Genomic DNA, 57,671 nt, shown 5'->3' on the forward strand with positions numbered 1-57,671 from the left:
AAATAATGTGCAACCCGTTTGGCAGCATTTAAATATCGCGAATCTCCTGTATGTCGATAGGTATTAGCGAACCCATAAATCGCCCATGCATTTCCTCTACTCCATGCAGAATCTGGTGCGTTTCCTTGACCACCAATTGATTCAATAAAATCACCTGTGTCAGGATCAAATGACAAAATATGACAAACAGATCCATCTTCTCGAATCCCATGCTGCAATGTAGTATCCGCGTGAAGAGTAGCAATTTGTTTATATCTAGGATCTCCAGTTACACGACTTGCCCAAAATAATATAGATAGATTCATCATACAATCAATAATGGCCCATCCTATTTTATCTCCGTTCCAGGCTCGGATAAATTTCCCAACTGGGTTAAAACGTCCCGCTAAATAATTGGAAGCTTCCAACCCTATTCCAAGACTACTCTCACTATTGGTGATTTCATGTTTGATCACAGCTGTTAGTAAAAATTGAAACCCTACATCATGATACAATTCATTCGGATGCTCTGAAAAACACTTTTGTAATTTCTCATCCCAATGCAATGCAGCACTCTTAAGCTTCTCGTTGCCTGTCATATCATGAAGCACCCACAATAGACCTGGCCAAAAGCCCGATGTCCACCATGAATGTGGCATATCATCATAAACTCCATCAGCTTTTGCTACATGAGGCGATTTATCACCTATCTGATCTATCATGCGTTCTACTTTTTCTTCAAGTTTTTTTATTATCTCTTCTTGATTTAACTGATACATCGTTTTCCCTCCTGTGAGTTTATAAATCAAGTATAACTTCGCTTAATACATAAAAGTTGTAGTATAATAACTAAAAATATGATTCTGTTGTTCTATTAGGAGAGATATGATGAATCATCGTTTATTTGAATCAATATTGTTTGATGTAAAGCCATTTCAATGGATTTATCGCCGTATATCTGATCATGACTTTAGAGGATTCTACCATTGGCACCAAGGCTGTGAATTCTTATTCGTACATCGTGGTCAAGGACGTGTTATTGTTAACCAACAAACTTATGAGTTGAAACCGGGGATGCTCTTCTTTTTCCAACCCTTTCAGTTACATAAGGTACATGTGGAAGTATCTCATCAGACCCCCTATGAACGAAGTATCTTACATTTTGACCATATATCCCAAGGAAAAAATCTACAGGTATTCCCCGGACTTAATACCTTGTTTTATAGACTCCAGAATGGAATATATGAAAACCAAGCTTTCGATTTTTCAGATCGTTCCCATTATATTGCTGACATGTTTGATGCTTTTAATCAATCGATTGAAACAAATAATTGGGAGGAAGATTGTCAGCTTTTTCTTATGCAACTCCTCTCTTGCATCCGTGTGAACACTCTAGAAATAGACACGTCTTTTCAGCATGAAACAATACGTTCACTTCGTTATTCGGAAACAATCATGCAATGGATCGAAGAGCATTACATGGAAGTCTTTGACCTAGAAAAGTTAGCAAATGAACTTCATTTATCAAAACCCTATGTCTCTCGAATTTTTAAACGAGAAACTGGTAGTAACCTAACTGAATACTTAACTGTACGTAGAGTAAAGCAGGCATGTCACTTATTACAAATGACGAATGACTCTGTCGAACTAATTGGGGAACAAGTTGGGATAGGAAATGTGTCTTATTTTATTCATTTGTTTAAAAAAACAATAGGAACAACACCACACCAGTATAGACTTTCACATCAAGCGATTTAACGTAAAAAATGGAGGATAATTAAGCAGTTATTATAATTGCCCATGAAAAAAAAGTTGCAATAGTCTTCTCCCCACAATGAGGATTTCATAAAGAAACTTTGGAAGACACAACGAGCAGATATGCTCAGCTAATTGCGCCTTATTTCGATCATAATTAAAGCATAATTACTAACATATAGCGTAGCATTTCTATCAATTAAAGCATGATTACTAACATATAGCGTAGGATTTCTATCAATTAAAGCATGATTACTAACAATTTGTCGAAAAAGAAGCAAGGAGAACCGTCCCCACTGCTTCCAAATTAGTGAAACATTTCTGAGTTTCGATTCGTATACAGATTGGTGAATTTGTTTAGAAGGTGAGGAGAGATAATGAGTGTGTTAGATGTACGAGATTTGAAAAAGTCATTCGGTAAGAATCATGCGGTACAGGGGATTAGCTTTTCCGTTAGTGCGGGAGAAGTGTTTACCATCATCGGTCCGAACGGTGCTGGGAAAACCACAACACTCGAAATGATTGAAGGGCTTGTTACACCCGATCACGGGGAAATTTTATTTGGAAACCTTACTTGGGAGAAAAACTCGAAAACGATTAAACAAATGATTGGTGTGCAGCCACAATCAAGTGCGATGTTTGATCTCCTAAATCCAGAAGAAAATTTGGATTTATTTGCGACGTTTTACGATAAGGCTCGACCTACAGAAGAGGTTCTTAAACTAGTAAACTTAACGGATCATCGGAAAAATCATGTGAAAAAACTATCCGGTGGTCAGCGTCAGCGGCTAGCAATTGGGTTAGCGATGATTAGTGACCCAGACATTATTTTTCTTGATGAACCGACGACAGGTCTAGACCCTCAAGCACGACGTAATATTTGGGATATTATTCTAGAATTAAAGAAACTAGGAAAAACGATTATTTTAACGACTCACTATATGGAGGAAGCGGAAAAACTGAGTGATCGCGTTTGTATCGTGGACCAAGGAAAAATAGTAACGCTTGATACTCCAGCAGCACTTATTGCAAAGCTAACCGAGGAACGAGAAGTACGACTTGCTTTTATCGATGGAGCCGCGGCAGCAGAGGAAGCAGAAGTGTTTTCGCAAAACATAGATTCCGTTGTTCGTACCGAAAGAGAAGGTTCCTCTTTAAAACTATGGTCAACAAATCCAGAGGATACGTTGTATGACTTATTTGGTTTTACGAAAGAAAAGAATTACAAAGTTGAACAAGTTTCGATTCGTGAGATGAGCTTGGAGGATGTCTTCATTGCGTTCACCGGTAAGGAATGGAGGGATTAACGTGCGAAATGTGAGCCAATTTAAGCAAATGTTTCTAACACAACTAAAGTTAACTTTACGGGAAAAGCAAGCTTGGTTCTGGGGGATTTTCTTCCCTGTCATCTTGATGGTCATCTTTATGGTTATTTTCACTTCGGGTAGTGATGATGAGTTTTCTGCTACCGTTGCGATTGTCAACGAGAATCCTAACCCAACATCAGAAATGTTACTACAACAAATCAACCAAATTCCCGTTTTAGTAATAGAAGGTGATGGAACGGTTAATCGAGAAGAAGCCGATGAACTTGTAAAAGAGCAAGATGTTCACGCAGCCATAGTTTTACCAGAAACAGAAGATGTGACCACTCTTTTACTTCTTGTAAATAAAGAGAATGAAAACGGGGTAACGACACAAGCTTTATCAGGAATGCTCGATAAGTTTGTTCAACAAGCGAATCTTTATGCTGTTGGGGCCTCGCCTACTTATGAGTTAGAAATTGAATCCATCACTTCTGGAAATATGGAGTTAAGCGCTACGGATTTCCTCTTAACGGGGATGATTGCATTAGCGATCGCTCAAGGTGGGTTATTTGGAATGGTAGATTTAGTGGAAATGCGTCGCAAAGGGCTCATCAAGCGATTACGAATGACACCAGCGAATATGAACATTTTTGGGTTAAGTGATATGATCATGCGTTTCGTGTTTAGTATCATTCAAATTGTTTTACTATCACTCATAGGTGTGTTCATTTTTGGGGCAAAACTATACATTGACTTCCCAACACTACTCGTTGTGTTCATCGTTGGCGCACTTTCGTTTAATGCGTTAGGCTACTTTTTCTCATCGTTCAGTAAAACAACAGAGGCATATATGGGAGTCGCCAATATTACAAGCTTCCTTATGATGTTCTTGAGCGGTGTTTTCATCCCAATTGAAACAATGCCACAGTGGATCCAACCAGTCTCCAACATCCTCCCACTAACATATTTCGTGGAAGGATTGAGGGAAGCAATGGTCTATTCCAGTAGTATCTTCAACGCCTCCGTTTGGATTGGTATTGGAATCATGATGCTTTGGGGCGTCATTGCATATGTCCTTGGATCTTGGTTTTATAAAACGAAGTCTATTGTAGAAACAAGGTAGAAAGCAGTGGGGACTAAATCCCCACTGTTTTCTATTCTCTTTCCCAAATCAACTTTCTATCGTCAGAACTTTTCCCTTGTAGAAATATCTGGTTCATGTTTGATATGTCAAAGGTATCCATACGTTGGTTGTCACCAAAATCATGACTTATTTCAAATCTACCAGAAGAATAGTGTTTGTTTACAAGCTGATATCTTGGAATAAAATAAAGGGTCTCTTCATCTTCACTATACATAAATTCATAACCATGGAAGCCTAGTGCACTACTTGTTGTATCACCGACAATAGTTAATGTTTCGCCAACAACTTCAACTTCTTGAATGAAGAGTTCATTAGTAGCAACAGGATTAGCCTTGTTTAAAAAATCATAAACAAAGATTCCACACAGAATTGCCAAAAGGATGAAAGCACTACTAATGGAAAAAATGAGACGATTTCTTAGTTTTTTGAATGGCTTTTTCGCTTTTAGACTAGTAAGTTTTTCATTTTCGTCTGTTAAAGACACTTCAGCTCTCATATCATGGAGTATTTCCTTACACGACTGACAATCATTTATATGGTTTTCAATAAATTCCTTGCTTTCATCACTACAAAGACCGTCTATATAGGTAGGCAATAAATCACGAACAATCTCACATTTATGATCCATGGTTATAACCTCGCTCTCTAAGTTTTACTTTTGCTCTATAGAAATTCACTCTTGCCCAGTTTTCATTCTTCCCTTGAATTTCTCCTATTTCTTTAAAACTAAGCCCACCTAATATACGAAGTAGGACAATTTCTTTCAATGGTTCTTCCATCAAGTGAATTATCTTATATAAGGAAATCTTATCTATCGAATTGATATATTCATCTTCAGGAGAAATATAAGTGATTTCTGAATTACTTATTGACGTATGATTCCTATTTTTCTTTTCCTTCTCTAAATATTTATAAAAGGAATGCTTCGCTATTTGACATAACCACACAGACATTTTGCACTCGCCATTATATCTATCGATCGATTTTACAGCCTGATAAAATGTTTCTTGTGTTAGTTCCTCTGACAAATCCGAATTATGAGAAAGACACATTAGATATTTGAAAACTTCATTCGCATATTCATTATATATTTCAGAAATTTCCTCCATGGCTTTTCCCCCTTTCACTTTATATATCCGGAAAAACAAGAATTCGTTACAATAAAAAATAATTTTTTTGTCTAGGATCAAATAGAAACTGTTCTCCTATAGTTATCTATCACTTCATTCTAGTATTATTATAGTCTTTTATTAAACAAAACTACGTTCATAGTTGAACAATACGTTACAACATGAAGGGGGGATTTCATTATGAGAGAGAAAATACGAAGAATTAGGGGCTTTATCGAAACGAAAGCAGGGAACATAACTGCTCCCTGCTTCACTATGTTAATTCTACTGCTGCTCTGTTTAGAATCTCTGCCAACCAATCTCCAGGAATTGCTATGTTATCCATTGACGTAAGAAAAACTACTTCTAATTTCCCACTCCGTTTTCTAATGACTCCAACACAATCATCATCTAACTCTAGCTCTATTACTAAGTTATAATCATCATCTGGGTCATTTACGATAATCGCCTCCCATTCGCTCACATGTACCACCTCTTTCTATATTTATAATTTCTTACAGCCTTCAAGGCACCATCATAATTGACTCTATTTTATCAAGTGGAAACACCGAGAGCCGTTCCCGATGCTTCCTTCAATTTGTTTTTATAGGTTTTTACACTTAGTCGAACGGTCTGAACTAGTTTTTGTACTATTCCAGGGTTCCTATATACTAGATAAATGGCAAAACTAACAATTGTGCAATAAATACTAACAATTAACGTGGGTTTTCTAACAATTATAGCATGAATACTAACAATTACCGCCTGAATACTAACAATTTGTCGAATCGGAAGCACGGAGAACCGTCCCCACTGCTTCCTTATATACTTTCGTTCCCTTTTTTCATTATTTAACAACCACACAATTTCGCCCTGCCTCTTTTGCACTGTATAAAGCTTCATCAGTCCTGTGCAGAATATCTTCTACTTTATCTCCTTCTTGTGATTCTGTTACTCCGATACTTAATGAAATTTGAAGTTTTCCCTTCTCCGTTTCGAATAGATGATTAGCTATAGTTAATCTCAAATTCTCTGCGAAATGTATTGCTTCCTCCACGGTAGTTTTGGCCATCAGTAATACAAATTCCTCTCCACCAAAACGAGCGAGGACATGCCCTGAAAGAATAGTGTCTTTGACAATATTCGCAAACTTACGTAGTATTTCATCCCCAACAAAATGTCCATATTGATCATTTATCTTCTTAAAATAATCTACATCAAATAAAATAAGACAAAAAGGATCTCCAAATTCCCGTGCATTTTCAAACTCTTCCTTTGCTTTTCGGTAAAAATATCTACGATTATAAAGCCCCGTTAATTCATCTGTAACAGCCATTTTCTCCATTTTTCGATACATTATGGCATTATCTATTGCGATATTTGCTTGGCTGATGTATGTGAGCGCTATCTCTGATTCACTCTTAGAGTAATCTATTTCTTTCCTTTCCAATAAAACCATTCCAACGAAAGAATCGTGGAGGTAAATAGGAACAACCATCGTATAATTATTTTTTTGATCGCCTTGCTTGACGATGATAGGGTGAGAATCTTGTTTTAGTTGCTTGATATAAGTCTGTATTTTACTTTCACTTACTTCTTCTTCCATGCATTTTGCTTCACTTGAGATTATCCATTCTATATCACCATTTTTATACATCCATAAGCTTGCCCGGCAATAAGGAACAATTTGCTTCAAGTGCTCTAATATAAGACGTTGTACCTTAGATTCATCCAAGGTAGAACTGATCATGTACATTGCATGTCTTAATAATTCTGATATACGGCTTCTTTCTTTTTCAGAAGCATATTCAATCTGTAACTTATTTGCCCTTTCCTGTTCTTGCATTAAATCTCTAATTTTCGTAAGCATTTGGTTTAACGAATCCCCGAGCATACCGAATTCATCCTTCGATTGAATCGTTACTCTCGCATCCAAGTTCCCTTTGCGAACATCGGACATCGTTAATAATATCTTTTTCAATGGATTGGTAACCCAATAGGCAAGAATAGTAGCCAATAATAAAAGAGATACAGCAAAAAAGAAAACCCCCTGAAGTACCGAATACCAAAAAAGTTCATCCGTTTTTTCTGAAATATAGTCTTCAGGAACGGCAATAATTACTGCCCCACGTTCTACATTTACATCATTCAATACAGGCACTATTGCAGCGGAGTAACTTTTATTCCCCACCACTATATCAATTGGAGATTCGAGATTGTTCTCTAATGCTGTATCAAATATATCCCTATTAAATTCTACCTGAGGAATTTCTTTCGAGTTACTATGAAACAACAATTTCCCATTTCGATCAAAAACAAATGCATAGGAAACTTCAGGATATTTTTCAACCACTTCTTTACATATCTCCTCAAACTGAAATACATCATTAATATTTATCCCTAATGATAATATTCTTTCCAGTTGTTTTTTCACATCATGTCCGATAAGATACATTTCTCTTTCCATTGACTTACTGTACTCTTTACTGAAGAAAAAACCACTAACCAAATTATTTGATCCTATTGTAACTAACAGAATCGCAACGAGTACTAATAGTATCTTGTTTTTTAATTTATTCATCGATTGTTACCCATCCATAACTAGTAACAACCCTTGAACTTAATAATGTCTTACTTTTAATTTGAATACCTAAATCCTCTGCACGAGCTAAGCTAATTAATGGTTCTCCTTTCATAGAAGTACGAATAGGTAGACTATCGGGTCTTTTTCCATCCTCCAGTATTTGCCTAGCTAATAAACCAGCTTCTTTTCCTTGCTCATAACCTGAAACACTAACAACAGATAACGTACCATACGTTACCCTATCCTTCCAAAAACTAAAGTCTGGTAACTTGCTATTTTCTGCTGTCCATTCTAACACGTCTCGATAATGAACATTTTGACCATTACTATCCTCAAATGTAAATATTCCTAACAATGCAATCGCATCCACCTCTGATTGCAGTTCTATGATTCTCTCTTTATACGTTTCAAAAGAATTTATATAATCCCAAGATACAAATGATATATCTTCTATATTTTCAATAGCACTATCCATTCTCTTTCTAACAGGGCCCCACATTGGATCCTCGTCAAAAATAACAGCGATTTTCTCAACATCTGGTACGATTTCCTTCATCAGTCGCAGATTCTCAAGAAAATGTTCTCGCTCTAATACACCAGTTACGTTTGAAGCATTATCATATCCATAAACTGCCGGATCTTCGTTTACAGCTGTAAAAACAATCGGTAGATTAGTATTGGTATAATGCCTAGCCACATATTCTTGTGCGTCATCATCACCAGTAAATAATAAATCTGGTTGCCAAGATTCTATTAGTGCTATTGCTTCCTCTCCCTTTTGCTTCTTTTGTTCTTCTGTACTAAAGTTTTTCGTATCCATTTCAAAAACTTTGTACTCGATATCTATTCCTTCCAGAGCATCCTGAAATCCTTGGTATTGTGTTTCCGTCCATTCCCAAGGAGTATGATAACTCATCACATGAAGTATTTTGAAGCTTTTATTCTCCCCCTCCTCTGACCCACTCTCCATTTCCACAGTTACAGGAGTATATTCCTCGAAATCGTCCCTACACCCAGATACGATGATTATAAAAAAGATGAATAATACAAGGATAAAAATTCTATTTTCTATTACACGCATCATTTAAATTTCTCCTCCCATCGTGCCCTCTATTTTTGTAATGGCAACGGTTAATCTTAGTTGAATGTTGCTACAGATGGTCTTTATTAGAATATGTGAGTTTTATCAAAACCCTCGTAGCAATAAGTGTAGTCAAGATATCTTTTAAGCCAGTTATTGCCCTATTGAATGTGCAGCGAGTGAAGCCAAACCCAAACAAAAAAAGAAGCCGCTTTCAATAAATAGCCGCTTCTCACCCATAGCATGATGCGTTCGGCGATCCAGCCACCATAGTTTTACCCTTAGGCCTGTGATTTTGCGCCCCTGATTTTCATCAGGTTTGCCAGTTTCGTGCATATTTATCTAATTCCTAGTTATATTAATATTTTACTATAACTACAAGAATTTAAATAGAACTTTTTACCTATGTAACTGTAAAAAAATGATTATTTCCGGAAGCAGTGGGGACGGTTCCTACTGCTTCCTTCGGTTAGCGAAGTAATACAAAAAAGGAAGCTATTTAATATTAGCTCCCTTTTCAAAATATTTAGGTTACAAATTAACACTTTAATTCACTGTAATTTTTACTGAGTCTTTTTCTTTTCTGAAATAAATGTATTACGAAGCGTTCCAACCTCTTTTATTTCACATTCTATCGTATTACCAGCAGAGACAAATTCAGCCCCTAGAGGACTCCCCGTTAAAATGACATCTCCCTTTTTTAACGTCATTACACTAGAAAGATACGATATCATCTTTCGAATGGGAACAATCATTAACTCCGTTGCACTGTTTTGCTTTTCCACATTATTTAATCTTGCTTCCACTCTTACGTTAAATGGATCTAACTCTGTTTCTATAACAGGGCCTAATGGAGTAAACGTATCAAATGACTTCCCTATTATCCAGTGTCCGTCTTCACGGAAAAATTGAGGTGCTGTAACATCATTCCCCACGGTATATCCAAATACATAGTCTAAAACATCTTCTTCGGCAACATTCTTTGTATCTTTTCCAATGACAACAGCCAGCTCAGATTCGAATTTAACCTCGTCAATAGAATGAGGGATCACAATTTCATCTTCAGGACCGATTACGGAAGATGTAGGTTTAAAGAAAAAAACTGGGATTTCAGGTAGTGTCGCTGGTATTTCTTCTACTTTAGATACATAATTTGCTCCGATACCAATAATTTTATTTGGCACTAGTGGTGATAGTTGCTTAACCTCTTGTAACGAGTATGTTTCACCTGTAAATTCCCACGCTTCAAACATATCACCTGATATCTCTTTGATAACATTATTTTCAATTTCAATAACACCTTGAAGAACACTTGAACCATTGCTAAATCTAGTAAACTTCATCTCAGTTTCATCTCCTAAAATTAGAATCTTACATTATAATACTACTATATCATCAATCCCCCCTTCTTTAGTTACACTTTCTTCATGATTATTCAAAAAAGGAGTGGGTTCTCAAGTTTCCTTAAAGGAACGAAATAAGGGAACATACCTATTGGTACTCCTCAAAGGAGCGGTTAAAGGCAACACTTGTCTACAGCACCATACTTTTTTATCCACTGGGGCCATTCACTTCATTCCTGTTGTATGGAACACCAATACTAATTAATCAAAAAGCATGCTATAGCAAAAATACTAAGAATAGTTACTATTGTTTTACTTACTCTGAACGTTTTATCCTTTCCACTTTTTCGATCGAGTTGATATATGTAATTAATGATTAAATTTAACCCAATGAAAGGTAGAATATTTCCTCGGAAATTATCTACAATTGTCAAAAGTTTAATAAGATTAGTTGAATTTATGATGATCCCTCCCCAGCCAAATACCATATTAATAGATGCGACCTTATCACTATGTAATCTCAGCATGTTCCTGATTTATCTATTAGTTTCTCCCAGACCTCGATGGTGAGGGAAAGGTAGACTAACAATGATGACAAAAAAAAGGAAGCAGTGGGGACGGTTCTCTTGCTTCCGGCGGTCATTAAAGTGTTTCCTCTAGAATCGTTAATATAGTATGAACTATATTAACAGAATAACGTCCTTCTGATTCACCAAGTAATTCTGGACAAAGAACTCTCCCTTCGGTGGAGCAAGAAAACAATGGGTACTAGGCAACATAGTAAAAGCATATGTCTCTTTTTATTTTCAATTACTACCACCCTACCAAATATTGTATAGTTCACTATATAATATCACATTATTATCTAGAGGTTGTATTTTTATGGAATTGATTCCTAAAAAAGGTGACTGGCGCCTAATGCATAAATGCTTTAGGTGACAGCCACCTTTTTCTACGATGCTTTCTCACAACACTCTACTTTTTTCATGAAGGACTTTTAATTCATCTTCTATTCATTTAGTCGTTTTTCTAATGGAGCGAGGTCCTTTGATAGATTCACGGTTCCCCCCTGTGTTCCAATCATTCAATCTTTATGGGGACTCGTTTCGTTAATCTACGAATGACCCACAGACCTACCACCAGCAGCACAACTGTTGTAACCATCGCAAAAGGAAGCGATAGATCAGGTAGAGGAATCTGAATAAATCCAAAGAATTGCAATGAACTGCCCCTTTCCCAACCCATATCCGTCAGACCAACATATATTATCGCAGAAATAATCGAAATTGCTCCGCCAATACCACCATACCGATAAAATCCGATACTAATAAGCCAGCCGGCCACAAAGTACGCAAGCCCTGATAAACTATATCCTACAAACGGCACCAACCAAACTGATTCCGTACCTAAAACATCACCATGACTCGTATTCGGCACGTAGGTCGTAACCATTCCAACAAGAAGGAGGACACCTTGTAAGACACTAGCTATCGCCATTATACCAATCACTACCCCACCAGCTCCAACAACCGTTCCTATAAAATAATCCTTTCTCGTAATCCCATTCCCAACGTAATAACCTAGAAATGCAAAGCACGACAAGATTCCAATTACCAACATGAATATTTTCGTTGGCTGAAAAATAAACGCAAGGAAATGAATATGATCCACATCCGTCACAAACCTAGGAATAACGAGAGAGACCACAAAGACAATCCCGACGAACCATATAGCCCACTTCATTTGCGTAAAAAACAAATCACTAGATACCTTAACCGCAGTAGAGGCGTCCTTAAGAAAACCTACTTCCCGACCAGACCCACGATTCACACCACTTATACCACTCATACCTTATCCTCCTCGCCTGTTAAGTGTATAAACAATTCCTGAAGAGAAACTGGCCCCACATCTAAACCGAGTTTCGCCGCTTCCAACTGAGTTTCATCGCTTAATTCGCCGTATACCATCACTGATTTTGTATCTCCAAGCTGCTGAGTTTTCAATTTCTTAACCCCAGTTCCCATACTTGCTACAAACGAATCGACGGACGTAGACGCCCCAATAACCGATGCACCACGACTAATAAACGCGTCATACTGTTCATCAATTAGCAACTGACCATCGTGAAGCAACAAAACATGATCAAACAAATACTCCATCTCCGATACCAAATGGGTTGATAGAATCATCGTCCTTGGATGTCGTGCCTGCTCCTCAATCACTTCCTGGTAAAACAACTCCCGTGTCGGGGCATCCATCGCTAAATATACCTCATCCAAAATCGTCACTGGTGTCCTACTTGCCAACCCCAATATCGAGTTCAACGCCGACTGCTTCCCACTAGAAAGTGTCGATATCGCCTTATCCAAAGGAACCTTAAAACGCCTCGCCAACTCTTCCGCATATTCCCGATCAAAGAAAGGACGATACCTCTCCGCAAACTCCAAATAACCCTTTACCTTTTCATCTTCGTCACTATAATCGGTATCATAGACAAAACCTACATGTGGCATCACCATCCTATTTTCAAACGGATCCTCCCCACCGATTAAAAGCTCTCCAGATGACGGATCCCGATAGGATGCTAACAACGACAACAAACTCGTTTTCCCTGCTCCGTTTCGTCCTAGTAGTCCGTACGTTTTCCCATGCTCAAGTGTAAACGAAATATCCTTCAACACATCGGTATCTTTCAACTTCACCCCTACATTTTTCGCCTCAACATTCAGTCTCATGATAACCGCTCTCCTTTCAACCGTTTGATAATGTCCGTAATTTCTCGCTCCGACAAACCAAGTTTCTCCGCCTCCTGAATCATCGGCACAACAAACTCATCCTCAAACACATACTTTCGGCTCTCCACTAGCATTTCTCTCGCACCCTCTGCAACGAACATCCCAACACCCCGCTTCTTATAAATAATCTCCTCATCTACCAACAAATTAATTCCTTTTGAAACCGTAATATGATTCACCTTATAAAATTGAACCATCTGTGTCGTTGAAGGAATTTGATCATGCTCCTTTAACTGACCCTTTACAATCTGATCCTCAATCCATTCCTTAATTTGCATGAAGATCGGCTTCTTGTCATGAAACGGATGAACCAACGACATCACCACCTCTATACACATATAGTTATATATATAAGCATATAACCTTTCAGGAATTTGTCAAGCCAAAAAGGAAGCATTGGGGACGGTTCCCCTGCTTCCTTCGTATAACGAAATATTAGAAAAAAATGCCTTATCTCCAAGTCCTTAATGGCGAAGCCTTAGTTTCCCTTATACTTTAGGCGGCGCTTAGTTAAGTTAAATTTTCTTAAAAGTATAAAAAAGGTACCTACCTCCGAGTACGATTATGCTTTCGCTGTACTCGAGTGCAGGTACCTACAACTTTTTCTTTTAATTCTCATAAAATCTTATCCCGAAAATCAATATTACTGGCCATAGTTCCCCCTACCTTTTTAACTTTATTATTTCACAGAAGGGTTCTACTTTGGAGAAACAGTCAAATCGGTTTCATCCTATAAATAGAAAACCTTCCAGATGGAGCGATATTCCTACACTACACGAGTGTTAATCTCTGTACTTAGTTATTCACACATCATCAAAACATTTCCATCTGGATCCTTAAAATTGAACCAATGACCATTCTCAATACTTGTTGTTAATTGTACATTTTTTTGTTTCATATATTCATAAGCACGATTGATATTATCTGTATAGAACTGAAATGCAGGAACTTTATATATGTTTTCTGGTGCGTAAATTTTACTATCTAGTACGATGTTAGGTCCCTCTAAAGGTAGGACATATATGTGGTCAAAATAAATGTCTCCCTCAGTAGATAATCCTAAAAGGTCACAATACCAATCACGGGCGCTTTTAATATTACTTACAGGAATGAAAACTCCACCTAGTTTATTAGTTATCGAACTCATACTGTTTCCCCCTATATATAGTATCCGTTATACATTCTACATACGTTGGAATATTACCTTCCCACCAAGTGGAACGATTCGTTTATTGTTGTATTCAGAGAACCGATAGGTTATTTAACCTCAAGTGAAGAACAATCTGAATCCATTTGTCTGCAGCACAGCTTTCATAGTTATCGAGGAACCGACCTCACCTTCAGCAATACATTGATTAAGTAATTAATTGTTATCTTAAAAAAAACTTAAACGAGGCTGAGACAAAAGTGTTTTCAGCAAAGAGAAATCCGAACGAAATGATTCTTGATGTACTATTCGCTACAGAAATATACTTCGCTTTCTGCGGGCGGCTTGTGAACCGCCAAGCGCTTAAGCACTCATGGGGTCTCACCCTTGCCTTTAGATCCCGTCGGAGTCTTCGGATATTTCCTCCGCTAAGGTTACCTATCGTTCGTCTTTTCAATGTTACACTTTCGTTATGTCCCAGCCTCGTTTAAGAAAAAAACGAGAAACTGCACAAAGGTAACCTAATTGCCCTAAACAACATATCAAATCTTCCAGCAACAAATTTCATTATCGGAATATAACTTTGTGTGAATAGTCGCGATTATTCTAATTTTAAAAAATCATTAGAAAATTATGAATCAACAATATTCTATTGCTTAATACGTAATCATTAAGCTTATTTTTTGTAATATAATTATTTTTGTAATATATTCAATAGAGTGATCATACATTTCTAGTTTATTTAAGGTGCGACTTTAAGATCATTTACTTGTATCAAAACAAAAGAATTTATGGATAGGAAGGCGAAAGTATGTTGAGTTGGAAGAATTTAAAAATGAAAAGCAAGATTTTAGTACTAGTCTTTTTTGTTTCTTTTCTCCCATTAATAGCTATTAGTGCATTCTTTTATAGTGGAGCAAAGGAAAACATCACGAATGAGGTTATAAATGGAAATAAAGTGTTTCTAGAGTTAACAAAATCAAAGATAAACAATTATTTTTCTGAACGGGCGGGTGACGGAGAAGTATTTTCAATTTCCTTACATGATGATATTGAAAGATTTCATAGTTATGAACGAGGTAGTACAGAATGGATTGACGAATATGACAACCTACATGAAATTCTATCAACTGCATTAGGTGTATACGACTTTACTAATATTTATTTAACCAACGAATTTGGAGAAATCACCTATGCCACCGTTGAAAGTGGTATTGAAGGTTCAGATATATCAAACCGAGACTATTTTCTAGCAGCATCCAATGGAAATCAGTATTGGACAGAATTGTTTTATTCTGATGTTTATTATTCCAATGTAAAAGTGTTATCCACTCCAGTATACGCTAATGGTAAATCTGGAAACTTTATAGGTACGTTTAATATTTTATTAGACCAGGATGCCATTTCTACATTGGTACATAATGAGATCCACCGTATAGGACAAAGTGGGGATGCTTACTTAATTGGTGCTGACGGATTATTATATACTGATACAAGACTTGGTGATTATTCAGAAGATAGTGCATTAAACGTAACTATTAATACAAAAGCAGTAGAGATGCTAAGAGATCCGATTAATAATCAAGAGATGAACTTTGAGTTTACAGGGATTTATCCTGACTATCTAGGTAATGATGTAATTGGAGCAGTTGGTACTGTTCTCATAGGCGATGATGTGTTAGGTTTAGTCATAGAAGTGGATGTGGAAGAAGCATTCAGTACGCTAACTCAACTACGAAACTATGTAATTGCTACTGCTGTTGGGATAATCATTATCAGTTTATTATTATCCCTTTGGATATCGACTAAGATGAGCAAAGAAATAAATTATGTTCGCAATGAATTAGATATTTTAGCATCTAATGGTGGGGACTTAACACAAAAGATTAATATAACAAGCAATGATGAAATCGGACAGCTTGCAGGCGCAACAAATAAATTTATTGAGAATGTAAGAGATATTGTTAAAAATGTGATGCAAAGTGCGGAGCATTCTGCGGCATCTTCTGAGCAATTAAATGCTAGTGCTGAAGAGATTGCGCAATCCTCTAATCAAATTGCATCATCGATTCAAGAGATTTCTGATGGGGCACAGAAGCAAAATGATTTAGCACTTAATACACTCTCTCTTGTAGAAGAATCTATGAAACATGTTGATGAAGGAAATAGAAAGGTTACACAAACATTAGCAAATGCTGAAACCTCAACAACAATTGCTAAACAAGGGGAACAAGCTATTAATGACGCAATTAAGCAATCGGATGAAATGAAACGAACAGTAGAATCAGCTTCGAAATCAGTAAATACACTGGGAAAACACTCCCGTGAAATTAGTGGCATTATTACGATTATTACTGATATAGCTGCACAAACAAATTTACTTGCACTTAATGCAGCAATCGAAGCAGCTCGTGCAGGCGAGCAAGGAAAAGGATTTGCTGTTGTAGCTGATGAAGTCCGTAAGCTAGCTGAACAGTCAAGTAATTCCGCTGGACAGATCACTAGTTTAATTAAAAATATTCAAGAAGAAACCTCTACGACCGTGGAATTAATGAATGATAATTTGCATGCTGTTGATTTGCAAGTAGCTCTAATTGGAAAAGGAGGAGAATCTCTAGAAGCGATTGTAAAACAGGCGGAAGATACAGAATTAGATGCCAAAACTACAAAAGATATTTTTGATCTCCTTTTCTCTAACATCCAGAATGTCCTTTCATCAACTCAAGAGATTTCTAGTATTATACAAGAAACAGCGGCTTCTTCTCAAGAGGTTGCTGCAGGAGCAGAAGAACAAACAGCCACAGTCGAGGAGATAACAGCAAGTTCAAATGAATTAGTCAAGATGGCTGAAGCTTTAAATGAGGAAGTTAAGAAATTTAAAGTATAATAATGTATTGCTATGTCAGGTATTGAAAAGAAAATATGGTTGGCCTCCTCCATTATGTAATATCTTTACTAATTGGGGAGGCTTTTTCTATAAAGTATTCTCAGAGTTCTTTCCGTTTTTCATGAAGAACTTTCATTTCATCTTCTATTTCATTTAGTCGTTTTTCTAATGGCGCGAGGTTTCCTTTGATAGATTCAAGCTTTTCTAAGTTATTTTGTAACTGTATATATTCATCTTTTAGTTCTACAATGGCTTCTTCTATTTGCTTTTTATCCATGCATATCACCCTTTTTGTATAACTTTCGGCATATATTTTCCCGCAATATATGCCTTCCACTGATAAATTAACACCTTACATATCTGCGTTTAAAACCAAGTCTTCCTCTATCCAATTCCTTTTGAATCGTTTCGTAGGCGTGTAGGAAACTGCTTTTTTTATTGTCTCTTTTCATTTCCACAATACCTACTTCTTTTGCAGTTCCCAGTGCTTTTTCATGTTGTGGAATATAGGAAGTTCCCACAGATAACAAAAAAGTATTCATCGCAGATTTCGTCCGCTCTGGCGCATTATGAATGGTATTTTTCACAATATCAAGCATATCGGAAATCTTGCTTTCTGAAAACTCGTGGTCTTTGCGATTCCCTAAAAGCCAGCAGTAACAACTCCAGCCCGCTGACATTCTTAACTCGTCTCCACTAGCTATCCATTTATCAGCAACCTCTTGTGCAATATCTGCTTCCGCCAATGTAACTGCTACCACATAATCAGACAACATATAAAAATATGCCCCATCTATCCATCGCTCAAAGTCCGCCACTGACATTGCTTTTGGATCGGCAATAATCCCTGCAAAATACATTGCATCATAGTTTCCTGTGGCATAAAGCTCTTCTGCTAAAGGTTGATTTATTTTAATTTCTTTAGCTATCGGTTTCATAGCTCCTGTTGCCACTCCAAAGAGTGGTTCCTTCGCACCATTGGATATGTAAGTTTTTTTCGTTCGTTCCTTACCGAGAGCTTCAAGCTCCAGCATCACTGTTTCAAAATCCATTCTAATCTACCTCCCTACTATTTCTGCTCTCTATATTGTAACTAATTCCCTACTCTATTCAAACTTAATTATACCAGGAAGCACCGGGGACGGTTCTCCTGCTTCCTTCGAATACCGAAGAAAATGAAATAGTACACCAACCGATATTACCAGAACAAAAAAGTAACTGTTCAAGAGTGTTGGTTAGTTACTTATATCTCTTTTTTTCTAGGAATGTAAATGGATTCTCTTTGTTTTTGCTGAAATATGTGTGTTGCTAATAATGATATAATCAAGACTAATTCCGAAACATTTCCCATCGCTTTGCTGTGGAAAGGGTTTGCTAAAAGTCCAACAACTCCCATTAGAACAAGCCCTATGAATAGCCATTTCCACCCTTGTTTTCGCCAAAGAAGAATGGAAGTAAGGAGAATAGTTAGGGTTACAATGATGATCATGAATGGGGCGCCTGTCTTGTTTACTCTTGTGTAGCTTAATACGCCATTTTGCCAAACTGCTTGAAGCTCTATACCAAAGAGGGGAATGACTTCGAGTAATATGATCGTCCCTGTCAGAAAGATGACGGTACATGTTGCTACAGATGTCTTTATCCAGGTTACGTCTGCTGATCGTAATGTTTGCCAGACAAATGGGATTAGTAATGGGGTGAATAGGGCGTGCATCCAATATCTTGGTACATTCAACGATTCCAGAAGCGCTCCTTGTCCAATATATCGTCCAAGTGCGAGAATGCTATTGTCGTACATTAAAGCTGCGATGACAAGTAATAGAAATATGGAACATAATGCCCAGCGTTTCTTGAAGGCAGCATATATTCCAAATGCTAAGAGTAGACCGTATACAAAAGATAAGGAGAAATAAATGGCCGTGTCCATCGGAATCACTCGCTTTTCACTGAAATGAAATTTAGAATAGGGTGCCCTATAGTGGAGGGATTTATCAGTAGGAAGCAGTTGGGGCGGTTCGTGCTTCATTCAGTTATCGAGGGAAATATATCTCCTCAATAAAAAGACCTACCTGTATTACAGTAATGCTGTACCGTACTTTGATCAGCAACCTTACTACTTTGTGATAGTCAACTTGAATTTACTCATAACGTTTAACAATCTCTTTTTTTAAGGTATTCATTAAATATGAAAAATAGAAAAGACCGTTAGTGCTGGTAACACAAACGGCCCTTAATTTCTATGTCTTTAAATGGAATATGCACAGTAATCAAAAGCATATCCATTGAGCCGTGAACACATACTTGTGAAGTATGTTTTATGTTTAAAGGTCCACATTCCTCCGTGGAATTAGACCATACTTTTTTTACATGTATTCCCAAAAAGGATGCAGCAAAAACCGTCCTCAATAGATGTGGTTCCTGTCCTATAAAAAAAAGAATGTAACTTTAAAGAAATCCGTTGACCATTCACGAAACAACGACTCCGTGATAACCTAATTCTTGCTGTATAAATGGACCTGCCTTCTAGCCAAGTTCCCTTTGCTGATGTCAGGTCCTATACAGTCCTACTAATTACTAGGATGAAGCTTGCATATTCCTCATTATATTCACAAATTGTTCTAATACAGCCCCATCTAAGTTCCCAGAATTAACTAAAATAACCAAAATGAAAAGAACCAAGCTAGTGTTATCTGTAAAGACCTTTGTTGTGTTGTTCCCAATATCACCAAAGGTTATATAGTCAATATCTTGTCGCTTCTGATTTTGCAGTTGGAGTTGATCTTGTAACTGAAGTTGTTCTTCTAATTGTGCTTGAATCTGTCTTTGTTCCTGCTGTATTGCTCCTAATAGTTTTTCTATTTTAGCAAGGTAGAGAATTTCTAGCATATCTATCAATCCACCTCCTCCATCCTTTTTTCAAAACAAAGGTGGGATTATTAGCTGTCTGAGTTAGAGAACAATTGATTAAACAGTCCCGTTCCACCACCTAAGCCAATAAAGATGATAATGATAATTAAAAATGTATTGTTTGTGTTGACATGCGTTCTGTTATTACCGATGTCACCAAACTTGATTTCATCCTTATCTACTTGCTTTTGACCTTGGCTTTGATCTTGGTTCTCTAACTGGTTCTGTAGTTGGTTCTGTAGCTGGTTTTGAAGTTGCTTTTGCTCTTGAAGCTGTTCTTGAACATCCTCTAGTAGTTGCTTCACACGAGTTATATCAATATCAGAATTTAGACCCATTTTTTTCCTCCTAAACTATATTTAAGGGGGGGATTCCTTATACATTACAGACTATGTCCAATATAAAAATTAGTATAGGAGATTAAATCAGTAGATTAGTGGATTTTTCATAATAATTTTTATATACTCACTAGACTTTGGGTAGATGGTGATAGATTGAAATGGGGAGCATCTTTTATCTCCCCTTCACCAATATGTCGTCCAAGTCCGAGAATGCTATTGTCGTACATTAAAGCTGCGATGACAAGTAATAGAAATATGCCCAGCGTTTCTTGAAGGCAGCATATATTCCAAATGCTAAGAGTAGACCGTACACAAAAGATAAGGAGAAATAAATGGCCGTGTCCATCGGAATCACTCGCTTTTCACTGAAATGAAATATAGAATACGGTGCCCTATAGTGGAGGGATTTGTCAGGATATCCTACGACAAGGATTCCTATGGAGTGTGCTCTGGCACGATGCGTATTCACTCATTAAGTTCTGGGCAAGTTTTGAAATATGAACGCATCAGCTTTGTGAAATCCTTTAAAGAAGTTCAACTCTTATAATATAAGAAGCGCAAGGCGCCCTCTCAGGACCGAAATGTAAATGTTCTGGACGATAAAAAGTGCTTTTTACTTTTTAATCGGCCAGGTTATTTGACACGAGGTCCTGGCGCCTGGAGCTAGACACCTTTCTAAGTTCAAAAAAATTTTATAAATTCTTATCTTTTTAGAAAAACTTGGCTTATCGCCAAGTCCTTAATGGCGAAATCCTTAGTTTTTCTTACACTTTAATCCTTTAGTGAAGTTAAACATTCTAAAAGTACAAAAAAGTGCCAGCCACCCGCTGTCCTACATAGGGTTCTGGCACTTATACTTATTTAACGATTCTCAGCATTGAATTAGCATTTCCTTGAAATTCGTACCTTGATTTTATTTCTTCTACAAAGTACCCTGTTCCTTGGAGATAACAGATAATTTCATCTAGAAATTCATATCTCTTCCCCTCCAGGTCAACTAAAGGAAATAGTCTAACTTCCCCTTTCGTTACCCTTAACAACTCATGTAAAGTTTCCATATGGAATGGATAATCTAATCTATCTGCGTATGTAAATAAAAAATGTGCTGATAGTAAAATATCAAATTCTTCATCCCTATATGGTAGAATCGGTAAACTTACGGGAACATATCTTTCTCTATAATCTTTCATGTCGTTTGCACAGTCTTCTAATGTTAGCATTCGATGATCCAAATACTCGCGAAACGTCCTGCCGATAAAAATAATCCGCTCTAAATCTAACTTTGTCCTCTTCTCCACTTTACTCAACTAAGCTCAACTCTTCTAAAAGATTACATCGCAATTGGAAATGTTAGCCTTCTATCTGGTCGAGATAGTCGCAAAGTGAGAGAACTGTTTCTATCTATCCCTCCACTTTCTTAAACATAATCCACTTAATAGATAGACCTGGCTTTACATCTTCCAATCTCAATTCGTGAAAACCTTCTTCCAATTTTACTTTATCTAATTTTAGCTGGATCCACTGACCATCTGTACCGCTAGATTGCACTGTCGTCATTACCTTACCATTTAGAATAATATTACATGCGCTTTGCGAAACATCGGAATGGGGCGACATGAGATTCACAAAGATCCGATATGTGCTTGACTTACTCACTTTAACGTAGGTTGATTGAGTTCCTGAAGGATGTAACTTAACTTGTTCATCTAGTTGTTCATATTTTTCAAGAGAAAGAGACATATTTGCTTCAAATGTCTTCACCGCTCCTACCATCACTAACTCTCTGGAAAAAACAGGTGCCTGCATTATGAATGTACATATATTCATCGCAGAACGCTGCAATTCACCTCTTGTTAACGTGCCGTTTTCTAAAGAGGCTATTGTATTATCATTAGAGGAATTCACTTCTGCACCATAATTATTTACAACCATATAAAGGTCATTTTGCGCACGAATCATCCAGTTCGTGAGCGTTGTATCCTCAGACCCTCCATGAACAACATCGTTCATTTTTGCCCACCAATCGGTCATGACAATCCCTTCAAATCCCCATTCCTTTCGAAGAACGGTTGTATTTAAATCATAATTTGATGCAGCCCAATGTCCATTAATAGGATTATAGGAAGTCATGATGGAGTTCGCACTTCCTTCTTTTACAACCATTTCAAATCCTTTTAAATAAATTTCTCGTAACGCACGCTCGGAGACAACAGCATCTACCTTCGTACGATATTTTTCCTGATTATTACAAGCGAAGTGTTTCAACGTAGCATTAGCCCCACCTCTTACAACACCACGAGTACAAGCAATTCCAAAGGCTCCAGTTATAAGGGGATCTTCCGAGAAATATTCGAAATTACGTCCATTTAGTGGGCTTCTTCTAATATTCATTCCTGGGCCAAGCAACACATCTATGTCGTTGCTAACTAACTCCTTTCCTTCCATAACATATAATTCTTCCACTAACGATGTATCCCACGTTGCTGCTAGTAATGTTCCAATAGGTACTTGCGTTGCTTGATGACCACTGTCCATCCGAATACCTGAAGGACCGTCTGCCGTACAAGTAGCTGGAATACCGAAATGAAGTAATCGATCACTCACTCCCCCAAACGCTGAGGCAGTTCCAGGTGTTACCAATGGACTGCTCATCCCTTCTCCCCTAACAATCGTGGCCAAGTCATCATCATCCAATTGGGCTATAAATGTTTCCATTGTCACTTGCCCATCAAGAACATCCCTTAGCTTATAACCCAAATCTCCTGTTTGCGGAAAGGTAGTAGGTGTGTTCTTCTCAATCCTTTCCATTAATGATATTCTTCGTTTTGGTACATTTAAATAAGTAAGCTCGTAGGAACCATCTTCTTTTTGATGACCTGGCATCATTCGTTTCAAGGATTCCGTTGGCGCTAAAGCTTCTTTCAGTTGTTCCACTATTTCTAACCTCTCTACCTCATAGCTACGTTTCCCATCTACACTCACCCTTGTTACATTCCTTACGCTATTCCCTAAAAATACGTTATACTTCCCTGCTTCAAGTACATAAGCTGAAGGATGGCCTGTTACTCCCCCATCATCATAGGAAGCCATAGAACGAACAGGGAACCGAATGGTTAAGCGCTCCGATTCACCAACTTGTAGTAACTTCGATTTCTTAAATGCTACCAACACTTTCGCAGGCTTCCCCAACTTCCCTTGTGGAGCTTCCACATACACTTGAACAACTTCTTTTCCTGCAAAACTTTCCCCGCTATTTTTTACAGTAACATCCAGTTCAATATGTTTCTCCCCTTGGACCTCAACGACTGTTGCATCTTCAGCGTCTATAGTAAAGTCTGTGTACGATAATCCGAAGCCAAATTCATATTGAACTCGATTTGGACGAAATGTTTCGAAATAGCGGTACCCCACATATATATCCTCTTCGTAAAAATTGCTGATCTCATTTCCATAATTCTTTGTTGATGGATAATCATCAATAGAATAAGCTATAGTATCCGTTAACTTCCCACTTGGGGTCACATCACCAACTAAAACATTAGAGATTGCATTTCCACCTTCCATCCCACCGTGCCACGCATAAAGAACAGATTGAATCTGATATTCATCTAACCAGCTCATATCAATGATATTAGATACATTTAGAACAACAACGATCTTATCAAAATGAGACGAAACAAGCTTTATCATCGCTATTTCATTTTTTGTTAATAAATAGCTACCAGGCTCATTGGCATTATCTTGATCTTCTCCTGCAGTCCGGCCTATGACGATGACCGCTTTATTCGAATGTTTGCTTGCTTGAGACACGACTGTATTAGATAATGGCATTTCTTTTTGATGCCATGGCTCAGCAGCCCAGCCCCCACCCCCATCATCAAATGGGTTATCCTCTATCCAAGCTTCATAAATCTTTGCTAATTCTTCATTAACAATTACTCCCTCTTTTTTTCGAAGAGAATCTAAAAGATTGGTTGTATAAGGAACGTGTACGCTCCCACCTGATCCTGTTCCACTTCGGTAATAGTTCACTTGCGTTCTACCGAAAATGGAAACCACATCTTCTTTTTGGAACGGAAGTACCTGCCCTTCATTCTTAAGTAATACTGCTCCATCTGCTGCTACTTTTCTACTAAATTCAGCAAATCCTTGTAATGGAATTCCGTACTGTTTCATTCAGTATAATCTCCCTTCCTAACTTGATAAAATTTCTAGAGTTCCCATCTTCTTTTTTACTCGGTTGCAAGCGAGCATAGTAAACCACATCATGAATGTTGCAATGATACTACCGAAGACCAATATTGTAAGACCTGGAATAATGGTAAAAATGAAATATGCTCCTATTATTCCAGTAGCCATAAAAAGGATGATATGTGGATTAATGAAGGAAATAAGGATACATTGTTTAAAATAGTCGAAGAACTTCAGTTCAAACTCCACATAAACTGGAACACTTATTAAAACCACTGATATATAAAACATACCAATAAACACGAAAGTAAAGGTTAACATTGTGTTCATCATACCTGATATTGTTCCTAATAAAGTATACGCAACTAGCAACACATAGCCAAATATCCCCAAAAGCAGGCCAATAAAATTAGATGGAAAGAATTGCTTTTTATAAGTGGAAACAAACGTTTTTATCAATGGTACAGTCGCTTCTTTTTTCAACAGCTTTCGAATAACGGTAAACATGGCGACCGTTGCAGGCATAAACCCAAAAACGATTATGCCAATGATCGTAAAACACAGCCACAATATGTTAAGTAGTGCTAACCTCATAATCCAGTCAGCAATTGTATATGATGGTGAATCTAGCCAACTTCTTTGCATATCTATCACCTTCTTTTATCAGCTTTGATAGGGCTAGCAATCTTGATTGTAATAGGTCCGCCTCTTAGAAGACGACGGACACAGTAATTTACAAAGGAGGGAACGGTGTGCCTAGTCATCTTCCTCTCATATTGAAACCGTGAATTCAGTGGAAGAAGAATTCGGTACAAGTTTACTACCGAGAGTAGTTTTTCCCACACTCATACCATCTGCTTCCCTAACAGAATCTATTCCCCGTAATACAATACTCCAAGGTCTTTCCGGTTTTCTATTGAACGTCACTTTGAACGATGTATCACTTCGATCAACCGTCACCGTATACACTTCGGTTCCTTTTACATCCCTTATTGTTGTGGTTGCAGATACAGCTTCAAATACATGTAGTTCAACCTCGTTGCTATAATCATAATCAGGTTTCGTATCAACTTTCCCAACAGCAATGATACTATTTGGACGAACATAGAGCGGGATACTAACATAGTCATGCTCTTCTTTGAACCATTTTCCACCTTCTACTTTTTCATTCGTAAGGTAGTTTGTCCATACACCTTCTGGTAAATAATAAGAAACCACTCCATCCTCACTAAATATTGGGGCAACAAGTAACGATTCTCCTAACATGTATTGGCGATCTAAATAGTCGCAAGTTGGATCATCCGGGTATTCTAACAGCATAGCACGCATCATCGGAAGCCCCTTACCAGAAGATTGAACCGCTTCATTATATAAGTACGGCATTAACGAACATTTTAACTTCGTGAAATATCTTACAACATCAACGGATTCCTCATCATAAATCCAAGGTACACGGTACGATTTACTTCCGTGAAGCCGACTATGGCTAGATAGGAGACCGAATGCTGCCCATCGTTTATACAAATCAGCCGGTGCAGTGCTCTCAAATCCACCAATATCATGACTCCAAAAACCGAATCCAGATAATCCTAACGATAATCCGCCACGAAGACTCTCTGCCATGGATTCGTACGTAGCATCACAGTCCCCACCCCAATGTACTGGGAATTGTTGCCCTCCCGCTGTTGACGAACGTGCAAATAGAGTTGCTTCTCCAATCCCACGTTTTTCCTCAAGCAGTTCAAAAACAACTTTGTTATATAAGTAAGCATAGTAATTATGCATCTTTTTCGGGTCGGAACCATCGAAATACACAACGTCTGTAGGAATTCTTTCCCCAAAGTCTGTTTTAAAGCTATCCACACCCATATCCATCAAGCGTTCTAAGTGAGAGTTATACCATTTGCACGCTTCTGGGTTAGTAAAGTCCACAATTCCCATTCCAGGCTGCCATTTATCCCACTGCCATACATCCCCATTCTCCTTTTTCAGCAAATATCCTTTTTCCATAGCCACATCAAAAAGAGGAGATTGTTGAGCAATATATGGGTTAATCCATACACAAATATTTAAACCCTTTTCTTTCAAACGCGCTAGCATTCCCTTAGGATCTGGAAAAACCTCTTTATCCCACTCAAAATCGCACCACTTTAAGGCTTCCATCCAGAAGCAATCAAAATGGAAAACACGAAGTGGAATATCTCGATCTGCCATACCATCCACAAAAGAATTCACTGTATCTTCATCATAGTTTGTCGTAAAGGACGTTGTTAGCCATAACCCAAAGGACCACGCCGGCGGAAGAGCTGGCTTACCTGTTAATGTTGTATAATTTTCCAATACTTCTTTCGTAGAATTACCACCAATAAGAAAATACTCTAGCGATTCCCCTTCTACACTAAACTGAATCTTAGATACTTTTTCTGATGCTAATTCAAAAGACACATTTTCAGGATGATTAACAAACACACCGTAGCCACGATTAGATAAGTAAAAAGGCACATTTTTATACGATTGCTCTGAGCTTGTTCCTCCATCTTTATTCCACGTATCTACAACTTGACCATTCTTTATAAATGGAGTGAATCGCTCACCTAGTCCGTATACGTTTTCCCCTACTCCCAAGCCAAGTTCCTCACGCATGTACGTGTTTTTCTCTGAATCTGTTACATAGGCTATCCCTTTAGAGCTACTTGAAGTAATTAGCTCCTCTTTATAAAAATAGTGAGTGCCCCAATCACCTTTTTTATTCAATTGTACTTTAAGATTTCCACTTACCAAAGAAACGAGATCAGCATTTTCGTCTATCGTAATTTCCTGATTTTCTTGCTCATAAATAGGAAAAGCAGGTATTTGAGGTTTTCTTCCCTTATGATGCATCACCTTCACACGAATTACATCTTTCATAGGGGAAGAGTAAGTCACCGTAAGTAAAGGTACATCCAATTGCGCTCCTCTATTCGATATATCATAAGGAGTCACAAAAGCAGTTAACGATTGATTGTCATGAGTCGTTTTAAATAAAGATGCACCTGTAATAAGAGTGAAGCCCTCTCTTATTAACCAATTTCCGTCTGTAAATTTCATCGAAATGTCCTCCTTTTTTAGTTACCACACATTAGGTACGTAAAATATTAACAGGCATAATTAACAATGAAGGTGACTTAAAAGGTGTATAACGAACCTTTCAAGCCACCCTGTTGATTGAACTCATACTCTGTTAAAAAAATAGTTTAATTACCGCCCCATAGTTCTACTCTTTTTTGTACAAGTCGAGAGAATTCTTTCTCTGCAGCTTCTATAGCATCTGTACTAATCTCCTCAATGAAGCTGTCATAAATGCTATCAAAATCAGCAGGATCAGCTAAAATCGCTTGTGGAATTCGAGTAAACATTGTATCTTGTGCACGTTGGAACGGAACAGCAATAGGTGAATCGGAGCTATAGTTTATCTCCCACGCGGCTCCATATGGTCTCGGACTAAATTCATCCTCTTGAGGAAATAAATCCTTCCAAATTTCAACATCATAAGCAGCTAACACTTCTTTCTCCACTTCTGTGTAATCTTCAATTAATGTCTCAGGAGTATGAATGGTATACGGTTGACCTGTAGGGTCTAACACGCCATTTCCATAATGTGGACCATAAGCTCTAAATACGTTAATTCCTGTTCTTTCATCAAAAGAACTGTCAGATCTACGTTCCTCGCGTTGGTCATCTGTTAAATAACGATTACCGTCATCATCTAATTGGTAGTGCTCTCCTTCAATTCCCCAGTTGTTTAGAATTTGAGCTTCATCACTAGCCATCCAATCTAAAAATTTTATTGCACGAACTGGATCAGGGTTATCAACAGTAATTCCAATTCCCCAAGTTGAAAGGTATCCAGTAGGTTTGAAATTTCCGTGTTTATATGTTTCATCTAATGTAACAGGGTAGACACCATGCATTCTATCTAGTTTACCGTCTTCGCGAAGCGCTGTTTGTGTATCAGCAATTGACCATTCTGCATCAATCATTCCTAATACTCTTCCAGATGAGATCTTTGCTTTGTATTGATCTTCTTGTTGTACAAAGCTTTCTTTATCTAATAGACCTTCTGCATTCATCTTATTTAACCAACGGAAATATTCTTTTTCCTCAGGACGCTTATAATGTAATTTCGCCTCAAACGTATCTTGATCAATAAACCATTCACCATCATCTGGTGCTCCCGTAGCAAAGAATGCTGGGTTTGTGACAGAAATTAACAATCTCCAGTCATCTGCTAACAACGTTAACGGAATCGTTGGCTGTCCATCAATTTCTGGATACATTTCATAATATGTTCTGATTGCGTTCTCGAAGTCCTCTAATGTTCTTATTTCAGGATATCCTAATTCCTTCACTACCGCGTGTTGTAGCCAGAAACCATTACCAGGTGTACGGTATTCCTCGTCAACTGGATTCGTTCCAATAAAGTAAATAGAATCATCATCTTCACTCCACACCATTCTTTCTAGATAATCACCATAAACTCTTTGAATATTTGGTGCATGTTCTTCAATTAGTGGTCGCAAGTCAATCATTGCTCCAGCATCTACTAATAAGTTGCCATCACCCTTCGGTAAAACAAAGTCTGGATAGTCACCGCTAGCAGCGAATAAAGCAATTCTTTCAGCTGGTTCTCCAATCGCAAAGTCTGCTTCTAGCGAGACACCTGTAGCTTTTAAAATCTCTTGTCCCACTGGGGAATTCATCCCATCCCAGCTAGGATTGTTGTCTGCCGCAAATAACGAGAATGTAATCGGTTCCAAATCTCCATCAATAACAACATCTTCATTCTTGTTTCCATCATCATTATTTTCTTTTGATGTGTTGTCTGTGTTATCACTACACGCAGCAACTACCAAAAGTAAACTAGTGAGGAATAAAATACTTGTTACCTTTTTAAACCTTCCCATAAGTAACCCTCCTGTATTGTATCTTTATTGTATCGAACAAGGATCTCATCTTGAACCCCTTGTTTATACCAGTTTCCTTACTTTACAGCCCCTAATGTCATTCCTTTTACAAAATACTTCTGCAAAAATGGATATACGAGTAAGATCGGTACAATCGTTACGATAGAGATAGCCATCCGAACGGACTCTGGGGATACCCTTTTAATGAGATCTGCCCCTGCTCCACCTCGCGTAGCATCAATGCCAGCACTTGTAGCTGTATTTTGTAGTATCTTCATTAATTCGTACTGCAACGTTGTTAATGCTGGATTTGCGCTGTTGTAAATATACGTATCAAACCACATGTTCCACTGCATAACAGCGATAAAAAGTGCGATGGTCGCTAGCACTGGTTTGCAGATTGGTAAAATAATTCTCCAATAAATCGTAAAGTCGTTTGCACCATCAATTTTTGCCGATTCTTGTAAGGCGTTAGGCAATGTATCCATAAAAGAACGAATAATGATGATATTCCATGCACTTACTAAAAGTGGAAAAATATAGACGGCAAAGGAGTTAATTAACCCTAAGTCTCGCATTAGCATATACGTTGGGATCAATCCACCGCTAAAGAACATCGTAAGTACGATTACAGTAGAGACAAATTTTCTCCCTTGGAAATCATGTCTACTAAGGGTATACGCTACCATGGAACAGACAAACAAACCTCCGAGCGTACCGATTACTGTTCGTAAAACCGAGTTGATAAAGCCAGTAATCAAACTATCATATTGCATAATAACAGCGTAGTTTTCTAGAGTGAACGCCCTTGGCCAAATATAGATTCCACCTCTAACGGTATCTGTGGATTCATTAAATGAAATCGCTAACACATTTAGAAAAGGATAAAGCATAACCACAACAACAAAACACATAAAGACATAATTTAAGATATCAAACATCCGTTCAGCAGGAGTCATTCTATTAAAATTCTGTTTCTTTCGTGTCACTTTCCATCACCTCCACTACATTACGCTAGTATTTGAGTATCGTTTGAATATGCCGTTTGCAAAAAGTAATAATAGAATACTTACCATGGAGTTGAAAATACTAATTGCTGTACCAAATGAGTATCTCCCCATCCCTATCCCGTAGTTTAAGGCGTATAACTCAAGTACTTCTGCATACTCACGTGTAAGTGAATTTCCTAATAGAAGCTGTCTTTCAAAACCAATCGCAATTAAATTTCCTATGGATAAGATTAAAATGACGTAGATCGTTGGACGAATACCTGGCAATGTAATATGCCAAATTCTTCGGAATCTTCCTGCCCCATCAACACGCGCTGCTTCATATAGTTGAGGATCAACGCCAGCCATAGCAGCTAAGAAAATGATGGAGTTCCATCCCATCTGCTTCCATATATCGGCACCCGTTACAATAAACCAGAACCATTCCCCTTTTGCTAAAAACTGTATGGGGTTATCAATAAGATGTAAACCTACTAACATATCATTGATAATCCCGCCATCAGTGGACAACATCTTTGTAACGATACCTGCTACTACTACCCAGGACACAAAGTGCGGTAAATAAGAGATGGTTTGTACAGTCCGTTTGAATAGTGAATCTTTTAGTTCGTTTAATAATACAGCAAATATAATTGGTATTGTAAATCCAACAACGAGGAGCATTACACTCATTACCAACGTATTTCGCAATACAAGGTAGAAATGAGGGTCATTAAATAATTCAATGAAATGTGCCAATCCTACCCATTCCTGCTCTGAAAAGGAACGTCCAGGACGGAAATTCTGAAATGCCATTGTCCAACCCCAGACAGGTAGATAGTTAAATATGAATACCCATATCACAACTGGGATTGACATCATATATAGTATTTTTTGCTCTCTCATTTTCTTCCAGAAATTCTTTTGCTTTGGAATTATTATTGTTGTTGTGTCTACCTTTTCTGTTACCTTCATCTCAATCCCTCCTGTTTACATGTCTATCATAACGAAAATTTCACTTCGGAAATACCACAAGGATTACTACTAAAATCATATAAAAATTTCATTATGAATCCGCTTCCAACATTGTTATAAAGGCATTATGCATATGATAGTGGTACCAGTTTAGAGGAACGCTAATTGAAAGACTGATCATCTCTGAACTAGATAATCTCCAGTAACCCCAATCAAGCTTTTCCGCACCTATGCGAACTAGTTTACGAGGAGTAGGTGGTGCCCTAGATCTAGACAACTCTCTAACTCTGAAAAATCCAATACTTTATATTGAAAAAACTATCTTGAAAGGTTGAAATACAACCTTTCAAGATAGTCACAATTAGCCACTCATATGTTGTTTTCTTCGGTAGGCAGATGGAGATATACCTTCGTATTTCTTAAACTTACTATGAAAATAATCAACATTTTTATAACCTACAATTTCCGCCACTCTATATACTTTTACTCCATTTAATAATAGCTTCTTCGCATTTTTTATCCGAACCTTATCTAAGTACGTGTTAAAGTACTCTCCTGTATAACTCTTAAAGAGCTTTCCTAAATAAGCACTATTATAATTAAAAATTTCGGCTAATTTTTCTAATTTTAAATTCTCGCTATATTTTGAGTCTATTAAGAGAAGTAATTTTTTCAATTGGTCATTAGTCTGATCGAGTTGTAATTCCTCAGAAATCCCTTTGATAACGCTTACTACATTATTTTGTAACGTTTCTATATTCGTACTATCATAAATTTCAAGAATTTTTTCAGAAGCTTCAACTAATAAGACTTCCTTTTCTGGATTAGACTTTTGTAGCTTCGTAACAACCCTTGATAATACACTGACATATAATTTTTTCAACGCCTCTTCAGAGAACTCATCTTCCATCTTAATAAAAGGTATTTCGCGTAATACTGTCTCGAGCTTCCCCTCTTCACCAATCTCTATTAACAAATAGAGTTTTTCAATCATGTCCTGAATTTCCATCGATGTTTGGTTTTCACTCTGATTCAATACAATCAATTCTCTTCCCTTTACTAGCAATTCATTATTAGGATAAAAAAATCGATTTCTGATAAGTGTTAACGCTGTTTTATAAGAGTCCTTAATTTCACATAGAGAATTCACACAGTTCCCGACGGCTACTACAGAACACACATTATGCAAACTCATAGCTCCTTTTACCTCTTGATAAAACAATTGGATATCTCTGTTTTTATAAGAACTACCATCTAATAACACACCAATATACGATTCATGTAAAAATACTACTGCCTTTTTGTCCAGACTGATCCTTCTATTTATTTCTTGCTTCAGTGATAGAAGGTTATTAGTTTCTAAATTCGTAGTCTCGATATGAATCAAAAGTACCCTGTACTTCTCCCACAATATGCCATGTACTTTGCCCATGTGTGCCTTTTCATCATCACTATAGTCTTTAATAGATTTGTTAAGGACCTTTGATAAGATAAAAGATTCCAGTTTTCTCTCTTTTTCAATACTTGAAATTTTTTTCATTGTGTTTTCTTCGTCCAGCTTCTTTTTTATTTCTAATATAGCAGGAATTAATTCATCTTCGTCAATAGGCTTTAATAAATACCCAGCTACCCCATAGTGAATCGCTTTTTTTGCATAATCAAAGTCTGCATATCCAGATAGAATTAAACATTGGACACGTTGATCAAACGAACGAATATGCTGTATTAATTCTAACCCGCTCATCCCAGGCATTCGAATATCGGAAATAATTAAATCAAAAGTGTGTTTTTCACACAAATCCAATGCAGTTTGGCCATCTTTTGCTAAAGCAACAACCTCGTAACCATACGTTTCCCAAGGAATAACTGCATCCAATCCCTTTCTAACCGTGGACTCATCATCTACAATTAGTACTTTATACAATTAAATCCCATCCTTTCAAATTACTTATTATCGAGTCAATATTTTAACTTGAGCTAGGTTCGCTGCTCGTTCTAAACATTCTTTTCTTGAACAGATACTTCTAAAACAACTATTCATTATTATCGATATGTGAAAGAGGAATCATAAAAGATATCTTGGTGCCTTTTAAATGGTTACTTTGAATAAGAAGACCTTGACTTGTGTTATAAGTTAATAAAATTCTTTCATGAACATTTCTTAAGCCAATACGATCTTCTACTTTTTCATCTGTCGCTGACAAAGTGTGAAAGATTTCTTCTTTTTTTTGTTCCGATATCCCAACTCCATTATCCATAACAGAGATAATGATGTTCTCCCGTGTCATTTTTGCTTCCACTATAATCTTCCCACCGTCAGGGTGGTTTTCTAAGCCATGTATAACAGCATTTTCTACTAAAGGTTGAATAATTAGGGGCGGAATCATAACCCTGTTCACCGCTGGATCTATTAATAGGTCGTATTCTAAACGCTCATCAAATCGGAAATTTTGGATTTCAAGGTAGGCATTCACCATTTCCATTTCTTGTTTCAATGTCACCATAGAACCGCCAACTTCTATACTAATGCGAAGTAACTTCCCTAACCTCTTCACTATATGAGCAATTTCCTTTTCCCCTATTAACAGCGTTTTCATCCTGATTGTTTCTAAAGTATTAAATAAAAAGTGAGGGTTAATTTGGCTCGCTAACATTTTCAACTTAATTTCACTCTGACGTTTAACTAACGCATTCTTTTCTCTATTATTTTGCTCAATCTCTTTTAATAACTCTTGGATACTTCTCATCATATTATTAAATTGTGACGATAACATACCTAATTCATCTTTGCCCTGTATGTTTACGTAAGAATTCAAATCTCCCGCCGAAACTTTCCTAATCTCCTTACTTAAGATGGAAATTCGTTTTGAAATTAGGTGGGAAACTCCAAAGATTAAAATAACAGCTATTAACATACTAAATGAAATTACGAAAAACCCTAGTCTAACTAAGCGATTTGCACCTTCCATAATTTGTGCTTCCGATATGATAGAAGCAATTCTTAGGTCATTGGCACTGTTAGCAACTCCAATATTCTCTACCATTATGTGCGAAGGTTCGTTGAATGCCACGTCTTCGAAAGTTCCTGTTTCTCCATTAGCAAGACGTGTGGATAAAGTTACTTCCTCCAAGTTTACTCCCAACAGCTCTGATCTATTTGTTGCAACAATGTAGTTTTGCGAATCTAGGACTAATATCGGCATCATTTCCTGAGTTAATATAAAATTCATATAGCTTGTATTCACATCCACTACTAAAACACCGAAAGACTGGTGTTCGGGAAAATGAATCACTCTATTCAACGTTAGTTTTTTGGATCCTCCAGTCAGTTGGTCTTCTTCAAACCGCCAGCTAAGCAACCCTTTGTTTTCAACTGCTTCAACATACCAGCTAGTGTTCCTCACTTTTTCATTCACAGGGATAAATCGCCAATTATTTAACATTGTATCGTTGTTAACATAGAATCGAATATTATTAATCTCTCTATAAAAGCGTGTACTATTTTGAAAGTAAACAAAATTTCGATAGGCTTCTACGACTTCAAATATTGTTTCATATTGTTTCGTTGCTATCTCCTTTAAACTTTGATCAACCAATAACGAATTTGAAATATAAACAGGAGGGGTCAGTGACTCCGATATCCTTATTTTTATCCTTGTCATATCAGATGATGTTTGTTCCAGTGCATTAGCTAGTGCAATGCTTTTCAATTCAGAAGTTAGTAAGAGGCCTACTAATAAAATTGGTACAAAAACCACAAGTATAAACGAAAATATCAATTTGTTTCTTAGTTTTAAATCATTTACTTTACTAATTACAAGTTTTTTCATCACTTTTCTCCAAGATAGGATTATTATACACACGTACAAGAAACCGCTTTCAATTACTTCCTTTTCATTTTAAAGGATATTTGAAGAAAAAAACACGTTACTAATTTCATAAAAATCATATAATAATTAGACATTCAACAAATTATGTACAGTATATGCTCAAGGAATCTCAAAACTTACTATTACTTCTACTATATCCTTTCTGTAAAATTACACAACAGTAGAAGAAAAAAAGCCGCAAGAAACGAAGATTTTTCATCTTGATCTCTTGCGACTTATTAATAATAAAGAGAGTTTTCTACACTCCACTTTGATTGCTAACTCGTATTTAAGTTAATTCAATCTCTAACTTTAATGGGGCATTTTGTTGCATTTCAATGAATAGGACGTTGGCATCTAATTGCTCTACCTTATTATTATCATTGCAAGTAACTTTTTTCATGCCATTTCTAATGAGCAAATCTAATTGCTGATTTTTCCGAGAACGAATCGATACATTTATCTTCTTCTCCTCCATATTCCATTCTAATTGTTCAATTGTGACTTCCGTTCGTGTTAACATACCTGTAATTGAACCTTTTAGCAGGTCATCTGGTAAAGCAGGTAATAACTCTATCATTCCTGGAACAGAATATACCAGCATTTCCATGACAAGCGTTGGGAAGCTACAATTAGCGTCCACATTATAAATGACACGACCAGGGTTGTGGGATGTTACTAGACTTGAATGAATATAGTCTCCTTCATGTAACAATAACTTTATATTTTCTTGAACAAGAGCTTTCTCCTTCAACCGTGCTGCTACAATACCACAATGCATGATTCCATGCGCTGAGTAATTGCCGCGCTTTCGTAACATTAACGCTCGTTTGGCTGCTTCAAAAAGCTCCGGTGTTTTTTCAGGTGTAATTTCATGTCCTGGCCAAACAGGATACAGATGAGAAATGTGGCGGTGGTCATATTCGTCGTTCAAATCTTTGTGGGCCCATTCTTTTAATGCTCCATCTTCGTTAATCATATACTCAGGAATTTTATTAAGCATCTCGATCCAATTACAAATGCTGACTTCTTCTATTCCCAATTCATCACATGTATTGATTAGATTTATGAGCAACTCCTTCGTTACAGCTAAATCCATCGTAGCATTTATGGTTGCCTGACTAGGCTGCCAACCTTTCTTAAGCAATTCCTCTGAGATATTGGGAGTATTTTCTGGTGAATAGGACGGGACAAACATCGTTTTCCCAAACTCATCCTGCTCTGTTAAAAAGTCTTCATAAAAGAAAGAAATTTCTTTCATTAATGGTAATACTCTTTTTTTGAAAAACTCACGGTCCCCAGTAATCTGGTACCATTCATAAAATGGCATTACTAGCCATTGAGCACCTGCTGTCCAAAAGCCCAATGGCCAATCCTCATTAAAATGAGTATGAATGTTGTGATTCCCGTCCGTACGAGATCCTGCTAAGAATCCTCTGCAGCCAAACATGGTCTTTGCATTCACTTTCCAATCAGGAGATATTTTCTCTATGAGATGAAAATACCCCTCTAACGCTTCTCCCATATTACCGATGCCCCCACCAGACACTGCAAGATTTACATTGGCGTCGGTCGTGAAATCTCCACTCCAAGGCGGACGCCAGTCTCCAGTCCATAGTCCAACTAAATTTGGTGGGTATTCACCTGATGAACAAAGGAAAACATAGCGCCCCATATCAAACATCTGTTGAAGAAGAATAGGATCCAATCCATCTGTTTTCGTAGCTAGTAAATCTTCTGTGGTTAAAGAGGCTCTATCTTGTTCACCGATAGTAAATGTCATACGATTGAACATCTCACCATGAATCAATTGGTGGTTGGATAGAATATCACCATAGCTCAAATCAGCATGTGATAGTAAAGAACGTTGAAGAGTTCTCATCTTCTTTCCTGACTCTTGGTTATAATCATCAACTGGGCAAATTTTTGTAAGAATTAACACTTCCGCAGTATCTTTTATTACTAGTTTTTCCTCCTCTACCTTTACCGTTCCTTCTCCATTTTTTAATATAATGTAGGAGCTTCCAACATATCCTTTGTTTGTCTTTGTATACTTACAGCTGAATGATAAGAACTGCTTATCTGCATGTATTTTAAAGATTCCACTTCCCTCATGAACGAGGTCATCTATGGAAATCTCTCCATTCACTCTATCCTTTCCATTTGTCTTTATTTGTAATGCGATAACATCATGCGCTCTAGAAATAACGACATTTCGCTCCTGGCCCCCAGCATGGCTCTCCCAATATACCTTTATTTCTCCTGACTCAAAATCTACCTTTCTAGCATAATTATCTATGTCTTCTTTACGTGTAGTCTTCCACTTTAATGCATATGCAGGGTGATAGGCGTCCGTAAATAAGAGAGGATGACCTGATTTATCTGAAAACAAAGCGGCAGCATCCTGAAATTTCCCTCGCTTCATCATTTCTCTTATTTCAGGTAGGTAAGGCGCTAAAGGTTTATTTTGAACTATTTCTTCATGGAAAGGTTCATATAATTTTTCATGATTTAGAATAATGGTTTCTTCGTATGGCTGCCCAAAAACTAGTGCACCCATTGTTCCATTACCTGTAACCAAAGCTTCTTCCCATCGATCAGCCGGTATTCTACTAATTAGACCTCTATTGGTTTTATTTACATCTCCGCTATTATTTCCATCCATATTCTCACTTCCTTCTTATGCTTCCAGGATCATTACTCCATTTGCAGCGATTGATACTTCACCAGCAACTTCTTTATTTGTTAGTAAGTCCACTGCCTTATTTTCTACTGTGAATACCGATTCAGAGTCATTATGATTCATGATAAACAAGTAGGATTTCTCTCCTTTCCTCCTTCTTGTTACCTCTACATTCTCTGGAGTTTTCAGTAATGAGGAAATCCCTTTTTCTTTGCATAGACTTCTCATTAAGTCGTTAATAAAACGTTGTTCTCCACTTGTTCCTACATAAACAGTTTTCCCTTTCCCAAAACGATTTGCAGTAACAACAGGGGTACCTTTGTAAAAATCAAATCCATATTCAGCAAGTACCTCTGCCCCCTCAGTATGAATAATGTCAAAGAGTAAATGACAGTCGTAACTCCCTGCTAAGCTTCCCCAGTTATCTTTTATCACCATTTCATTTTTCCGCTTAGGATCTAATGCGTCAATTTCCTCTACCCAAATTCCCATTAATTTTCTTAGCTCACCAGGATAACCTCCTAGTGTTACTAAGTCATGCTCGTTAACAATGCCACTAAAGAACGTAGTAACGAACGTACCTCCATTTTTCACAAAGGCTTCTAATTTCTGTGCATATCCTGTTTTCACCATATACAAAACAGGGGCAATGACAATATTATATTTACTTATATCATCTTCCACACTAATCATGTCGACGGGGATGTTTTGGTCGTACATGGCTTTATAATATTTGTGTACTTCTTTTACATAATCCAATGAGACGGATGGACCGCTCGATAAGTCAATTGCCCACCGGTTTTCCCAATCAAACACGATAGCAACTTTCGCTTCTATCCTCGCATCAATGAGGCCCTCACATAGCTGCTTTAGTTCCATCCCAAGTTGGGTGGTTTCCCTAAATACCCGCGTGTTTTCATGACCTACATGTTCAATTACAGCTCCATGATACTTTTCACAAGCTCCAACCGAACGGCGAAGTTGGAAAAACATGACCGTATCAGCGCCATGAGCTACAGCTTGGTAACTCCACAAGCGCATCACCCCTGGTCTTTTTAACGAATTATATGGTTGCCAGTTTTGTTGACTAGGTGTTTGTTCCATTAACATAAATGGTTGCCCACCTTTTAAACCTCTCATTAAATCGTGTGTCATAGCTGTTAAACTAACTGGCGTATCAATCCCGGGATAATTGTCCCAAGAAACAACATCCATTTCTTTTCCCCACTTAAAATAGTCTAACTCAGGATAAGTACCCATCAGGTTTGTTGTAATTGGTAGATTAGGTGTCCATTTTTTTAATGCACGATGTTCTAATTTATAGCATTCTAATAAACTATCTGATTGGAAGATACGGTAATCTAATGAGATGCCTTGAAATGCACTTACATTACCCTCTCCCTCTTCGCTCAGGCCATTTGGAACAACAATTTCATTCCACTCATAAAATGTGTGCCCCCAAAATCTAGTATTCCAAGCTTTATTTACATTTTCTAAGCTACCATACTTCTTTGCTAACCACGTTCGAAAACTTTCTTCGCAATTTTCACAATAGCAATATCCACCATATTCATTCGATACGTGCCATAGGATTATTGCTGGATGATCTTTATATCGTTCTCCTAATTTACTCGCCATTTTCTCTGCATATTTCCGATACGTTGGGCTATTAGGACATGAATTATGTCTTCCTCCAAACTTTCGTTTTCTACCATAAAAGTCAACTCGCAAAACATCTGGGTATTTTTTTGCCATCCAAGGAGGATGTGCTGCTGTACTTGTTGCTAAACAAGTATAAATACCATTCTCATATAGTCTGTTAATATGATTATCTAACTCTTCAAAGTTATACGTTTCCTCATTAGGTTGATTTAGTGCCCATGAGAATACATTTAACGTTACTACATCAATACCAGCTAATTTGAACATCCTAATGTCTTCATCCCAAATTTCCTTACTATCCCATTGTTCAGGATTATAGTCTCCCCCATACCAGATTTTCTTGAGTTTATCGTTAATCACGAAGATACAGCCCCTTCTCTTTTATGTTTTGAAACACATGGCTATCACCGAATCATTCCCAGTGAAATCCTTATATTTTGCACTTTCCCCATTTAGCCAAGATAAGCGTTTTTAAAGTACAGAAAGAAAACCTAACTTTTTGAAAAAACTAGCTTCCAAATCACCTACGACTCAGAAGCTAGATACGTATTTAACCTTTTGAAACCTTACCTCTAATACTGAAATATGCTAGTACACCGCCTATTAAAAGCAACATCATTCCAATTAGTATAAAGTTTGCGAAGCTAGTAGCTGTATTAGGAAGTTTTGATTCTTCTCCCTTTTTTACATCTCCATTTTGTTTTGTGGGATCAGAGGTTCCGTCACCTTTATCTTGGTCCGTTGGCTCATCTACTGGATCTTGGTCCGTTGGTTCATCCACTGGATCTTGGTCCGTTGGTTCATCTACTGGATCTTGGTCCGTTGGTTCATCCACTGGAACTTGGTCCGTCGCACTTTCGGTTCTACCAATAACCACCTCATCATGCCTAGTTATATAATAAGTAAGTGTTTCCCCACTCCAAAAATAGAAGGTCAACTCCACTTCTTCTCCATTCCTTATATCGCTTTCTTTAAAGAAGCGATATCTACCATATGGAAAACGAACAACATTTTCATCATAATCTGGTGAGAATGCATATCCAAACTCTTTATAAGTTGTCCACCCATGAGGACCCGCTGCACTTCCATCCTCATAAACCGCCTCCATCGTTCGCACATCATTTCCATTAAATTGCATTGGAATTACAAAATCATCTACAGTTCCCTCTGCATCTTCAACTGTTGGAGTATCATACGTGAAGACTCGAATATACCAATTTGATCCGTGATTAAACTCGATCGTTATTTTTCCGCGTTCTCCTAATTCTCCTAGATCACCTAACTCTTCAAGTATACTAGCTTTCAATGTTAACGAATCTCGTTCTGGGTTTAAACTATAATCTTCCCCTTCAACTAGTATCTCTTCGTTTAACTTAAGAGCTACAGCATTATTTCCATGAAGATTCAACTGAAGTGTTACATCTTCTATTACTTGATTCTTTTTCAAATAAATGAAGTTAGATTCAGCTGTTGCAGAGCGTGTCTCCCAACTAGCTTGCATCATTTCATAAAGCTCAGGATCAGACCACTGGAAGGAAGTACGCCCAAAGTGCTGTCCGTTATCCCAAAGCATATGTGCCATCTCTTTTTGTTGAGCATAGTGAATCATGTACTCAAAGAACTTTAGTTTTTCCCCCTGTTGAACAACACCGGTATGTGTATCAAAACCTAATAAACCGTATTCCCCTAGTACAACCGGAATACCTCTTGCGGTAAACGTATTGTAAACACGATTGAATGTCTCATTGATGTGATTTTTCGATGTTTCATCAAAATGTGTATAACCAGCAACGTTTACACTAAACGGCCAAAAACCATAGAAATGCACAGTCGCAATAAGATTCGGATCGTCTAACTCCATTATTTGATCATAAGTATCATCTAAAATAAATTGACTATCAGGTGTTGCATGTAAGGTGGAAAGTACAAGTGGGCGAACATCATTTTTACTACCTGAACTCCTCACAATGTCATAGAAGGACATATGAAGATCATATAAATATTTATTTGCTATAGACTCTTCATCTGAACCTTCAAAGCGTGGCTCATTAAGAGCTTCGAACATTAATTCAACAGGGTAATCTCTGAAATGATCTGCTAATTGCTCCCAAATTGCATTAAAACGCTCATGCGATTCTTCTCGGTTATTGGGCATTCCCCACTCTAACCAAACCCATGAGTCATGGTGAATATTAATCATGACATAAAGACCCGCTTCTAGTGACCAATCGACGGCATCCGTTATTCTTTCAAGAAAATCTTCGTGAATAGTATAATCTGGTCCTTCTTCCATACGTTGATCGAACGTAATTGGGATTCGATTTTAAAGCCTTGATCGGCAATTTGCTCTATTAATTCTTTTGTTACTCTAGGGTTTCCCCAAGCAGTTTCATCTTCACCAACTGCATCAAATGTATTCCCTAAATTCCACCCCGGTTGCATATTAGAAACATACTCATGAATGTCAATTACTTCTTCCTCATTAGCAAGAACGTTTACTGGTGGTACTATCATAGAAATAATAAAAAGAGTAGCTAGTAGCGTCACAATAGACGTGTTGCGAACCTTTCTCACACTAAAAAAACTATGAAGAATCACCATTAAAAAACCTCCTTAAAATAGTTGAATTAATTAGATAGTAGTAAAAAATAATCTATGGATTTTCTCCCCCCTCTCAGTAAAGCGCTTCCAAAAATAATGTATCATAGCTAGATTTTCGAAAGTACCCGAGTAATTATAGAAAAAAATATGTAAAAACTAGTGAATTGAAGCACTGGGGACGGTTCTCACTGCTTCCTTCGGTTGCCGAAACAAATAACTACGTTACATGATAAGGGAGCATGATTCCTATTACCTTCAAAGTTCCATCGCATACTTATAACTAACATTACTTCTTAAGGTAGTTGAACGTTCATTTCACGCATTTCGTTAACAATATATCAAATCTTACACAGTGCTAGATATAACTAATAAAAATAGAAAAGACCGTTAGTGTTGGTTACATTAACGGTCTGAAATAGTATATTCATTCAAAGAGAACATTGAGATCACACCCTGAAAGTAAATCTATCCATTGAGTCATGAACTCCAATGTGAAGGGATTTCATTTATGATGAATGATAGTATTGCAATTATTTTAGATCCCGTAAAAGGAAGCACTGAGAACCGTCCCCAGTGCTTCCATCTCACTCAGTATCATCGGATGATTTTCTTCCCAGATTAAACAATGCCTTGCTTTTCACCCCTGTTGTTTCTGTTACAAAGGATGCTTCTAGTATTGCGGTTGAGTCTATGGAAAGGACGAGTTCCTTTAGTTTTGGATATCGGAATCTGTCAGTTATACAGTAAATGATATGAACTTCTTGGTTGCTGTATCCTCCAACTCCGTGGAGGTAGGTTATGCTCATTCCTAATTCATCAATTAACTGCTGACCTATTTCCTCTGGTTTTTCAGAAATGATCATCACCGATTTACCTTGATTAATTCCGTCTAACACAAAATCAATTGTTTTGGAGACTATGAAAAATACGGCGATGGAGAACATTGCCTGTTCTAAGGAGAAAACAAAAGCTGCTACGGATAGTATCACGGCGTTAACCATCAATAAGAATTTACTGATCGGTATGTGATATTTTTTGTTGATCCAAATAGCAATCATTTCTGTTCCATCAACAGCTCCACCGGCTTTCACTACAAGACCTATTCCAACTCCAAGCAAGAGACCTCCATAGAGGACGATCAACACTTCGGATGTTGTAATTGCTGGAAATGGCGCCATATTAATTAAAGCGATGGTAGTAATGACATTTGCATAGAGAGTTCGAATAACAAACTTTTTCCCCATATATTTACCTGCCACATAGAGCGACGGGATGTTCAAGATAACAAAAGTGAGCCAAATGGGAAATTTGGTAAGAGCATTAATCATAATGGCAATGGCCGTAACCCCGCCATCAACTAAACTATTTGGTGCTAAGATTAGTTCTAATCCAACGGCCACAATTATAGAGCCGATCGTTAAAATAATATAATCAAAAAGTTTATTCATAAGACCTTCACCATCGTTTCTATAAAATCCACTCTTTTATTTTAACACAAAGGAAGATTTCCGTTATCAAACATGTATGGTCAACCATGATAAGCTCCTAGTTGTTATTGTAAAGTATCTCTATAAAAGTACCTACCACAAAACAAATACTACAAAAAGTATTGATATTTACGATATGTAACTTCCTCTAGCAGTCGAAACTGAAGCCTTTACTAATCAAAGCAAAAGGGGAATATCTCTCCCTTTCATATCCATAAGTTTGCTCTCATTTCTCCTTTTATAATTCCACTGTTTTATGGAAGTGTTCTAGACCTTCCAATTTCTCCTGATAGTCATACATCTATTTTACTATAGGATACGAAATAGAAAATGCCCTCCTATCAACTAAGTCAGTAAGAAGCATAGGTTAAATTACACTATCGATTCAACTATTTTTCGTTCTATTAGTACTTTAGTACAAGCATTTTCGCAGAATATGAATCTAATAGCAATGAAAGAGATTCTTTCCTAGTTATCTAATTTTATCTTGTAATTTTGGGGAATTGCATCTTTAAATGTTCACCAATTTTGATAAGAATCCTTTTACTACTATTCAACTTAAACTTTTTAGGTTTTAAACTATCTTAAGTAAGAAACTCAGACAAAAATGCTAGCATCCCAAGTCTCGTAACAAGCGGATCCATTATTACCATAACAAATGACAGAATCTCGCAGGTTGTCCTATATCAGAAGTTACTTTTTCATATTGATGATTAATACCTTTCATTTTCAATGAGTTGACAAAAATCACAGAAAAACCACAAGTTCATGTTCCCCAAAAAATAATCAAAAAAGGCTTTGTTATACTTTACTGTATTTTTACTTCAAGAGGATTGATTTTTCCTATCTAATAAACTCGACCGTCCATGCTTTCCTCTCTAAGATGTGGAGTTTTTTCCGTGTAGTTTCTTTTTTATATGAATAAGAAATCATCCTCGCATATAACACGGCCTAATAATGAAGGAGATGGTTCTTAATGGTAAGATTTATAAGACCTACAACTGTTACTAGAGTGACTAGCGGATTCAGAACACCTTCTAGACCCAATCATCATGGTGTTGATTTTGCTGAACCTGGTTATCATCCTATTTTCGCAACTGCAGATGGAATTGTATCTCGTTCTTACATTTCCACAAGTTACGGTGAAGTCATCATGATTAGACACACAATTAACGGAGAAACATGGGAAAGTGTTTATGCACATTTACGATCTGGATCAAGAAGTGTGGATGTCGGTAACAGGGTAACCCAAGGAATGCAAATAGGTGTTATGGGAGATACCGGTGATGCTACTGGTCAACACCTACACTTCGAACTGCATAGAGGAATATGGAATCAAAATAAGACAAATGCTGTAAATCCTTTACACTATTTTGAAGAAAAAGAAGATTCTACACCTACCTCTCCAACGTTGTTAAGAAAAGGAAGTATAGGAGAGATTGTTCGTCAATATCAAAATAAATTATTAGCAGCAGGTGAGACTCTGCCACTATTTGGTTCAGATGGAAACTTTGGTAATGAAACAGAGACTGCAGTGAAATCTTTCCAGAATCGAAGAAACATCCAAGTTGACGGAATTATTGGTCCGATAACAAGAAGAGAGCTGGATAAAGTGATGCCTAGTTATAATCGCTTATTACGAGTCCAGAATCCTTATTTAAGTGGGGCAGATGTACTAGCAGTTCAACGTGTGGTAGGAGTTACTACTGATTCATTATATGGACCTAGAACAGAACAGAGTGTTAGAAATTACCAAAATCGATATAATTTAAATGTCGATGGTATTGTTGGTCCTATCACGTGGAGAAACATGTTTGGGAGTTAATATAGAAGAAGCAGTGGGGACGGTTCTCACTGCTTCCTTCGGTTTTCGAAATAAAATCATCAACCACTATCTATAGAAACATCCTGCCCAGAGTACAGTATGGTATAACACTCTGAGCAGGTACTTATGCTCTAGTTCACAAACTACCGCCAATATTTTTTCATAAATTAATTGAAAACAGACAGGAATGTAAACCATTTTACAGACACTTCCACATAATAAATATAGTATTTATTGTAGCATCATCTCTTGATTTGCTAATTCTACTAAACTATCTAGATTAGTTATTGTGTAGTGTTTATTATTTTTTATTAAGTATCCATTTCCTTCTAGCCATTTTATGTTTTTGGCAATCGTTACACGAGTAATACCTAATAAATTTGCCATTTCTTGATGAGTAAAGCTGATAGTTAATTTTATTTGCTGATCTTTTATTTTATCGCCATATCTCATAGCTAAATTAATAAAAGTTGCACATACCCTAGGCATGGATTTTAAATAACTAAGTTCCATAGATTGCATACAAAGCAACCGGTACTTATGTGTAATCATATCTAGCAGTTGGGTGTATAAATTGGGATTTTTACTAAGTTCACTAAGGAAAGTAGTTCTTTTTACTTTTTGAACAATAACTTGTGATGCAGTAATTGCATTTGTTGCATATTTCAAGTCGTTATTTAAACTGCATTCACCTAGTATCCCGTTAACACCAATAATAGCTAAAGCTTTTTCTTCCCCGTTGGGAGAAATCAAACTTAATCTTACTCGTCCAGATACTATTATATATAGGTATTCTCCTAACTCGTTTTGGTGAAAGATCGTATCATCAATATTAAACTTTTGTATAGTTCCTTGGTTTTCCAATAAAGACCAATCATAGTCCAAGCCATCTAACCATGGATTAATAAAATCATAAGCTTGATTATCATGTTTGTTATTCATCGTTACACCTCCAAATATGTTGAAAGGACGTATTTTCTATGAAAAATAATACGACTACTAAATTTCCTGTAGACAGGAATGAATTCCCAATATTACAAGAAAAAATAATGTTATCTAGTTGTTCCCAAAGTGCTTTATCACTGCAAGTTATTCAAGCTTTTGACGATTACAAAAATAGTTTACTATCAAATGGCATGGAATGGGAGGAATGGATGACTATAGTAGAGTCATCTAGGAATCTATTCGCTAAGCTTATAAACTGTGACCCAGAAGAAGTAGCAATTTTAGCTTCTGTTTCCGACTGCATTTCTTCTATTATAAACTCAATACCATTTAACGAAGGAGAAAGTATTTGTGTAACAGATATTGATTTTCCATGCATTGGTCATGCTGCTCTTTCCAATCAAACAATACGAAATGTTCCAGTTACTTTTATTCCTCATCAAAATTATACTATAGATATAGACCAATTTGAAAAATTACATACAAACTCAGTCAAGCTTACTTGTGTTCCCCATGTAAACTATTACAATGGCTTTAAGCTAGATTTAAAATCTATTTCCAATATTGTGCACAAAAATGATTCATTACTGTTTGTAGATGCATACCAGTCTGCCGGTTCTACAAAGATTGATGTGAAAGAAATGGGAATAGATATTTTAGTTTCTGGTATGCAAAAATATTTAATGGGTGTACCTGGAATTGCATTTATGTATATTAATAAGGAAGTTTCTAGTAAATTAACCCCAGCTGTAACAGGTTGGTTTGGACAGAAAAATCCGTTTTTATTCGATTTAAAACACGTGGATTATGCAGAGGCTACGAAGAGATTTAACACGGGTACTCCCCCCGTAGCTAATGCTTATATTGCGGAAAGAGCTTTACAGTATATTTTAAACATTGGAATAGAGAATATCGAAGGTTACTTAAATGAGTTGTCCGAATATACCGTAAAAAAAGCGCAGGAATTAGGCTTTACTATTGTGAGTCCGATAGATACGAAATTAAAAGGCCCAACTACTGCATTACTCATACCAAATGCAAGTAAAGTAGAAGCAACTTTAAAGGAGAGAAATATCATCGTTTCATCAAGACAGGACGTCATTAGAATAGCACCTCATATTTATAATACGAAAGATGATATAGATCATACGTTACACCAACTAGAACCATTTATATCGTAAAAAAATAAGAAGAGCCTACGATTTATAAAATGTAGGCTCTTCTTATTTTTACCCTCTTCTAAATATAATTTTTTGTTGTCCATTTACATTAATATTCTTTCCAATTTCAGCGAGTTCCTTCTTATCTTCTTCTGAAGTGAGTTGTGCGAATAAGTTGCCTGGTAACCATCCCATTGGAAAAAATGTTCTTGCATCTCTTCCATAAAATATACCAACATCATAAATCGGAACAGGAATTCCTCCAAAAGCATGTTCAGGCATAAAAGTAAACAAAAGTTCACCTGGTAATGGAAAGCAAGTTAAGTTTTCAGGAGCTGCATTATACAATAAACCCTTGTTTTTATCATTCGGAGGAAGTTGAACAGAAACTTCCTTTCCAGTGTACATCGCATGTTTCCCGAAAACCTCAACTGGTTCTGAAATTGCTTCCCAAAAAGCTTCACATGTCTTTGGCGCTTTTTCTGTCAATAACTCTACTTTGAATTCTTTTCCTTCTTCCGGAAATTCAATTAAAAAGTATTTCATACTTCCCCTCCTAGACAACACTTGGTTCAAATAGTAGTTTATTCGTTTCGAATCTATCAAAATGTAAGGAACTTACATCCATTGGTTGTTTTTCCCCCGCTATCATACATGCAATAGATTCACCTATTGCTGGTGACATCATGAATCCATGTCCACTCATTCCCACAGCTTGATAATAACCATCTATACCATTCACATCACCTAGGATCGCTTGATGATCTGGTGTACTATCATAAATTCCATCTATATGTGTTCTTAATTCAACCTGATCTAGCACCGGAAATATCTCTCTTCCTACCTCTAACGTTTTTCTTTGGAAATCTTGAAGATTTGAATCTGCGTCTAGATCCTTACCTAAATAACTCATGTAAAGAACTCCGTTTGCAAATTGTTTAGCTGCAAACCCTTTCTCAAAAGACATTAATAATGGATCCAAAAGTCTCTCTTCGATTTTCTTGGTATACAGGATACGTCTTTTCTCAAACGTAATTGGCAAGTGAACGTCTATTGTTTCTGCTAACTCTTTTGAACCTAAACCAGCTGCATTTACCACAAAGTCAGATGCAATCTCTCCATTTTCTTTTGTGAATATCCCTGTTACCTTGTTATCAGAGCTCTTTAGAATCTTTACTACTTCATCATCGATAAAGGTTGTACCCTCTCTTTTTGCTGCGTCAGCAAAACTTTGCGTTACATGATTGGCATCATCTACAAAGCCATCTGTTCCACAAAATGAGGCAGTTAGGAACGAATCTTTATTAATTCCTGGAATAATTTCTTCTACTTCATCCGGTGTTAACATGCGAGTAGGTATATCTAAAGAGTTTTGTAGTTTCATAATATCTTGATAACCTTCTATCGCTCGATCACTGTGAAACGTACGTAAATAACCAACACTTTTATACCCAATCTTTTCTTTAGGCTGTAAATGTTCGTTAATGTTTTCAAAGAACGAAACGGATCTTTTAGACATTAAGCAATTGATTTCTGTCCCCCACTGTTGACGTACACCTCCTGGGCAAATACCAGTAACCCCTGAGGCAATCCCACCTTTATCTACAACTAACAATTTCTTAAATCCTTTTGTTGTTAGGTGGTAGGCAATGGAGCAGCCAATTATACCTGCACCAACGATAATTCCATCATATTTTTCCATTATGAATCCCCCTCATTTCAATCAAGACCTTATTAAAATCAGTTCATCCTGTCGTTTGGTTAAATATTTTGCCCCTGTTTCTCCAACTACTACGTTTTCCTCCACTATAAAATGGATTCCCTTATCCCTAAGAAAAACAGTTGGTTCAATTGTGAATACATTTCCAGACTCAATTACTTCATAAGGAGAATTTCCATAACGTGCCCATCTTGGTCCTAGTAATGCTCCTCCATCATGAACATCTCTACCTATTTGGTGTCCTGTTGCATGCTCAATTTCTGGATAGCCATTATCTACTAAATGTGTTCGAGCTACTTCATCCACTTCGTATCCTTGAATACCTGGCTTTATTTTGTCAAATGCTTTTGAGATCGCCTCGTGGATCGTGTGAAAAGTTCGATTCACTTCTTCAGGAGCCTGGTCTTCTTCATCCTTAAGAAAATAAACGGTTCTTGCAATATCAGAAACATACCCGTTGTAATCTACACTAAAATCGAAAATAACCAAATCTCCTTTATCAATAATTACATCACTAGGTGCACGGTGAGCTATATTCTCCTTCATAACGATCGGCATTGATAAGGCTCTGTCAATTCCATTTACTAATGTTCTTTCTTCTAGTGCTTCAACAAATAATTTGCCTATCTGTTTTTCCGTCATTCCAGCCTTCATTTTCGTAAATATTTCTTCATAAATCTCATGAGTAATGTCGATTGCCTTTTGAATGTTAGCAATTTCTGACTCCGTTTTGATACTTCTTAGTTTCTTTAAAAATTGGTCTGCAGGTACGTATGACCCCTGGAAAACATCGGCTAATGTTTTTTTCAACCATCTAAATCTTCCCTCAGTTAAACCATCTGCTAAATGTTCTTCTTTTGATTTATTCACTGCAATCTTATTAGGATTAATTTTCCCTACAAGATCAGCCAACACTTCAGCTAAATTGCTAGAGTATGTGAACACTTCATGATAGAGCTCGGATTCTTCAATATCTTGTGCATCTATGCTACTACATACAGCAAATTTTTCTCCCGTTTTTGTAAATAAAAATGCACCTGGGCCAACAGTCTTTACGCCTGTAATTAATGGTAAAGATATGTCGCTTGCTTCACTTGTATAAATAATCCATAAATCTATATCCAGCTTATGTAAGTATTCTGCAGCCTGTATCATTTTTTCTTTCTGTGTTTCATACATGACTTACACCTCCTAAATTCTACAATAATCACATACCGTTCGTTTCATTACTTCTACCCCAAATTCAAATGAATCGATTTCTATTCTTTCATTAATGTTATGAACCCGTTTTAACACTTCACGAAAAGGTGTATACACTGGTGAAATACCATATATGTTGTCAGCATACTCAGAAAGAAATCGCCCATCTGTTCTACCTAATGCAGTAAATGGAACCCATTCACTGTCAAAGCTTAACTCCTGACCATTCTTTTTAAATAGTGATATTAATTCATGATCTGGATTACTGATGTATCCCTTTTGAAAATCGAGTAGTTCCCAGCTTTTTTTATCAGTAAATATACTCTCGATAAATGATAGAAGTGATTCTCTATTCATATCTGGTAGTGTCCTAAACTGAATGTCCACAAATCCTCTACTTGGTATCACATTTATGCTATCACCTATTTCAAAATTTTCGATACTAAACGTCATTTGGCTCATATATTCTTGCAATTGTTTCACAAGCTTATGATCTTCTGACGCACTACTGCTATAATCATCAACTTTTATAAATTGAGTGAAACGGTTTGAAATAATATCATCTTGTTTATTGGCAGTACTCTTTAGAATTTTTTCGAGACTATCTATTATGTCTCCAGAAGCTGTGTTTGTTGGTGGTGATGCTGCATGCCCACCAGGTCCTTCGCCGTGTATTCGCACTTTCGCTGTACCTTTTTCAGCCGATGCGAACAAAATACTTGTGTTATTATCTTGGTCCTTAACGGTAAAGCCTCCACCTTCACTTAAAACCGTTGAACCTTTGAAAATATGGAAATACTTCTTAGCAAGAAATTCCATACCTTCTTTACTTCCAGACTCTTCATCGGCAGTCACTATAAAAAATACATCTCTATTTAATGATTCGAGTTCTTTCAATTTCAAGAAAGCTATGAGATGCATTACTGTCAATTGTTTTGTATCCAGAGTTCCTCTTCCCCATATACACCCTTCTTCTATCCGTCCTTCGAATGGGCCATATGTCCAATCTTCGCTAAAAGCAGGAACAACATCCATATGTGATAAAAGAATTAATGATGGGTTCCTATCATTACCTTTAATTTTGGCAATAAGATTAGAGCGACCATTAGGGCTTTCTACCACTTCTGACTCGATGTCATGATCTAGTAAAATCGAATGTATATAATTAATTGCTACTTCTTCGTTACAGTTTGATGTATCCATACTAAGGATGTTTGTAAATAGATCCATTGCTTTTATCTTCTTCATTCTGTCACCTATTCTGAAGGAATTAAAATTAATTCATTTTGTGGAACACTTAATAACTCAGCACCCTTTTCAGTCATGACAACATTCTCTTCCACTAAGATACAAGGTAGTCCATCATCTTGAATTACTGTCGGTTCTATTGCATAGATTTCTCCAACTTCTAGAACACCTTCCACCTCAGGCCTTTTAGGAACACGCTTTGGACCTAGGATAGTACCACCATCGTGAGTATCTCTCCCCACTTGATGACCTACAGAATGACGAATGGTAGGGTACCCATTATCTTCTATCACCTGTCTACCTACCGCATCAACTTCGAATCCCTTGTGCCCTGGCTTCATAAACTGAATTGTTTCTTTTATCGCTTTTACTGCGGAATCAAACGCATGTTGAATATCTTTCGGAGCTGCTGTTTGTCCTTGTTCTAGAAAATAAATGGTACGAGCAATGTCGGAAACATAATTTTCATACCTTAAGCTAAAATCAAATATAACAATGTCACCAGGTTGCACTTTAAAATCACCTGGTTTCCTATGCGCTAGTCCGTTTCTTACAGAGCAAACCATTGGTAAATCGAATGCGTTCCCTAATCCGTTCGTTACACCTCTTCTTTTCATTTCTTTCACAAAAATATTTCCCATTTCAATTTCAGTCATTCCTGGTTTCACTTGCTGGAAAACATATTCATATATTTCATTTGTTAATGAAATTGCTTTTTTTACTAACTGTAACTCTGATGCAGTCTTTACACTTCGTAATTGTTTTAGAATTTTCTCACTACTTACTTCAATTTCCCCTAACTTTTCATTGCCAATTCTATCACTTAACCATTCATATAAACCTGATGTTAACCCGTCACATAAATGATCCGATTCAGAAACATTAAGCGCTAATTTTTTAACATTCAATGATTCAAATGTATCTATGAATTTTTCATCTACACTTGAATCATATTGTATAACCTTTGTAAACAACCCAGTTGCTTCGTAGCTTCCGAAATCACTTGCAGACGTTAACACGATATGTTCTCCATTCGCTCGAATGAATATAGCAGCTAAATGAACAGATCTAACACTTACTAATAACGGCATTGACGGATCTGTTCCTTCACGTGTTAGGATTAACCATGTGTCAATCCCTTCTTCTTCCATGAGTATTTTTGCCTGGTTAAGCTTTTCCATTGATATGTTTGGATCCCCTAACTTCATGCCACATCCCCCTTTTCTATCGCTTTCATTATCTTATACATTTGTTTCATTCCGAAAACAAATGACTGAATTGATATTTTTTCGTTCCTTCCATGCACCATTTTTATCGCTTCATGAAATGGTAAGTCTAAATGAGTAGGACAGTATCCATATACTTTTGATCTGTACGGAAGCAAATGTCTCCCATCACTACTTCCAATTGATAAAAAAGGAACAATTCGTGCAATACTCACATCTTCTTGTAGTAGATTTTCAAAAATAGAAAGAAGATCCCTATCAAGAGAAGTTTCATATCCTTGTGAAAAAGACAATATCTCATATTTCACATTTAAGCCTTTCAGTTTTTCTGTTACGATGTTCTCGAAACTCGTTCTATCTATGTAGGGTAAGGTTCTAGAATCTAATAGAATTTCAAATCCATTTTGAAATTCTTTTCTTGCCCTCCCGCCTCTCCATCTAGTAAAAGCAAAAGTCGTTTTGGTCATAGCATGTAATAACCGATGAAGCTCACTTGGTAGCTTTTCAATAAACAACGCAGGATTTTCTCGATCAAAATGCAGATCTTCATTCGTTGCAATTGTTTGGAACATATAAGTAACTAAATCAGGTAAAGACTCGTTCACTAATGGCTCGCTAAACCTTTGATGAAATTTGATAAGATCCGTTAGAGGTTCGTGATTCGGCAAATATGGATTTTCAGAGAATTGAGATTCAAAAGTAAATTTAACTCTGGCAACGCCCTTTTGTCCCATTTCTGCAAGATAATATGGAGTTTCATTAATAATTAATGGGAATCCTCCACCTTCATTAAAGACCAAGGAATCTATGAAAAGACTTCCTTTTTTCTTTAATAAAGCTAATAATCCGAATTCACTACCTGCCTCTTCATCCGAAGTGACTACCATAATTAAATCTAAAGGTGATTTGTCTTTTTTTAGAGCTATCATTACCATTAAATGAATAATAGTGAGTTGTTTCGTATCAATTGTACCCCTTCCCCAAATATATTTATCTTTTACTATCCCTTCAAAAGGAGGTACATCCCATTCAGAAGAATCTGCTGGAACCACGTCTACATGAGATAAAAGAACAGTTGGGGATGTATAGTTTTGTTTTAATGATATGATTAAATTTCCTCTGTTAAGATCCGTTTTGAATAATTCCGTTTTTAGCCCTGCTTGTTTCGCTATCTTCTCCAAATATAATAAAGCTGATAATTCGTCACCTGGTGGATTTGAAGTATTTATTTTTATAAGGTTGCTTAAATATTCTATTGCTTTTTTTTCAACCACTTCCAAAGAATTTAGCATCATTTTCACCAACTAGTATTTTTATATTATTATAAATGAATATTCTAAATAGTTATGTAAAGCATTTTACACCATACTTTTGTGCGTAATAATTTTTTTCCTTGATTATTACGTTGACATTCTCTATAAAAGCAATTTAGAAGGAAAAGAAAAAACTCCGATTTGAGTAATTATCAAAATCGGAGTTTTCCATTTTAATTATTGAAGAGAAACACCGCGGAATTGATAGATTCCATTAGGTGCAACTCCAAATCCACTAACTGAATCACTAACACCAACAATATAATCTGTATGGTTAAGATATACCATTGGAGCTTGTTCTACTAACATTTTTTGTGCTTGTGAGTAAAGGTCTAGTCTAACATCAGGATCTGACTCCTGACGTGCAGTATCTAGAATCTCGTCGATCTCAGCATTATCAAAGAAAGTCATATTCCCTGGTTGACCATGATTATCTGAGTGGAACAGTGCATGAGTTGCGTAGTCACCATCCATCGTAGGTGTTGACCATCCAAGAATGAACATTTCTGTATTTCCGCCTGCAGCATCGTCAACAAACGCTCCAAACTCCATTCCTTCCACATTCACAGTGATCCCCAACTCAGATAGTGCATATTCAATATAGATTGCAATATCCATTCTTTGTGTATTTTCATGGTTCGTTTTTAATGTTACCTCAAACCCGTCCGCATAACCTGCTTCTGCCATTAGCTCCTTAGCTTTATCCATGTCATACCCTAAACCTTCGATATTAGGATCAAAACCAAATACCGCCGGTGGAATAGGCCCTACTGCTGGAACACTAGTGCCATAATAGATTCCTTCAACTATTTCTTGTTGGTCAATAGCTAACGTAATCGCTTGTCTTACTAATGGGTTGTCAAAAGGTTCAACTTGAGTATTAAATCCAACAAAGTTTATTGATGTACTTTCTTCTTCCAAAACAGATACATCTGCGATATCGTTTACCCTGTTTACATTTTGTGGTCCAATTGCATCAGCAATATGAACAGCACCAGTTTGTAGTTCCGCTATACGAGTATCAACCTCTGGAACAACCTTATAAGTTATGCTATTAAGGGCAACAGGATCTCCCCAATATTCTTCATTTTTAGTTAAAACTGTTTCATCACCAGGCGTTCTTTTTTCTAACTTGAAAGGTCCTGTTCCCATTGGATTAGAAGAAATATAAGAGTCAATATCTTCTCCATTTGCAACCGCCTCTGCGTCTGCTGCAATGATCTCTCCTGACATAATTGCTGTACTTCCATGTGCTAAGTGATTTATAAATGGTCCAAATGGATACTTAAGATTTATTTCAACAACATAATCGCTAACAACTTCGATTGTATCCACGGAACCTAATAGAAACGCACCGGCAGATCCAATTTCTGGATCAATTAGACGATCAAAAGTTGCTTTAACGACTTCAGCGTTTAAATCTGATCCATCATGGAACTTAACACCTTCGCGAATATCAAAATGCCAAGTAGTGTCATCAATTAACTCCCAATTTGTCGCTAATCGCGGCTGTGGTTCAGCATTCTCATCTAAGTATACAAGAGTCTCAAAAATATTCTCTTTTACATTACTAGATGGAACATCGTTAGACCCTTGCACCGATAAGGAAGATAGATCAGCTGGTACTGCAATAATTAAGTCTTGATCTGCATCTCCACCGTTCTCAGAATTATTATTATTATTATCTCCATTAGTCTCATTGTTCTCAGTATTGTCATTGTTTCCAGTAGTATCCCCCGTGGATGGCGTACCATTTCCAGCACAAGCTGCTAAAAACAAAAATAGACCAAAAACTAACGCAATAAACCGAATTTTCTTGAAATTCAAAGCATTTCCCTCCCTGATATTTATAATTTTAAAAGATTACAAGATACCCAAGTAGCATGGTATTCAAGTTTAAAATAAAATATAGACCATCTTTTTAAAAATATCAAGTATAATTTAATAGCAATTCTTTATATGAACTTAGTATTATGTTGCTAAACACCTCTTAAATTATAGGAATATTCATAAACTTACATTAAGTATATTTTTTTCTATCATCTAGCCTTCTCACTACTTTCCAATAAAAATTATTTTTTTCTCTGTGATAATTTGAACTCAAGTATCACCTCTACCATTTATTCATTACAACAGAAATTAAATATATCAATATATCATATATTTCAGAAAAAATAAATAAAGCAAAATATAGTATTTCACATGTGAATTGTGTTAAAATTCTGAAATAAGTTGCGTGTGGCTAATAACTACTCTATTTTAGGTTCATCGATAAAAATCTATTATTTATGATTGGAGGAATATCAATGCAAATGAAAAGCGCCCAGCAAAAAGTCTTTCCACCTACTCAAACAAATCCTAGATTAAGAAGTTTTAAAGATTTTATGAAACGTTTAAGTAAAAACAAAGCTGCACTTATTGGTGGGTATCTCATTCTATTCTTAATTATCATTGCAATTATTGGTCCGTATTTTTTATCTCATGGTACCAATGAAATCAGCTATTCATCACGATCGCAATCACCATCATTAGAAAACTGGTTAGGTACAGACCAACATGGTCGCGACATTTTTTCGCGAATAATTTATGGTGCTCGAATAACTCTACTTGTTGGTTTATTATCCGTGTTTATTGGTGGTACCATCGGAGTTTTCATAGGGATTTTCTCCGGTTACTACGGGGGAAAAATTGATACTGTAATAATGAGGATTATGGATGTATTGCTAGCATTTCCAGGTATTCTATTAGCGTTAGCCATTGTTAGTATACTAGGACCTAGTATTTTAAATGTTATTTACGCTATAGCAATCTATTCTATCCCTACTTTTGCGAGAGTTGCGAGAGGTTCTACGCTAGCTACTAAAAATTTAGAGTACATAGATGCTATTAAAGCGCTAGGAGCAACTGATACTAAAATTATCTTTAAACATATACTTCCTAACGTCACATCTCCTATTATCGTACAAACATCCGTTTCCATCGCTTCAGCAATATTAACTGCTAGTGGGTTGTCCTTTTTAGGGTTAGGAGCTCAACCTCCTTCACCCGAATGGGGAGCAATGCTGAATGATGGTAGAGGATATATGTATGACGCACCTCATATTGCTTTATTCCCAGGTTTAGCAATTATCATTGTCGTGCTAGCTTTTAACATATTCGGAGATGGAGTAAGGGATGCTTTAGATCCTAAATCTAATAGATAAAAGGTGGTGGGAATATGATACAATTTGTCATTCGTCGTTTGTTACAGTTAAT

47 protein-coding genes and 1 riboswitch (2 of these 48 cut by a window edge) are annotated in these 57,671 nt (G+C 36.8%); of the genes, 8 read left to right on the top strand and 39 right to left on the bottom strand.

From position 1 onward, the window contains the following. On the bottom strand, nucleotides 1-758 hold the 5' portion of the coding sequence (locus ACERII_RS10245; protein WP_373642081.1) for a glycoside hydrolase family 88 protein. The gene continues 355 nt to the left of window position 1, outside the view; 758 of the gene's 1,113 nt are visible here — the first part of the coding sequence; its start codon is at nucleotides 756-758; its stop codon lies off the left edge, out of view. A 109-nt stretch (nucleotides 759-867) separates the two neighbouring features. On the opposite strand from ACERII_RS10245, the gene ACERII_RS10250 reads away from it, so the two are divergent. The 3 genes from ACERII_RS10250 (at nucleotide 868) to ACERII_RS10260 (ending at nucleotide 4,164) form a co-directional block, all read left to right on the top strand. Next, nucleotides 868-1,737, top strand: a complete 870-nt coding sequence (locus tag ACERII_RS10250) for an AraC family transcriptional regulator (protein ID WP_373642082.1) — start codon at nucleotides 868-870, stop codon at nucleotides 1,735-1,737. Between the two features lie 374 nt (nucleotides 1,738-2,111). Next, the gene (locus ACERII_RS10255; protein ID WP_373642084.1) at nucleotides 2,112-3,041 is read left to right on the top strand and encodes an ABC transporter ATP-binding protein; all 930 of its coding nucleotides are present in this window, start codon (nucleotides 2,112-2,114) and stop codon (nucleotides 3,039-3,041) included. Nucleotide 3,042: 1 nt separating this feature from the next. Further along, a complete protein-coding gene (locus ACERII_RS10260) occupies nucleotides 3,043-4,164 on the top strand; it encodes an ABC transporter permease (RefSeq protein WP_373642086.1) in 1,122 nt (373 codons plus the stop codon). A gap of 31 nt (nucleotides 4,165-4,195) precedes the next feature. On the opposite strand, the gene ACERII_RS10265 is transcribed toward ACERII_RS10260, so the two are convergent. The 11 genes from ACERII_RS10265 to ACERII_RS10315 form a co-directional block, all read right to left on the bottom strand. Beyond that, the gene (locus tag ACERII_RS10265; RefSeq protein ID WP_373642088.1) at nucleotides 4,196-4,813 is read right to left on the bottom strand and encodes a zf-HC2 domain-containing protein; all 618 of its coding nucleotides are present in this window, start codon (nucleotides 4,811-4,813) and stop codon (nucleotides 4,196-4,198) included. Further along, nucleotides 4,803-5,294 carry an RNA polymerase sigma factor gene (locus ACERII_RS10270; protein ID WP_373642090.1) on the bottom strand — a complete coding sequence of 164 codons (492 nt, stop codon included), beginning with the start codon at nucleotides 5,292-5,294 and terminating at the stop codon, nucleotides 4,803-4,805. Before ACERII_RS10270 ends, ACERII_RS10265 begins: the two co-directional genes overlap by 11 nt. A 274-nt stretch (nucleotides 5,295-5,568) precedes the next feature. After that, a complete protein-coding gene (locus ACERII_RS10275; protein WP_373642091.1) occupies nucleotides 5,569-5,778 on the bottom strand; it encodes a hypothetical protein in 210 nt (69 codons plus the stop codon). Between the two features lie 71 nt (nucleotides 5,779-5,849). Further along, nucleotides 5,850-6,092, bottom strand: coding sequence for a hypothetical protein (locus ACERII_RS10280; protein WP_373642093.1), 243 nt, complete (start codon nucleotides 6,090-6,092; stop codon nucleotides 5,850-5,852). A gap of 49 nt (nucleotides 6,093-6,141) precedes the next feature. Then, nucleotides 6,142-7,875, bottom strand: coding sequence for a diguanylate cyclase (locus ACERII_RS10285; RefSeq protein WP_373642094.1), 1,734 nt, complete (start codon nucleotides 7,873-7,875; stop codon nucleotides 6,142-6,144). Next, nucleotides 7,868-8,962, bottom strand: coding sequence for an ABC transporter substrate-binding protein (locus ACERII_RS10290; RefSeq protein WP_373642096.1), 1,095 nt, complete (start codon nucleotides 8,960-8,962; stop codon nucleotides 7,868-7,870). Before ACERII_RS10290 ends, ACERII_RS10285 begins: the two co-directional genes overlap by 8 nt. A gap of 248 nt (nucleotides 8,963-9,210) precedes the next feature. Then, nucleotides 9,211-9,293, bottom strand: a riboswitch (cyclic di-GMP riboswitch). 229 nt (nucleotides 9,294-9,522) lie between these two features. Further along, a complete protein-coding gene (locus ACERII_RS10295) occupies nucleotides 9,523-10,302 on the bottom strand; it encodes a fumarylacetoacetate hydrolase family protein (RefSeq protein WP_373642098.1) in 780 nt (259 codons plus the stop codon). Nucleotides 10,303-11,382: 1,080 nt separating this feature from the next. Then, nucleotides 11,383-12,150, bottom strand: a complete 768-nt coding sequence (locus ACERII_RS10300; protein ID WP_373642099.1) for a hypothetical protein — start codon at nucleotides 12,148-12,150, stop codon at nucleotides 11,383-11,385. Continuing rightward, nucleotides 12,147-13,037, bottom strand: coding sequence for an ATP-binding cassette domain-containing protein (locus tag ACERII_RS10305; RefSeq protein WP_373642101.1), 891 nt, complete (start codon nucleotides 13,035-13,037; stop codon nucleotides 12,147-12,149). Before ACERII_RS10305 ends, ACERII_RS10300 begins: the two co-directional genes overlap by 4 nt. Next, nucleotides 13,034-13,417 (bottom strand): GntR family transcriptional regulator, encoded by a 384-nt coding sequence (locus ACERII_RS10310; RefSeq protein ID WP_373642103.1) that lies wholly within the window; start codon nucleotides 13,415-13,417, stop codon nucleotides 13,034-13,036. The genes ACERII_RS10305 and ACERII_RS10310 overlap by 4 nt, the downstream gene beginning before the upstream one ends. 479 nt (nucleotides 13,418-13,896) lie before the next feature. Further along, a complete protein-coding gene (locus ACERII_RS10315) occupies nucleotides 13,897-14,244 on the bottom strand; it encodes a VOC family protein (RefSeq protein ID WP_373642105.1) in 348 nt (115 codons plus the stop codon). Nucleotides 14,245-15,079: 835 nt separating this feature from the next. Here ACERII_RS10315 and ACERII_RS10320 point away from each other — a divergent pair. Then, nucleotides 15,080-17,131: a methyl-accepting chemotaxis protein gene (locus ACERII_RS10320; RefSeq protein ID WP_373642107.1), complete on the top strand. Its 2,052-nt coding sequence runs from the start codon at nucleotides 15,080-15,082 to the stop codon at nucleotides 17,129-17,131. A 100-nt stretch (nucleotides 17,132-17,231) separates the two neighbouring features. Here the strand turns inward: ACERII_RS10320 and ACERII_RS10325 are convergent, their stop codons facing one another. The 19 genes from ACERII_RS10325 to ACERII_RS10415 all read right to left on the bottom strand — a co-directional run bounded on the left by ACERII_RS10325 (nucleotide 17,232) and on the right by ACERII_RS10415 (nucleotide 43,740). Next, the gene (locus ACERII_RS10325; protein WP_373642109.1) at nucleotides 17,232-17,408 is read right to left on the bottom strand and encodes an SE1832 family protein; all 177 of its coding nucleotides are present in this window, start codon (nucleotides 17,406-17,408) and stop codon (nucleotides 17,232-17,234) included. Nucleotides 17,409-17,475: 67 nt separating this feature from the next. Further along, nucleotides 17,476-18,183 carry a DNA alkylation repair protein gene (locus ACERII_RS10330; RefSeq protein WP_373642111.1) on the bottom strand — a complete coding sequence of 236 codons (708 nt, stop codon included), beginning with the start codon at nucleotides 18,181-18,183 and terminating at the stop codon, nucleotides 17,476-17,478. A gap of 191 nt (nucleotides 18,184-18,374) precedes the next feature. After that, nucleotides 18,375-19,058 (bottom strand): hypothetical protein, encoded by a 684-nt coding sequence (locus ACERII_RS10335; RefSeq protein ID WP_373642113.1) that lies wholly within the window; start codon nucleotides 19,056-19,058, stop codon nucleotides 18,375-18,377. A gap of 647 nt (nucleotides 19,059-19,705) precedes the next feature. Then, complete coding sequence (locus ACERII_RS10340) at nucleotides 19,706-20,026, bottom strand: hypothetical protein (RefSeq protein ID WP_373642115.1); 321 nt, start codon at nucleotides 20,024-20,026, stop codon at nucleotides 19,706-19,708. A gap of 41 nt (nucleotides 20,027-20,067) precedes the next feature. Continuing rightward, complete coding sequence (locus ACERII_RS10345) at nucleotides 20,068-20,376, bottom strand: hypothetical protein (protein WP_373642117.1); 309 nt, start codon at nucleotides 20,374-20,376, stop codon at nucleotides 20,068-20,070. Nucleotides 20,377-21,236: 860 nt separating this feature from the next. Beyond that, nucleotides 21,237-21,677 (bottom strand): hypothetical protein, encoded by a 441-nt coding sequence (locus tag ACERII_RS10350; protein ID WP_373642260.1) that lies wholly within the window; start codon nucleotides 21,675-21,677, stop codon nucleotides 21,237-21,239. 103 nt (nucleotides 21,678-21,780) lie between these two features. Beyond that, on the bottom strand, nucleotides 21,781-24,555 hold the full coding sequence (locus tag ACERII_RS10355; protein WP_373642118.1) for a glycoside hydrolase family 3 protein: 2,775 nt from the start codon (nucleotides 24,553-24,555) through the stop codon (nucleotides 21,781-21,783). A gap of 18 nt (nucleotides 24,556-24,573) precedes the next feature. Beyond that, a complete protein-coding gene (locus tag ACERII_RS10360) occupies nucleotides 24,574-25,215 on the bottom strand; it encodes a YesL family protein (RefSeq protein ID WP_373642119.1) in 642 nt (213 codons plus the stop codon). A 126-nt stretch (nucleotides 25,216-25,341) separates the two neighbouring features. Beyond that, nucleotides 25,342-27,657 carry an alpha-xylosidase gene (yicI, locus tag ACERII_RS10365; protein WP_373642120.1) on the bottom strand — a complete coding sequence of 772 codons (2,316 nt, stop codon included), beginning with the start codon at nucleotides 27,655-27,657 and terminating at the stop codon, nucleotides 25,342-25,344. 146 nt (nucleotides 27,658-27,803) lie between these two features. Continuing rightward, nucleotides 27,804-29,513 carry an ABC transporter substrate-binding protein gene (locus ACERII_RS10370; RefSeq protein WP_373642122.1) on the bottom strand — a complete coding sequence of 570 codons (1,710 nt, stop codon included), beginning with the start codon at nucleotides 29,511-29,513 and terminating at the stop codon, nucleotides 27,804-27,806. A 77-nt stretch (nucleotides 29,514-29,590) separates the two neighbouring features. Continuing rightward, complete coding sequence (locus tag ACERII_RS10375; RefSeq protein ID WP_373642124.1) at nucleotides 29,591-30,502, bottom strand: carbohydrate ABC transporter permease; 912 nt, start codon at nucleotides 30,500-30,502, stop codon at nucleotides 29,591-29,593. 15 nt (nucleotides 30,503-30,517) lie between these two features. After that, nucleotides 30,518-31,477 carry an ABC transporter permease gene (locus tag ACERII_RS10380; RefSeq protein ID WP_373642126.1) on the bottom strand — a complete coding sequence of 320 codons (960 nt, stop codon included), beginning with the start codon at nucleotides 31,475-31,477 and terminating at the stop codon, nucleotides 30,518-30,520. 361 nt (nucleotides 31,478-31,838) lie between these two features. Further along, nucleotides 31,839-33,401 carry a response regulator gene (locus ACERII_RS10385; RefSeq protein ID WP_373642127.1) on the bottom strand — a complete coding sequence of 521 codons (1,563 nt, stop codon included), beginning with the start codon at nucleotides 33,399-33,401 and terminating at the stop codon, nucleotides 31,839-31,841. Nucleotides 33,402-33,510: 109 nt separating this feature from the next. After that, nucleotides 33,511-35,307, bottom strand: coding sequence for a sensor histidine kinase (locus tag ACERII_RS10390; protein ID WP_373642129.1), 1,797 nt, complete (start codon nucleotides 35,305-35,307; stop codon nucleotides 33,511-33,513). 328 nt (nucleotides 35,308-35,635) lie between these two features. Beyond that, nucleotides 35,636-38,011, bottom strand: a complete 2,376-nt coding sequence (locus tag ACERII_RS10395; protein WP_373642131.1) for a glycosyl hydrolase family 95 catalytic domain-containing protein — start codon at nucleotides 38,009-38,011, stop codon at nucleotides 35,636-35,638. Nucleotides 38,012-38,026: 15 nt separating this feature from the next. After that, nucleotides 38,027-40,051 carry a beta-galactosidase gene (locus ACERII_RS10400; protein WP_373642132.1) on the bottom strand — a complete coding sequence of 675 codons (2,025 nt, stop codon included), beginning with the start codon at nucleotides 40,049-40,051 and terminating at the stop codon, nucleotides 38,027-38,029. Nucleotides 40,052-40,241: 190 nt separating this feature from the next. After that, complete coding sequence (locus tag ACERII_RS10405; RefSeq protein WP_373642134.1) at nucleotides 40,242-41,984, bottom strand: cellulase family glycosylhydrolase; 1,743 nt, start codon at nucleotides 41,982-41,984, stop codon at nucleotides 40,242-40,244. Continuing rightward, nucleotides 41,933-42,292, bottom strand: coding sequence for a hypothetical protein (locus ACERII_RS10410; protein ID WP_373642135.1), 360 nt, complete (start codon nucleotides 42,290-42,292; stop codon nucleotides 41,933-41,935). The genes ACERII_RS10405 and ACERII_RS10410 overlap by 52 nt, the downstream gene beginning before the upstream one ends. Nucleotides 42,293-42,876: 584 nt before the next feature. After that, nucleotides 42,877-43,740 carry a YitT family protein gene (locus tag ACERII_RS10415; protein WP_373642137.1) on the bottom strand — a complete coding sequence of 288 codons (864 nt, stop codon included), beginning with the start codon at nucleotides 43,738-43,740 and terminating at the stop codon, nucleotides 42,877-42,879. A 1,015-nt stretch (nucleotides 43,741-44,755) separates the two neighbouring features. Here ACERII_RS10415 and ACERII_RS10420 point away from each other — a divergent pair. Beyond that, nucleotides 44,756-45,604: a peptidoglycan DD-metalloendopeptidase family protein gene (locus ACERII_RS10420; protein ID WP_373642139.1), complete on the top strand. Its 849-nt coding sequence runs from the start codon at nucleotides 44,756-44,758 to the stop codon at nucleotides 45,602-45,604. Between the two features lie 231 nt (nucleotides 45,605-45,835). Here the strand turns inward: ACERII_RS10420 and ACERII_RS10425 are convergent, their stop codons facing one another. After that, the gene (locus ACERII_RS10425; RefSeq protein WP_373642140.1) at nucleotides 45,836-46,546 is read right to left on the bottom strand and encodes a Crp/Fnr family transcriptional regulator; all 711 of its coding nucleotides are present in this window, start codon (nucleotides 46,544-46,546) and stop codon (nucleotides 45,836-45,838) included. Nucleotides 46,547-46,584: 38 nt separating this feature from the next. Here ACERII_RS10425 and ACERII_RS10430 point away from each other — a divergent pair, with 38 nt between their 5' ends. Next, nucleotides 46,585-47,730, top strand: coding sequence for an aminotransferase class V-fold PLP-dependent enzyme (locus tag ACERII_RS10430; protein WP_373642141.1), 1,146 nt, complete (start codon nucleotides 46,585-46,587; stop codon nucleotides 47,728-47,730). Between the two features lie 48 nt (nucleotides 47,731-47,778). On the opposite strand, the gene ACERII_RS10435 is transcribed toward ACERII_RS10430, so the two are convergent. The 7 genes from ACERII_RS10435 to ACERII_RS10465 all read right to left on the bottom strand — a co-directional run bounded on the left by ACERII_RS10435 (nucleotide 47,779) and on the right by ACERII_RS10465 (nucleotide 56,243). Continuing rightward, on the bottom strand, nucleotides 47,779-48,255 hold the full coding sequence (locus ACERII_RS10435; RefSeq protein ID WP_373642143.1) for a DUF3830 family protein: 477 nt from the start codon (nucleotides 48,253-48,255) through the stop codon (nucleotides 47,779-47,781). Nucleotides 48,256-48,265: 10 nt separating this feature from the next. After that, the gene (locus tag ACERII_RS10440) at nucleotides 48,266-49,411 is read right to left on the bottom strand and encodes an NAD(P)/FAD-dependent oxidoreductase (RefSeq protein ID WP_373642145.1); all 1,146 of its coding nucleotides are present in this window, start codon (nucleotides 49,409-49,411) and stop codon (nucleotides 48,266-48,268) included. A gap of 21 nt (nucleotides 49,412-49,432) precedes the next feature. Further along, a complete protein-coding gene (locus tag ACERII_RS10445) occupies nucleotides 49,433-50,608 on the bottom strand; it encodes a M24 family metallopeptidase (RefSeq protein ID WP_373642147.1) in 1,176 nt (391 codons plus the stop codon). Nucleotides 50,609-50,620: 12 nt separating this feature from the next. Next, on the bottom strand, nucleotides 50,621-51,877 hold the full coding sequence (locus ACERII_RS10450; protein WP_373642149.1) for a M20/M25/M40 family metallo-hydrolase: 1,257 nt from the start codon (nucleotides 51,875-51,877) through the stop codon (nucleotides 50,621-50,623). 8 nt (nucleotides 51,878-51,885) lie between these two features. Next, complete coding sequence (locus ACERII_RS10455; RefSeq protein ID WP_373642150.1) at nucleotides 51,886-53,085, bottom strand: M24 family metallopeptidase; 1,200 nt, start codon at nucleotides 53,083-53,085, stop codon at nucleotides 51,886-51,888. Beyond that, the gene (locus tag ACERII_RS10460; RefSeq protein WP_373642152.1) at nucleotides 53,082-54,395 is read right to left on the bottom strand and encodes a M20/M25/M40 family metallo-hydrolase; all 1,314 of its coding nucleotides are present in this window, start codon (nucleotides 54,393-54,395) and stop codon (nucleotides 53,082-53,084) included. The genes ACERII_RS10455 and ACERII_RS10460 overlap by 4 nt, the downstream gene beginning before the upstream one ends. A 198-nt stretch (nucleotides 54,396-54,593) precedes the next feature. Further along, on the bottom strand, nucleotides 54,594-56,243 hold the full coding sequence (locus tag ACERII_RS10465) for a glutathione ABC transporter substrate-binding protein (protein ID WP_373642153.1): 1,650 nt from the start codon (nucleotides 56,241-56,243) through the stop codon (nucleotides 54,594-54,596). Nucleotides 56,244-56,722: 479 nt separating this feature from the next. Between ACERII_RS10465 and nikC the strand changes: the two genes are divergently transcribed. Next, nucleotides 56,723-57,619, top strand: coding sequence for a nickel transporter permease (gene nikC / locus ACERII_RS10470; protein ID WP_373642155.1), 897 nt, complete (start codon nucleotides 56,723-56,725; stop codon nucleotides 57,617-57,619). Nucleotides 57,620-57,633: 14 nt separating this feature from the next. Further along, on the top strand, nucleotides 57,634-57,671 hold the beginning of the coding sequence (locus tag ACERII_RS10475) for an ABC transporter permease (protein WP_373642157.1). It continues 883 nt past the right edge of the window; the window shows 38 of its 921 coding nt (coding positions 1-38); the start codon lies at nucleotides 57,634-57,636; its stop codon lies beyond the right edge, outside the window.

Source organism: Evansella sp. AB-rgal1 (assembly GCF_041820985.1).
GTDB lineage: Bacteria > Bacillota > Bacilli > Bacillales > Salisediminibacteriaceae > Evansella.

Excerpts from the sequence above, each read along its gene's own strand:
- ACERII_RS10310 (WP_373642103.1), bottom strand. The coding sequence starts at position 13,417 with ATGTCGTTGGTTCATCCGTTTCATGACAAGAAGCCGATCTTCATGCAA.
- ACERII_RS10450 (WP_373642149.1), bottom strand. The coding sequence starts at position 51,877 with ATGAAGAAGATAAAAGCAATGGATCTATTTACAAACATCCTTAGTATG.
- ACERII_RS10405 (WP_373642134.1), bottom strand. The coding sequence starts at position 41,984 with ATGGAAGAAGGACCAGATTATACTATTCACGAAGATTTTCTTGAAAGA.
- ACERII_RS10395 (WP_373642131.1), bottom strand. The coding sequence starts at position 38,011 with ATGGATGGAAATAATAGCGGAGATGTAAATAAAACCAATAGAGGTCTA.
- ACERII_RS10335 (WP_373642113.1), bottom strand. The coding sequence starts at position 19,058 with ATGGACACGGCCATTTATTTCTCCTTATCTTTTGTATACGGTCTACTC.
- ACERII_RS10390 (WP_373642129.1), bottom strand. The coding sequence starts at position 35,307 with ATGAAAAAACTTGTAATTAGTAAAGTAAATGATTTAAAACTAAGAAAC.
- ACERII_RS10345 (WP_373642117.1), bottom strand. The coding sequence starts at position 20,376 with ATGGGTCTAAATTCTGATATTGATATAACTCGTGTGAAGCAACTACTA.
- nikC (WP_373642155.1), top strand. The coding sequence starts at position 56,723 with ATGCAAATGAAAAGCGCCCAGCAAAAAGTCTTTCCACCTACTCAAACA.
- ACERII_RS10370 (WP_373642122.1), bottom strand. The coding sequence starts at position 29,513 with ATGGGAAGGTTTAAAAAGGTAACAAGTATTTTATTCCTCACTAGTTTA.
- ACERII_RS10435 (WP_373642143.1), bottom strand. The coding sequence starts at position 48,255 with ATGAAATACTTTTTAATTGAATTTCCGGAAGAAGGAAAAGAATTCAAA.
- ACERII_RS10270 (WP_373642090.1), bottom strand. The coding sequence starts at position 5,294 with ATGGAGGAAATTTCTGAAATATATAATGAATATGCGAATGAAGTTTTC.
- ACERII_RS10420 (WP_373642139.1), top strand. The coding sequence starts at position 44,756 with ATGGTAAGATTTATAAGACCTACAACTGTTACTAGAGTGACTAGCGGA.
- ACERII_RS10290 (WP_373642096.1), bottom strand. The coding sequence starts at position 8,962 with ATGATGCGTGTAATAGAAAATAGAATTTTTATCCTTGTATTATTCATC.
- ACERII_RS10250 (WP_373642082.1), top strand. The coding sequence starts at position 868 with ATGAATCATCGTTTATTTGAATCAATATTGTTTGATGTAAAGCCATTT.
- ACERII_RS10360 (WP_373642119.1), bottom strand. The coding sequence starts at position 25,215 with ATGCAAAGAAGTTGGCTAGATTCACCATCATATACAATTGCTGACTGG.
- ACERII_RS10380 (WP_373642126.1), bottom strand. The coding sequence starts at position 31,477 with ATGAAGGTAACAGAAAAGGTAGACACAACAACAATAATAATTCCAAAG.
- ACERII_RS10355 (WP_373642118.1), bottom strand. The coding sequence starts at position 24,555 with ATGAAACAGTACGGAATTCCATTACAAGGATTTGCTGAATTTAGTAGA.
- ACERII_RS10305 (WP_373642101.1), bottom strand. The coding sequence starts at position 13,037 with ATGAGACTGAATGTTGAGGCGAAAAATGTAGGGGTGAAGTTGAAAGAT.
- ACERII_RS10460 (WP_373642152.1), bottom strand. The coding sequence starts at position 54,395 with ATGCTAAATTCTTTGGAAGTGGTTGAAAAAAAAGCAATAGAATATTTA.
- ACERII_RS10455 (WP_373642150.1), bottom strand. The coding sequence starts at position 53,085 with ATGAAGTTAGGGGATCCAAACATATCAATGGAAAAGCTTAACCAGGCA.
- ACERII_RS10295 (WP_373642098.1), bottom strand. The coding sequence starts at position 10,302 with ATGAAGTTTACTAGATTTAGCAATGGTTCAAGTGTTCTTCAAGGTGTT.
- ACERII_RS10325 (WP_373642109.1), bottom strand. The coding sequence starts at position 17,408 with ATGGATAAAAAGCAAATAGAAGAAGCCATTGTAGAACTAAAAGATGAA.
- ACERII_RS10330 (WP_373642111.1), bottom strand. The coding sequence starts at position 18,183 with ATGGATTTTGAAACAGTGATGCTGGAGCTTGAAGCTCTCGGTAAGGAA.
- ACERII_RS10425 (WP_373642140.1), bottom strand. The coding sequence starts at position 46,546 with ATGAATAACAAACATGATAATCAAGCTTATGATTTTATTAATCCATGG.
- ACERII_RS10315 (WP_373642105.1), bottom strand. The coding sequence starts at position 14,244 with ATGAGTTCGATAACTAATAAACTAGGTGGAGTTTTCATTCCTGTAAGT.
- ACERII_RS10285 (WP_373642094.1), bottom strand. The coding sequence starts at position 7,875 with ATGAATAAATTAAAAAACAAGATACTATTAGTACTCGTTGCGATTCTG.
- ACERII_RS10445 (WP_373642147.1), bottom strand. The coding sequence starts at position 50,608 with ATGTATGAAACACAGAAAGAAAAAATGATACAGGCTGCAGAATACTTA.
- ACERII_RS10440 (WP_373642145.1), bottom strand. The coding sequence starts at position 49,411 with ATGGAAAAATATGATGGAATTATCGTTGGTGCAGGTATAATTGGCTGC.
- ACERII_RS10265 (WP_373642088.1), bottom strand. The coding sequence starts at position 4,813 with ATGGATCATAAATGTGAGATTGTTCGTGATTTATTGCCTACCTATATA.
- ACERII_RS10300 (WP_373642099.1), bottom strand. The coding sequence starts at position 12,150 with ATGAGTGGTATAAGTGGTGTGAATCGTGGGTCTGGTCGGGAAGTAGGT.
- ACERII_RS10320 (WP_373642107.1), top strand. The coding sequence starts at position 15,080 with ATGAAAAGCAAGATTTTAGTACTAGTCTTTTTTGTTTCTTTTCTCCCA.
- ACERII_RS10415 (WP_373642137.1), bottom strand. The coding sequence starts at position 43,740 with ATGAATAAACTTTTTGATTATATTATTTTAACGATCGGCTCTATAATT.
- ACERII_RS10430 (WP_373642141.1), top strand. The coding sequence starts at position 46,585 with ATGAAAAATAATACGACTACTAAATTTCCTGTAGACAGGAATGAATTC.
- yicI (WP_373642120.1), bottom strand. The coding sequence starts at position 27,657 with ATGAAATTTACAGACGGAAATTGGTTAATAAGAGAGGGCTTCACTCTT.
- ACERII_RS10410 (WP_373642135.1), bottom strand. The coding sequence starts at position 42,292 with ATGGTGATTCTTCATAGTTTTTTTAGTGTGAGAAAGGTTCGCAACACG.
- ACERII_RS10255 (WP_373642084.1), top strand. The coding sequence starts at position 2,112 with ATGAGTGTGTTAGATGTACGAGATTTGAAAAAGTCATTCGGTAAGAAT.